Source organism: Burkholderia sp. A2 (assembly GCF_001729305.1).
Lineage (GTDB): Bacteria > Pseudomonadota > Gammaproteobacteria > Burkholderiales > Burkholderiaceae > Burkholderia > Burkholderia sola.
In genome coordinates this window covers 1-43,419 of sequence record NZ_LZXX01000035.1, presented here as the reverse complement: position 1 = coordinate 43,419, position 43,419 = coordinate 1, and the positions used below count along the sequence as shown (strand labels likewise).

Below are 43,419 nucleotides of genomic sequence, written 5' to 3'. Positions count from 1 at the left end.
ACCCCGATGTGCCGGCCCCGCCGTTCCCGCCGGCGCCGCCCTGCACGGTCACGCCGTTGTTGACGGTCACGCTGGTGCCGGTCGAATACACGCCCGCGCCGCCGCCGCCGGCGCCACCGGCAAAATTGAATCCATCGAAGGCCTGGCCTGCGCCGCCTTGCACGTTCACGTTGACCACCACATCGCCGGCGAGCACCACCGCGGGCGCGCCGCCGGGGCCGCCCTGGCCGCTGTCGTTCGTCGCGCCGGTGCCGCCTGTCCCGCCTGACGTGGCGCCGCCGGGAACCTGGACCGTGGCGGAGCCTCCGCCCAACGTGGAGGAACCACCGCCACCGCCGTTACCGCTGCCGCCGTTGCCGCTTCGGTCCGGGATGCCATCGCCGCCGGGGGCGCTGCAATTCGCGATGGTGCCGGCAGAGCACGTGACGGCCCAACCGGGGACGGCCGCACCGGCCAGGCCGAGCGACACGCCGATTGAAACGATGGAAGCGATGGAAGCGCAGCGGCGCGCGGGCGTGGCGCCATGGCCGGCGTCGACTCCGCCGTGGGACGCCCTCGTGCGTTCGGATACCACTTGCGGAGCACGCAAGCTACGGCTCCAGACCAGCCGATAGACCCGGTTCATGTCGATCCCCTCGGTGCATAGACCCATGGGCCTGGCGCTGGTCACGGAGAGGCTGTACCGATGGCGCGACGGACCCGTCGTTGTTGTCTTTCTATGCCGCGCCGGTCCGCGAATACTGATTGTGTTGGCTTATCGGTCGGGGCGCATGCGCGCGCAATATAACACCTGCCCCGAACACACATCCAGGGCTGTCGCGGGGCCGCCACTTTTCCGGGTGCGAGGGGAAGATACGGCACGGCAAACTACCTCTCACGATCGAGCCTGGCAACAAATGCTCGACTTACATCGTCGCTTCGTCGCAGCCTTCGCGTCGCGCTCGCCACCCACGCCGATATGTCGTCGACGCATGTCCGGGCATGCCCTTGAACGCATGACTGAATGCGCTCGTTCATCACGATCGCCCGGAAAAGTCGGCACTGCCTCCTTAGCGCGCCAGAACCCGCTCCACCAACCTCACGAAATAACTCGCCCCCACCGGCAGCAACGCATCGTTGAAGTCATAGCTGGCGTTATGCAGCAGGCAAGGCCCGCCGCCATGCCCATGCACGCGATGATCGCCCGCCCCGTTCCCGAGGAATGCATAGCAACCCGGCTTCTCGCGCAGCATGAACGAGAAATCCTCCGCCGCCATGGTCGGATCGACGGCGGCGTTCACATGCGCGTCGCCGACCAGCTCGCGCATCACCGCCACCGCCACCGCCGTCTGCCCGGCGTCGTTCACGGTGGCCGGATACTGGCGCTGGAAATCCACCTCGCTCTCGCAATCGAAGGCCGCGGCCGTTGCGGCCGCCACGGCGCGCATGCGCGTCTCGATCAGATCGAGCGTCGCCTCGGAAAAGGTCCGCACCGTGCCGCCGAGCCACGCATCGGTCGGCACCACGTTCATCGCCTCGCCCGCATGCACCTGCGTGACCGACAGCACCGCGCCGTCGATCGGATTGCGGTTGCGCGTGACGATGCCCTGCAGCGCGCTCAGCACCTGTCCCGCCGCGAACACCGGATCGCGGCCCAGGTGCGGCATGGCCGCGTGGCAGCCGGCGCCGCGCAAGTCGATCCGGAACAGGCTGGTCGACGCCATCAGCGCCCCCGGCCTCACCGCGAAATCGCCGGCCGCGATGCCGGGCCAGTTGTGCAGCCCGAACACGGCATCCACCGGGAAGCGCTCGAACAGGCCGTCCTCGATCATCGCGCGCGCGCCGCCGCCCGCTTCCTCGGCCGGCTGGAAGAACAACTGCACGGTGCCGTCGAACTCGCCATGCCGCGCCAGATGGCGCGCGGCCCCCAGCAGCATCGCGGTGTGCCCGTCGTGGCCGCACGCATGCATCGCGCCGGGCACCGTCGAACGATGCGCGAACGTGTTGGCCTCGTGCACGGGCAGCGCATCCATGTCGGCGCGCAGGCCGATCGCACGCGCGCTGCCGCCGCGCTTCAAGGTGCCGACCACGCCGGTACGGCCGACGCCGCGCGTGACGGCGTAACCCCACTGCTCGAGCCGCTCGGCGACGAGTTCGGCGGTGCGGAACACGTCGTAGCCCACCTCGGGATGGGCATGGATGTCGCGGCGTATCGCCGTCAGTTCGTCGGCGTGTGCGACGATGGAGTCGATCAGTTTCATGCGGAAGGAAGCGTTTTTGTCGGTCGTCGCGGCGCGGCGGCGGGCCGGCCATGCCGCCCGCCGCCGCGCCGCGAGGCATCGGATCAGATATGGAACAGCTGCGCCACCAGGGTCGCGCCGATGAAGGTGCCGGCATTGGCCACGAACGACACCAGCACGATGCGCCAGCCGAGCCGGCGGAAGGCCGGGATGTCCTTGGCGATCGACAGCCCCGCGAACACCAGCATCGGCGTGGTCACGCCGAGGAAATCGTTGTGCGAGCTGAGCAAGGCGATTTGCGAAGCCCACGGCGACCACGGCGAGGTCAGGAACATCGCCACCACCGATACCCAGCAGACTGCCGGAATCCGCCGCCCCGTCACACGCGCCAGCGCATCGCCGACGATCGTCGCGCACACCATGATCGCGATTCCCGGCAGTCCCGCCAGCGGGGTGGTGCCGTGGGCGATCCAGTCGCACACCAGCGCCATCGCGGCCGTCACGATCCAGGCCAGCAGCTTGCCGCCGTAGCCGAGCGCGGGCGCCTCGGTCCGCACGTCGCCCAGCGACGGGCTGGCCGCTTCGGGCTGCGCCGACGCCTTGGTGGTGCGGCCGATCAGCGGCTCCAGCACGCGATAGCCCCAGACCGCGAGCGGCAGCGAGATGAACAGCGTGAAGTAGGTGCCGATGGTGGTGGTGATCAGGTTGCTGGCCGCGGCGAACGCGAGCACCGATTTCGCCGTCTCGGGGTCCTGCTGCGCGGCGATCGCACCCGAGGCGGCCGCCATCATGCTGCCCGAGCCGACGCCCGAGCCCATCGCCAGCGCGAGCGGATCGAAGATGCCGAGGCTGCTCACGAAACCCGCGAATACGGCGATGAACACCGCGCCGAACACTGTGCCGGTCAGGTACTCGGCCAGCACGCCGCGGCCCTCGGCCGAATCCATCCCGTACTTCTCGCCGATGATCGCGAGGCTCGGCTCGCGGCCCACCGAGAAGGTCGCGCCAATCGCCTCGCGCTTGATGCCGAGCAGCAACGCAAGCGGCAGGCCGAGCAGGATGGTGCCGACGAAGTGGCCGAATTCCTGGAAGGCCAGCGCCCAGCCCGCCGACGCCAGCTTCGGCAGCGCGCTGCCCACCATCAGCCCAAGCTTGGAGACGAACAGCAGCAGCGCCGGCTGCAGGATCGCGGCCGCGAAGAACTGGTCGGGCACGCTCAGGCGCGCGCTGCTGTTCCAGCGCGCGCTGGCCAGCCCCACCGCGGCGCCGAGCAGCAGCGCCCAGATCATCGGCAGCAGCACGACCTTGCCCGGTCCGAGCTTGAACGTGAACGAGCCGATCCATTCCGCCACCAGCAGGATGCCGGCCGCGTAAAGCAGCACCTTGGCGGTGGCCGCGCCGCCCAGCTCGCGGCGCTCGATACCCAGTGCGTGTTCCATGACGAGTCTCCCCTTGAAGCCCGGCTGCCGACGAATGCGGGCCGGTGATTACAGATAACCGAACGCGGTGGGCGGCGCTTCGGCCGTCTCGACCCACACACTCTTGGTCTGCGTGTATTCGTACAGCGCCTCGACCCCGCTCGAGCGGCCGTAGCCGCTCATGCCGTAGCCGCCGAACGGGGAAGCCACGTTGATGGTCTTGTAGCCGTTGACCCAGAAGGTGCCGGCCTTCACCTGCGCGGCCACGCGATGCGCGCGCGCCACGTCGGTGGTCCAGGCCGCGCCGGCCAGGCCGAAGTCGGTGTCGTTGGCGATCGCGATCGCCTCCTCCTCGGTGTCGAACGGGATGGCCGCCACCACCGGCCCGAAGATCTCGGTGCGCGCCACGTCCATCGCGTTCGACACGCCGGCCAGCACGGTGGGCGCCACGAAGTAGCCACCGCGCTCCCCGACGCGCTCGGCCGAGCCGCTGGCAAGCGTGGCGCCCGCCGCCACGCCGCGCGCGATCATCGACATCACGTGGTCGTACTGCTTGCGATTGTTGATCGGGCCCACCTCGGTCGCCTCGTCGAGCGGCGCGCCGACACGGATCTTCTTCGCGCCGGCCGCCACCATCGCGACGAATTCGTCGTAGACGGCGCGCTGCACCAGCAGACGCGAGCCGGCCACGCAGCTCTGGCCCGCGCCGGCGAAGATCGCCGCTTGGGCGGTCAGCGCGGCGCGCTTCAGGTCGGCATCGGCGAACACGATATTGGCCGACTTGCCGCCCAGCTCCAGCACACAGGGCAGCACGCGGCGCGCGGCGGCCTCGGCGATGCGCGCGCCGGTGGCCGGCGAGCCGACGAACACCACCTTGCTCACCACGCGATGCGCGATCGCGGCCTGCCCGGCGGTGTGGCCGAAGCCGGCCAGCACGTTGACCAGCCCGCGCGGCAGCCCCGCCCGCTCGCCGAGCCTCGCGACCGCCAGCGACGTGAAGGGCGTCAGCTCCGAAGGCTTGAGCAGCACGCCGTTGCCCATCGCCACCGCGGGCGCCACCTGCCAGCCGCAGGTGAACACCGGCGCGTTCCACGGCGTGATCTGCAGCACCACGCCGGCCGGCTCGCGGCGCGTGTAGTTGAGGTGCGAGGTCGGCACCGGGATCACGCTGCCGTAGAACTTGTCGGTCCAGCCCGCGTAGTACTCGAACATCTCGGCGACCTTCGCCACCTCGCCCCGGCAGTCGCGGATCGGCTTGCCCGAGCCCAGCGCCTCCAGCCGCGCGATCGCCTCGGCCTCGGCGCGGATCGCGCGCGCCACGTCCTGCATCACGCGGCCGCGCGCGGCATGCGTGAGCGCCCACCATTCGCGCTGCGCGCGGCGTGCGCTTTCGGCGGCATGGTCGACAACGGCCGCGCCGGCGTCGCGATAGGCGAGCGTGGCCTCGCCCGTCGCCGCATCGTCAAGCTGAATCGTGTCGCCCTGGCCGGCGACGAGCTCGCCGTCGATATACGAGCCGATCGTGGCGGCGCCGGGGAAGAAATGCGCGAAGGCGGCGAGCAACTGGTCTGCGTGCTGGGTCATGTCAGGTTTCCGTATAGGTGGGTCGAGCGGGATCGTGGCGCGGGCTGCCGGCCTCATGCAGGGTCGACGAAGTCGACGATGCGGTTGAAGTCCTCGCCGTCGGCGACGGAACCCTCGCTGGCGGCCCACACGCGCGCGGCCTCGCGCGCCACCGGCGCGACGCTGTCGAACTGGTCGAGCAGGCCCAGCGCGAGCCGCACGTCCTTGCGCATCAGCTTCATGGTGAAACCGGAATCGAACTTGCCGTTGAAGATCCAGGTCGGGTAGTTGGTCAGCGTCGCGCTGTTGCGGCCGGAGCCGCCGTTGAGCGCGTCGACCAGCTTTTCCGGGTCGACGCCGGCCGCGCGCGCGGTGCGCACCGCCTCGCTGGCGACCAGCAGATGCACACCGGTCAGCAGGTTGTTGAGCAGCTTGGTGACGTGGCCGGCGCCCACGGGGCCCACATGCACGCGCTTGGCGCTGATCACCGCGAGGATCGGCTCGATGGCCGCGATATCGCTGTCCGAGCCGCCCAGCACCATGGTCATGGTGGCGGTGGCCGCGCCCTTCGGGCCGCCGCTCACCGGGCCGTCGACGAAGCCGATGCCGCGCTCGGCCAGGGCCGCCGCCACGCGCCGCGTGCTGTCCGGATCGGCCGTGGTGGTGTCGATCACGATGCTGCCCGGCTTGGCGTTCTCGAGCACGCCGCCCGCGCCCAGCACCACCGCTTCGACCACCGCCGAGGTCGGCAGCGACAGCAACAGCACGTCGGCGTCGCGCGCGATCTCGGCCACCGAATCGCGCGCCGACAGCACCGCCTGCCCGGCCAGCGCGAGCGCCACGCTGGGCGCCGCGTCGTAGCCGAGCACCGTGTAGCCGCCACGCCGCAGCGAACCCGCCATGCCGCGCCCCATGTTGCCCAGACCGATCACGCCCACCGTTTTCATCCGACGACTCCCGATAGCTGTTGGTTCGAGGCCGGCGCGCCAGCTTGCGCCCGCCTTGCATGGCAACGATGTTCGGTCCGGCGACCCGTATAATCAATCAACGCCAATATTGATATTGTTCTCTTTTTTAGAACGCACGGATCATGAGCGATACCCTTACCGACAGCCGGATCGTCTATTTCTACGAGGCCGTGCGCTGCGGCACGATCCGCGCCGCGGCCGACTGGCTCGACGTGGCGCCCTCGGCCGTGAGCCGCCAGATCGGGCTGCTGGAGAAGGAGCTCGACGCCACCCTGGTGGAGCGCCACGCGCGCGGCGTGACGCCCACCGAGGCCGGACACTACGTGATCGAGTATTTCCGCGAGCAGCTCGCGCACCGCGACGACCTGATCTCGCGCCTGCAGGAGTTGCGCGGGCTCAAGACCGGCCAGGTCAGCCTGGTGCTCGGCGAGGGCTTCGTGTCGGACCTGCTGGCCGGACCCATGCAGCAGTTCTGCCGGCAGTTCCCCGGGATCCATGTCAACCTCGACGTGGGCAGCACCAACGACGTGATCCGCAAAATCTCGAACGACGAGGGCGAGATCGGCCTGGTGTACAACCCGCCCGCCGAGCCCAAGCTGGTGTCGCGCGCGTCGAAGCGGCAGCCGATGATGGCGATCGTCGGCCCCGACTTCCCGCGCCGCAGCCACAAGGTGCTGACGGTGCAGCAGCTCGCCACCTACCCGCTGGCGGCCACCCATCCGTCCTACGGCACGCGGCAGATGATGGAGGCCGTGGAATACGCCGAGCGCGTGCGGCTGACGCCGGTCGTCACCACCAATTCGTTCGCGATCCTGAAGGAGTTCGTGAAATCGGGACTCGGCGTCGCGGTGATGCCGGCCTTCGCGGTAACGGCCGAACTACAGGCCAGGGAGCTGTTCGCGATCGACATCGCGCATCCGATTCTCGAGAACGCCGAGGCGCACATGGTCACGCGTGTGGGTCGCAAGCTGTCGGTGGCCGCCAACAAGATGCTGCAGATGATGACGGGGCAGATGCGGGCGTTTCGTTAGGGGGCTGGCCTGGTTCGTGCCGATGCACGAGAAGGTCAACAGGATCGATCGAAAGTAAACAACCCCAAGTGTCATTTTGCTAAGGATTCGTGGCCCCGACATCCAGGTAATGGCCGCCCCCGTGACCGGACGAGTACCGGCCACGCTTCTTATCGCGTGCAGGGGTAAGCAGCCTTCAATGCCCGGGTAATCATGGTCGCGGCCGGGGCGCCCAGGTCGTGCGGCGAAAGCTTGGTCAGATACCCATAGGTCGCGACAACCAACTCGGTTGTTGCCATCCTGGGCGGCGGGCACCACGCCTTTCCGGCAGTCGTGTCGGCCACGCCGTAGATAAAACTCGTGGCCCGGTTCGTCGAGATCGTTCGTTGCCTCACCTCTCCTTCTTCGAGGCCGGCCAGCGTGCCATTGTCGATTCCGGAGAGCAGAGCCTCTGCCGTTAACGGACGATAAACGTCTGCGGACGGCGTGGCTGCCCTTGCCTGCGTAAGCGGCACGAATCCGTTGAACGTCGTTGCGGCCACCATGGCTACAGATAGTCGAATGCACCAACGCATTGGATCTCCCTATGGGTGAGCAGGCGGATTGGAGGTCAGTCGCACTGATAGAGCGATTGGGTCTTGTCGAAGCGATAACTCAGCAGATCGTCGCGTTGAATCATGAGGTAGGTCGTACCGTCTCCACCGGAGGGCGCGTGCATCCGCCGGGTGCCTGCGTAGTATTCGCCGCCCCACGAAAAGAGGTGACGAATCCGGTCGTCCCCGGGGTTGAGGAAACTGCGCGCATCGGCGATGAACATGCGTTCCGGATCTGCCTGGATCGGCTTCGGCCAGCCACCGAGGAAGTCGCCGAAATTGCCGGCCTGCTCGCCTTCGACGACATCCGGCTGGGGGAAATAGCCGCCGACAGGCCTGTGCAAGAAATCGAATACCGCGTTTCGCTGAGGGCCGACGGCCTCGATCCAGTGAAAAGGCACCACCAACGTGGAATGTGGCTGCAATACTTCCGCCATCGTCTGTTCGTGCCACGGAAAATCCGGTTGTCGGGCGTCGGACAATTCGATCAACGCCGCAGGGGGCGCTTGGCGTTCAAGTGTCTCGGCGGCGACGTCGAACCAATGCAACTGGAACGAGCCGTCGCCATTGCGAGCCGTCAGATCCTCGAACACGCTGAGCACGCCGCGCCGGGGTAAATCACGGTCGAAGCCTGGTTCATTCGACAACGCGCCGAGGTTGATCTGTGCAAGAAAAGCCAGCGGAAATTCACGGCCCAAAGCAACTGCCATCAGGTCGTCGTAACGATCCTCTTGAGCCTGGATGGCCCTGAGCTTGTCCGGGTCGGGGCGGCCGGCTTCTATCGAGCGAAGCCACGCGTCCCGCTCGTGTTCAGACAGCAAAGCCAGGATATCGTCGCTGGGCCGTTGCGATCTGGACGAGGCCGAGCGCTCCCGGTCGCGAATGCGCTGTTCGCGCAATGCGCGAATCCGCGTATCGGCATCCGCGGGCGATCGCCGGTGTGGCCAAGCGAAGCCCAGCGGCAGGTCGGGAAGGCCGCCGATCTTGCTCGTACCAGGCGGCAGTGCGTCGTCGGGTGCTGTCGGCGAACGAACTGAATGGCGGGACGCATCGTCGCCACGATCCGGTCCGCCAACGAGTCCAATCCGGCTTCGCTCAATGCGTGCCGAAGATCTTGTTCGGTGCGGAATGTGCTCATTCGATAATCTTTTCGATAGCCGGCCAGAAGTTGAATTGAACAATTTGAATTTAACCAAAGCCAAACGCGCTCAAACATCCGGATCCGGAATCCGCGCCGACTGAATCACCACCAGCGTATCGCCCGCCTCGATCCTGCACGGCGGATCCTCGTAAAACGAATGGATCTTCCCGCAGCGATCGAGCCCGACCACGATCGCGCCCGGCACGACGTTCGTCAGGCAGCCGATTTCATGCGGCAACGCCTCGCGCTCCACCAGCGTCGCGCGCCCGCGCGTCGACAGCATGTCGTTCACGAACGGCACGATGTAGCGGCTATGGACAGCATCCGCCAGCAGCAGCGCGCCGATCTTCGTCGACGACACGATCACATCCGCGCCGGCCTGCCGCAGTTGCCGCTGGTACAGGTTCTCCTGGATCCGCACGACGATCTTCGTATCGGGCGCGATGCTGCGCACCGACAGGGTGAGCAGAATCGCGGTCGGATCGTCGGTCACCGAAATGATCACGGCCTTCGCCGCGCGCACCTGCGCCTGCTGCAGCAGATCCTCGTGCGCCGGATCGCCGAGCAATCCGGTCACGCCGAGCGACGTCGCCGCCTCGAGGGCCTGCTGCTGCGAATCGATCACGATGATCGTCGCCGGATCGACGCCGCTTTCCAGCAACTCGCGCACCGCGATCGACCCCGACAGGCCATAACCGCACACGACGATATGATCGGACAGTTGCTTCTGCAGGCGTTTCATGCGGAATTCCTCGATGACGCGCTGGATCACGAACTGATACGCCGTGCCCAGGAAAATGAACCAGATGCCGATGCGGATCGGCACGATGAAGAACGCATCGAGCAGGCGCGCCCGCGCCGTGACGGGCACGATATCGCCGTAGCCGACCGTCGCGACCGTGACCATCGTGAAGTACACGAGATCGGCGACCGTCATCGGCGTGCTCTTGGTCGAATCGCGCAAGCCGTCGCGATCGAGATACAGCACGAGGAACGCAAGCGTGCACAACAGCACGACCGCGCCGAGACGGAACAGCAGCGTGCGCCGCGGCGACGTCGCGGGGCGTGTGAACAGCGTGCGCGCACGCGGCGCCTGCCACGGATTGCGGGCGCGGCGCAGGCGCATGCGCAACGAGCGGCGCTGATCGGATGGCGTGGCCAACGGGGAATCTCCTGAAGGATGCGGGCTCGATTCTACGACGGGAACGCGTGCGCCCGGCCGTCACAGCATGCTGCGCGGCCGCACCATCGTTCCGTCGACGAAACGCCGAGCGCGAAACGCCGACAGGTCGAGCGACGGCGCGCCCGTGTCGATCCATTCGGCGAGCAGCCGGCCGACGATCGGCCCCATCGCGAAACCGTGCCCGCAGAACCCCGTCGCGATCGCGAGCCCCGATGGCGTGCCGGGTGCATCGATCACCGGGATGCCGTCCGGCAACACGTCGATCAGGCCGGCCCATGCCTCGACGACCTGCGCATCCTTCAGCGCGGGAAAGATCGCCTTGAGCTTCGCGAGCGCGCGCGGCGCATGCGTGCGATTCGGCTGCGGCTGCGGATCGCGCGGCTCGATCGGCCCGGTCGAGCCGTTGATGCGGGCGAGCACGTCGCGCCACGCGGACGCACCCAGTTGCAGCCGGAATTTGTCGCGCTGCGACCAGAATTGCGGCCAGAAGAGGCTCAAGCCGCGCAAGTGGCCGAGCGTCAGATCGACGTCGACCTGCATGTCGTCGGCGAGATTGATCGCGCCGTTCTTGCGCTGCCGGATGCCGAGGCCATGGCCCCACACCGTCGCCGCCGTCACCGGCGGGACCACGTTGGTGCGCATGCAGGTGCCCCGCACGGCCTGCTGCGGCAGCCGGATGCCGACGCCGTCGAGCAGCCGGAAGCTGGTCGCGCCGGCCGCGCAGATCACGCGCCGCGTGCGGATCGTGCCGCGTTCGGTCTCGACGCCGACGACCGCACCGCCGGCCGTCTCGATCGCGGTCACGCCGCAGCCTTCGAAGAAACGCGCGCCGGCCTCGATCGCGCGCGCCGCGAATGCGGCGGCCACGCGACGCGGCTCGGCCTGCCCGTCGGTCGCCGTGTACAAGCCGCCGAGGGTACGCGCGTGCGTCGACAGCCCGTTCACGCGTTCGTCGATCTGCGCGCGCGTCAGCGTGCGCGTGTCGAGCCCGTGCTCCCGCGCGACGGCGAGCCACGCCTGGAACGACGCCCAGTCGTCTTCGTTGTCCGCGATGTAGAGGCAGCCGCCCTGCCGCCATTCGAGATCGAAGCCGAGCGCGTGCTCCAGGCCTTCCCAGATCCGCATGCCGGCCATCATCAGCGGCACTTCGGCGGATTCGCGTCCCTGCTGTCGCACGAAGCCCCACGCGCGCGTCGATTGCTGGCCGGCGATGCGCGACTTGTCGAGCACGACGGCTTTCAGGCCGCGCAGGCCGAGGTAGTAAGCCGCCGCGCAGCCCATGATGCCGGCGCCGGCGATCACGACGTCGGCCTCGGGCGGAAACGCCGTATCGGCGTAACTCAATGCGTCGTGCAGCGGATAGGTGGTGGTCATTGTTTTCTGTCGAGTGTCAATGCATGGCCGGCAAAGCTTATCGCGGCAACGTCGTCGCATGAAGCGATAAATTGCGGGAAACCGTCATTCGGCGATCCCGTCGAGGCCCACCATCGCATTGACGCCGACCGCAGTCACGTGGCCTGCCGAAGCCACGGCGCCGGAGTCGCGTGTTGCATTGACGGTTGCCGGCGCTTGCGCGTCGATACCGGCAGCGATGAAATCGTCGACCGGCGCCGGTTCTCCGACATCCAAGGCCGTCGCGGAAATTCCATTCGACGATACTCGACGATGCGAGACAGCGGAGCGCAACGCGAGCTGCTGCATCGAAATAAACTTCGCACTCGATGCAGGCGTCCGCTCACGCATCCGGACTTTTTAATTTAATCAGGACTACAAATGCAATGACAGACCGTGCCCGATCCATGCCGGGCATCTGGCGATTGTCGTGTGCAGCCAGTGCGGGTCAACAAACGATCGCGCCAATCGCTTCCTGCTGCCGAAACAGCGATCGATCCGGCGCGATCGACCCTGTTCATGCTCGTGCTCTTACCCACAACGAGGGGCAATCGTCTGCACAAAACGCACGTCGACCGGCCCCGTTTTTTCGGCTTGACGCCCCCGGACCGTCGCGAGATAAACTGTATATCCATACAGTATCGCCGCAGTAAAAATGATCCTCCCCCCATTCGATCCCCCGAAGCTGAACGATCTCACCGAATGGTGGACGAAGTGCACCTACGCGGACGTACAGCGCCTGATCCTCGAAGTGCAGCACCTCCGTCTGACGCTGTGGGAGTTGAAAGCCCACGTCGCGGATGCCTCGCGCCGCATCCGCATGCTCGATCCGGACATGCTCGCGCATGGGTCCGCGCTTCGGCGGCTCGGCTACCTGCTCGACAAGGAAATCGAGCGTGCCAACCCGATCGGGCGCACGCGCGACGTGTATGCGCCGTTTTCGGACGAATGGCGTGCCCGCGCGTCGCTGCGCTGCGCATTGCGCGGCCAGCCCGAGCCAGCCGAGGCAGGCACGCTGCCGAGCACGATTCCGGAATTTCAGCGCATCACCTGGGCCGAGCTTCGCGATCGCTGGCACCACCTGAGCGACAAGAAATCGAATCGGCAGAACGTCGAACAACGCATGGTGCTCGAGATCGCCCGTCAGCGGTCCGTGATCCTTGCGCGGGCGCGCAAGCTGGTCGACGCGGCGATCGCCGAAGCCGCGGCGGATGGAAAACGGCTGTTCGCGCTGGATCAGCTCCAGCGGCTGCTGTCCGTCGAGCGGGAAGATGGCGAGCCGTTCATGTATATGCCGGCGTAGCGAGAACGCGCATCCATTCGTATCGGCCCCACGGCGACATGGCGGACGTTCGATCAACCACGCGGCCATTCGGGCCGGACTTCGCGGTCTGCACGGGCGCCGCCGCTACGCAAGCGCCCTCAGTGCGAATAGCGCGCTTGGGTGCCTGCCGTGCGTTCGAACGGCTGCAGCCTCGCAAGCTGCTCGATCGACATCGCGACGACCTCGAGAACATGCCGCGCGATTTCGTCGGCGGCCATGCCGGCATTGACGTACCGCTCGATGCTCATCGTGCGGGGCGGATAGCCGCCGGCTTCGTCATCGACGATGTCGATCCTGGCGGTACGCCGCTCGGGCGACAGCACGACCTGGACAGTTTTGCCGTGAACGACGGTCTGCATGCACAAAGTGGACATTCGCAGTCTCCAATTGCGTTGCCTTCGGACGATCGATACCTCACAACAGGAGTCATCAATCTACAAATTTCCGAACGCATTCGCAATATTCAGGCACGAATTCCGGCCGTTCGGGGCGCCGCCCTACGCATAGCGGCTCAGCCACTCTTCGGAGAATTGTCTCGCGTACGCGACCGCCTCGGCTTCGGTGTCGAATTCACCCAGCTTGCGGAACGCAGCCTCACGGCTGAAGCCCACCTTCGTGACCTCGACCTGCGCGGCGTATTTGCCGGCCTCCGTCACGCGCGGCTCGCAGTTCATTTCGTATCCGCGCATCAAGAATTTCTTCTGCATCGGTTCAACACTTTTTTGAGACGGCGAAAATCGTAGCACGCAGTTGCACTGGCGTCCGTAAATGTATCCGTGTTGGTTTCACTAGAGGAAACCATCGAGCGCCCCCTTTTGCAGGGCTTCCGCCGGCCCTCGCGCGATATCCTCCGAAACTCGGGCGGATAGCTCGTTCCGGGCGCGTACGTGCCCCGCGCTGGTGCATGTCGCGGGATTACCCACCGCTTCGTGCGGAATCGCGTCCGGGCCGGTGAAATCCTGCCGTGACGGCGCGAACGCGCCTTCGCGCACGCCCGCCGCGACAGGCCGGACGTAACTTCATGACACACCTTTCACACAAACGCACCTTTCACCACACTGAATGCCGACCATTTTGCGGTAAAGTTATCTTTTCCGTGCGTGGCCGGTCGGCTCGCCATTGGACGTCATGAAGACTGTCCGCCGAGACTGCCGCAAGGCGTCGTTCTGAACGTCACAATCCGTTCCCGTAGCATGACCACTGAAGCAATCACCACGGATTCCCTCGCGGTTGCCGAGCGCGTGCGCGAGCTGATGACCCGCAACGGCATCGGCAAGCGCCAGCAGACCACCGAGCTGTGCCGCATCCTCGATCTGAGTTTCTCGCAAGGCCACCGCAAACTGCGCGGCAGCAGCCCCTGGACGCTCGCGCAGATCAAGAAAGTCGCCGAAGCGTACGGCGAGCCCGCCGCCCAGTTGTTCGGCGCGCAAACGCTCGACCCCGGCATGGTCGGCGCCTATTCGCAGGAAGCGGTCCTGTATGCGGGCGTCGCCGAGATTCCGTGCACCGCCTGGATCGGCGCGCCGCTCGAAGCCGGCGCGCGCCCCGAGTTCGTCGCGTACGAACAGAATGGCCGCTGGCGCGTGCTGCGCCATACCGGCGTGCTGTACCAGAACGCGTACGACGTGCACAAGATCGAGATCTACCCGCGCCGCGCGGAGAGCGACAAGCTCGTCATCGCGGTGATCGATCCCGATCGCGTCAGCGCGACCGAGCTGTGCCGCTATCTCGAACGGCAAAGTTTCGCGACGGCCGCGTTCGACGGCCTCGCGGCGTTCGTCGACGCGCTGCAGGGTCAGGCCTTCGACGCAGTCCTGACCGAATGGCTGTTCGACGACGGCACGGCCGCCACCGCAATCAAGGCCGTGCGCACGTCCGACAACCCGGGCGCGCCGATTTTCGTGCTGACGGGCGACCTGCTCACCGGCCGCGCGAGCGAAGCCGACATCAGCGAAGTGATCCGCGCGTTCGACGTGGTGTGCTACGAAAAACCCGCGCGCATGGCGATCCTCAGCGCCGATCTCGCGAAGCGGCTCGCGCGCGGCTGACGTCCGCCGGGCCGGCCGCCCGTCGAATGGCCCACGCACGCGCGGCGCCGCGGGCATGAACGGGTTCCTCAGTACAATAGACGCACCCGTTCACGCTCACGCCGGCATCCGCCGCCCGACTCCATGGCCCGCCTCATCCCCGACGACTGGAAAAGCCTCGCCGCGACCGGCGCGGCCGAACGCGAGCGCGAAACGCTCGCCGCGCTCGAACATGCGCTGCCCGACAGCTACACCGTGTATCACGGCGTCCACTGGACGCGCGCCGACCAGGCGTTCTCGGTGTTCGGCGAAGCCGCGTTCGTCGTCGTGAGCCCGGCCGGCCGCGTGCTGCTGATCGAGCAGAAGGCCGGCTTCCTGCGCGAAACCGCGAAAGGGCTCGTGAAGGTCTACCTGCAGAAGGAGCGCAATGTCCCGATTCAGCTCGCGCGCACGCAGGAAACGCTGCACCGGCGCCTGACGGCCGCGCTCGGCGCGGGCGTCTACGGCGTCGAGGCGCTGCTGTACTGCCCCGACTACGCGATCCGCGACGCATCGATCGCCGGCGTCGCGCCCGACCGCATCGTCGATGCGTCGCGCAAGGCGCAGCTCGCGCAGGTGATCCTGCAGATCCTGCCCGAGGACGACGAACACTTTCCGAACGCGCCGAAGCTCCACCATTTCCTCGCGGACGAGCTCGCGCTCACGCCCGACACGAGCGCGCTCGTCGGGCAGGCCGGCACGCTCGTCACCCGGCTGTCGGGGGGGCTCGCCGCATGGGCGCGCCAGCTCGACTTCACGCCGTTCCGGCTGCGCGTGACGGGCACCGCCGGGTCGGGCAAGACACAGCTCGCGGTGCAGGTGATGCGCGACGCCGTCGCGGCCGGCCAGCGCGTGCTCTACGTATGCTTCAACCGGCCGCTCGCCGACTACATCGCGCGCATCGCGCCGCCCGGCGCGAAGATCGCGAACTACCACCAGCTGTGCGACTGGGTCGCGCGCGACGGCGGCTATACGCCCGACTTCCAGACGCCCGGCGAATTCGAACGGCTCGAGGCGCGCTTCGCCGAGACGCCGATTCCGGAGCGCTGGCGCTTCGACGTACTGATCGTCGACGAAGGGCAGGATTTCCATGCGCCGTGGGCGGCCGCGCTGGAGCGCCTGCTCGCGCCGGACGCTGCATGGTGGTGGCTGGAAGATCCGCTGCAGAACCTGTACATGCGCGAACCCGTCGCGCTGCCCGGCTGGGTCACGCTGAAGGCGCTCACGAATTACCGCAGCCCGCGCGACCTGCTCGAATTCGTGCGCGACGTCGTCGGTCGGGTCGAGCCGCTCGCGGCCGAACTGCGCTCGGGCAGCCCGTTCGACGGCTCCGATCCGTCGGTGTCGGCATACGGGGAAGACGGCACGTCGGGCGACGCACTGGCGCAAGCCTGCATCGACGCGACCAAGCGCGCGATCACGCAGGCGCTGTCGCTCGGCTTCCGCAAGCAGGACATCGCGGTGCTGTCGTACCGCGGCCGCGAAGGCTCGGTGCTCGCGCCGCTCGACCAGCTCGGCCCGCACCGGATCAAGCGCTTCACCGGCAAGTACGATCTGTTCGGCAACCCGGAATATCGCGAAGGCGACGTGCTGCTCGATTCGATCTACCGCTTCAAGGGCCAGTCGGCGCCGTGCGTGATCCTCACCGAAGTCGACTTCGACACGCTTGACGCGCGTGCCGCGCGCAAGCTGTTCGTCGGCGCGACGCGCGCGACGATGAAGCTGCTGATCGTCGCGTCGTCGCGCGCGGCAGCGCAGCTGGCGGACGCGGCGGGTTGACGCGGCGGGCGGACGCCTGCCCGCCCGGGGACGAACGCGACATCGCGGTTGTCGACACAATCGGGCACATTTCTCAATGCCCGGGCCCCTTGTCCACGCTCGTTCGACCCGTTTAGGCCATACCTGACGGTTTGTCCGTTTGCAGACGGCTTTTACGATGCCAGGCCATTCGTTGCAAACGGAATAGTTGGTGAAATATGCCGAATAGAGCCATCAGATACATTGGCCTAACCATTGCCATCTACATATGCGCAGGTTTGATCATTCATTTCAGTCGCCCCGCCTACGGACGATGTGACTTCTATGATCGCCCGGATACATTAGATGGCGGCATAAAAAACATGAATGGCGTTTGGTATCGATTCAAGCTGTGTGGCACTGGCGGGAATGATCAGGACGCGACCGACGACAACATCGAACTAAGCGTGTTTAGTGAAAATGGCGAACTTCTTGCGAGACGATATTTCTCCGTCAACTGGTATCACGGAGATAGCTCTCACCCACCCCTGCGTTACGAGGGCAACCTGGTTCGCTATATCGACTTGACCGATGAATCGAATATAAAAAAACATCTGATGATCCCCCCCTCCAAGTGGGATTGGCTTCGCGCCAGATTGCCTTTGTTTTAAGGGTTACAACCTAAGTTTTGAGTTATAAGAAACAAAGCCCCGCCAGCGGGGCTTTGTTTCTCGACAGACTGCGCGCTCGGATCACCGACGAGAGCATCGACCAACCACGAAACAGGTCGCATCGGCCCACTGATCCGCGGCAATTCACCTCGTCACGCTCAACCCACCCGAAACGCCCCCACCGCGCGACGCAGCCCATCCGCCTGCTCCTCGAGCGACGCGGCAGCCGCGGCCGCCTGCTCGACGAGCGCCGCGTTCTGCTGCGACACCTGATCCATCTGCGACACCGCGCGGTTCACCTGCTCGATCCCGTCGCGCTGCTCGCTCGAGGCGGCCGCAATCTCCGTCATGATGCCCGTCACGCGCCCGATCGCCTGCTGGATGTCCTGCATCGTCGCGCCGGCCGTACCGACGAGCCGCGAGCCGGTCGCGACACGTTCGACCGATTCGCCGATCAGCGTGCGGATTTCCTTTGCCGCGGACGCCGAGCGTTGTGCCAGCGTGCGCACCTCGCCCGCGACCACCGCGAAGCCGCGGCCCTGCTCGCCCGCGCGTGCGGCTTCGACTGCCGCATTCAGCGCGAGGATGTTGGTCTGGAACGCGATGCCTTCGATCGTGCCGATGATGTCGGCGACCTTCTGCGAGCTCCGGTCGATCTCGTTCATCGTGCCGATCACCTCGCCGACGACCGTCGCGCCGCGCGTCGCGATCTCGCTCGCGCTGTCCGCGCAGGCCTGTGCCTCGAGCGCGTGGTCCGCGTTCTGCTTCACGGTTGCCGTCAGCTGCTCCATGCTCGCGGCCGTCTCCTGCAGCGCCGACGCCTGTTCCTCGGTGCGCTGCGACAGGTCGGTGTTGCCGGCCGCGATCTGGTGCGTCGCCGTCGAGATCGCTTCGGAACCCTGGCTCACCTGACGCACCGTATCCGCGAGGCTGCGCTGCATGCCGGTCACGCCGTTGACCAGTTCGGCCATCTCGTCGCGCGACGACCAGTGCAATTCCGACGTGAGATCGCCGTCCGACAGCCGGCGGAAATGCGACAGCAGGCGATTCACCGGTTGCGTGATCGCGAAATGCAGGCCGATCGCGCAACCAAGACACGCGGCCAGCCCAAATGCGATGCCCGCGAGCGCGCCCATGCGCATCCAGCCGTAATAGGTCTGCGCGGTGTCGTACACGTCCTTGCCGCGCGCGGCCTGGTACGCATCGAGCGCGTCGGTCGCCTGCGTGAGCGCGACCGACAGCGGCGGTGCGACCGTCATCAGCAACCGGTCGGCTTCGTCGCGCCGCCCGTCGCGGATCGCATCGATCATCGGCTTCAGTGCCTGTCCGATCAGCGCCTGACGCGCGGCATCGAGGCGGCTCGCGAGCGGGCCTTCGTCGTCGCCGTGCGGCATCGCCGCGTAGCTGCGCCACGCCGTGTCGGCCTTCGCCAAATAACCTTCGGCCTTCTTGACGAGATCGGGCACCTCCGTCGCTTCCGGATGCAGCAGCGCACGGTCGAGCGTCGTGCGCACGATCGTCAGGTTCAGGCTCGCCGCGGACAGCGCGGTCTTCGCCGCCAGTTGCCGCGTATAGGCCTCGTCGAGGGCGCGATTCGAGCTCTGCATGCCCGCAAGGCCGATCAGCCCCGACACGACGAGCAGCGCGGCGACGAGACCGAGCGTGGAGAAAATCCGCGTACGGATCGAGAAACGGGAAAACAGGGCGTTCAGGTTCATGACGGCACGTGAGCGAGAAAAAATGCCGCGGCAATCGGTCCGCGGCCCTCTGTATTACGGTGTGCCTGCAAAAAACTTGAGTCCGCCCCTGCTTCGCGGCTGATCGTCGTCAATTTTTCGGGCCGGCAATCTCCATCGGGCGCGACGCTGTTCCGTTCGATCGGCGGCTTGCTCGGCGTCGCCGGGTTCGGCGCGCTGTTGTCGCACAGGCTGCAGTCGCGGATGATGCACGCGCTGCCGGCCGGCACGGCGCGGCCCCCTGCGCTCGGCCTGGCCGCCGTGCACCGGTTACCGGACCCGGTGCGCGACGCGCACGTCGACGCATTCGCCGGCTCGCCGCACGTCGTGTATCCGGCGGCCGCGGCGGTCGGCGGTCGGCGGTCGGCGGTCGGCGTGCTCGTGCTCGCATGGTTCGTCGAGGATGCGCCGCAGCGCCAGCACCACCGAGCGGTCGGCTCCTCGCGGCGCGACCGTCGAACCGCGACTCGCCCCGTCCGCGCCCGCCGTCACGCCAGCAGCACGACACCGCCCGTCGTCGCGCGCGACTCCAGCAACCGGTGCGCATCGGCCGCCTGCTCGAGCGGCAGCCGCGCGCCGATCTCGACGTGCATCCCGCCCGCCAGCCGGTCGAGCGTCGCACGTGCGGCGTCCCGATACGCGCCGACGTCGCGCGCGATGAAACCGAGCACGCTCGGCCGCGCCAGCGCGATCGAACGGGCCGGCCCGAGTTCGTCGAGATCGAACGTCTGCCGCGCGCCCATCGCCGCCACCTGCCCGATACTCGCGACCATGCCGAACGGACGAATCGCCCCCAGCGTGCGGGTCAGCACGTCGCCGCCGATCCCGTCGATCGCATAGTCGACGCCCGCACCGCCGCCGAACGCACGCGCGCCCGCGACAAAGTCTTCCTCGCGATAATCGATCACCGCTTCGGCGCCGTGCGTGCGCACGAGCGCGGCTTTCGCGGCCGATCCGACCGTGCCGATCACGCGCGCGCCGAGCGCATGCGCCCATTGCGTCGCCAGCAGCCCGACGCCGCCGGCCGCCGCATGCACGAGCACCGTATCGCCGGCGCCGACCTGCCGGACGCGATGCATCAGCATGTAGACGGTGATGCCCTTCAGCAGCCCGGCGGCGGCGGCTTCGTCGCTCAGCCCGTCGGGAATCGGCAGCACGCGCCCGGCCGGCATCGTGCGCAGGCTCGCATAGCTGCCGGTCGGCATGCCGGCATACGCGACGCGCTGGCCGGGCACGAGCTCCGTCACACCCGGGCCAACCGCATCGATCACGCCGGCTGCCTCGACGCCGAGCGCCTCCGGCAGCGCGGGCAACGCGTGCGCGCCCGTCCTGAAATAGATGTCGACGAAGTTCACGCCGATCGCGGTCTGTCGAATCCGCACTTCGCCGGCGCCGGGCGGCGCGACAGGCGCATCGACGCGGCGTAGCACGCCGGCGTCGCCGTAACGGTCGATGCCGATCCGGATGGCGTTGGCTGTTTGGGTCATGACGTTCCTCGCTGTCGAATGAAGTGACACGATCATCCCATCGTGCATAATCGAACGGAATTCACGCTGAACGCCCATTTACTGTGCAAAATTCGACCGATCACGATTCCGCCGCCACGCCTGCGCCGCCGATGAGCTGGGACGATATCCGCTACTTCCTTGCGGTGCTGCGCGGCGGCAGCCTGTCAGCCGCGGCGCGGGCGCTGCAGGTCCAGCATTCGACGGTCGCGCGGCGCATCGACGCGCTCGAGTGGGCGCTCGGGATCCGGCTGTTCGACCGGCTGCCGCGCGGCTGGCCGCTCACCGACGAAGGGCTGCACTTGGCCGAGCACGCCGCGCGCCTCGAAGCCGACGCGCACGCGTTCGCGCGCGCGGCGCAGGGGGCCGCGGCGCTCGACGGTGTGGTGCGCGTGTCGGCGTCGCCGGTATTCGCGAGCCACTTCCTCGCGCCACGCCTGGCCCGCGCGCAACGTGCGTGGCCCACATTGCGGATCGACCTGATGGGCGAGATGCACGCAGCGAACCTGTATGCGCGCGAAGCCGATCTCGCGGTGCGGCTGTCGCGGCCGAGCGAACCGGGGCTCGCCGCGCGCCGGCTCGGCACGATGCGCTTCGCGCTGTGCTCGGCGCCGGACTGGGCCGCCGCGCCGCCCGACACGTGGACGTTTCTCGGCTACGACGGCGCGCTCGCGCAGATGCCGCAGCAGCAATGGCTCGAACGCTTCGCGGCCGGACGCCGCTTCGCGTTTATCGCCAACGATCTGGCCGCACTGCACCGCGCGTGCCTCGCCGGCGCGGGCATCGCGTTGTTGCCGCGCTTCCTGCTCGACGATCCGGCGTTCGACGCCTTGCCGGCGGCGCCCCGGTCGCCCGGCGAACCCGACACCGGCGGACCGCAAGACGCGGCCGACACCCACGTCGACAAAACCGCCCGCGCCGCCACGGCGCTCGTCGAGCTCACGGCCGCGCCGCGCTGCGACATCGAGCGCGAAATCTGGCTCGTCGTCCACCCGGACGTGCGCCGGTCGCCGCGCGTGCAGCGCGTCGCGGATGCGATCGCCGATGCGGTGCACGCGGCCGACGGGCGGCTCTGACGCCCCGGCCGTCGTAACCGCTGCTCAGGATTGCCGGGCAGGTGCCTGCTGCGGTTCGCCGGCACCGCCCGCACGGTCGCGATGCGAAGCCGAGCGTCGATGATCGATCAGGCCGACCGCGAGCGCCGCCGCCAGCGCTGGCAACCCGATCGCCATGAAGTTCTGCTCCAGCGGCAGATCGATGCCCACCAGCACGCCGATCACGATCGGCGCGAGGATCGCGCCGCCGCGGCCGATGCCCAGCGTCCAGCCGATGCCGGTCGAGCGGATCGCGATCGGATAGAACTGCCCCGCATACGCGCAGTTGACGATCTGCGTGCCGATGGTCGACGCGCCAGCCAGCCCGACCAGCACGAACAGCAGCGCGGTCGGCATCCTGTAGCCGAGCAGCGTGATCGACACCGCGGCGAGCAGATACATCGAAACGAGCACCGTCTTGATCGGAAAGCGATCGGCCAGCCAGCCGCCGCCGATCGCGCCGACCATCGCGCCGGCGTTCAGCACCAGCACGAACGTCAACGCGGAACCGAGGCTGTAGCCCGCCCCCGCCATCAGCCGGGTCAGCCACGAACTGAGCGCGTACACCATGAACAGGCACATGAAGCAGGCGATCCAGAACATGATCGTGCTGAACCCGCGACCGTCGTCGAACAGACGGCGAACCGGCGTGTTGCCAGCCTGGCTCTCGCGCGGGAACACATGGCGGTCGTCCGGCAGAGGCCGGTACGCGGGATCGAGCCGGCTCGCGATGCGCGCGAGTTCGCCCGTCCTGCCGCGCCGTACCAGGAACGACATCGATTCCGGCATCCATTTCACGAACAGCGGGACGAGCAGCACCGGCGCGCCCGCGGCGACGAACACCGACCGCCATCCGTACGCCTCGATCATTCCCTTGCCCATCACGGCCGCCAGCATGCCGCCCACCGAATAACCGCTGAACATCAGCGTCACCAGCGTGCTGCGCACGCGGCGCGGCGCGTACTCGGTCATGTGGGCAATCACGTTCGGCATCACGCCGCCGATGCCGATGCCCGCCACGAAGCGGGCAGCGCCGAACAGCGCGGGCGTCGGCGCCAGCCCGGCCGCCGCGGTAAAGACGCTGAACAGCGTCAGGCAGGCCGCGATGGCGCGGCGGCGCCCGATCCGCTCGGCGACGGTTCCGAACACGATGTTGCCGAACATCATGCCGAACAGCGCCGAACTCACCATGAAGCCGGCATGCGCGGGGCTGACGCCCATGTCCTTCATGATCGCCGGCAGCGCGATGCCTGCCACCGCGAGATCGTAGCCGTCGAACACGATGATCAGCGCGCACCAGAACAGCACGACGCCGTGCAGCGGACCCAGCCGCGCATCGTCCGAGAGCGCCTGCAGGTTGATTTGACGCATGGAATTCCTTCTTTTTTCAGGGGGAGGCTTCGAATCAGTACGATCGCTCGGCCTGCATATTTAGTAGTTGTCCGAAGTTACGTGGCGAGATGCACGGCCCTCCAGCACGCGTCGGCGCAGTGTAGGAAGCCACAATGATTCCCACTATCCGGAATTTGCAGGCCGTGCACGAATTCAATCCGTTTTTTCTCGTGCCGCGCGCTATCCGGATTTTTCCTGGGCGGGGAACAGGACTATCCGATTCTTGCAAACCCTCGCGATACTTTGGACAAGCCTGACGAAGGTCAATATCATCCGTCCAGGAGATTTCGCGCACGCAAGAGAAACCGATGCGGCACGACGCGCATCCGCGGCCAGCCGGATGCGCTGTACGGAAATGCCGCACAGGAGACGCCCCATGCCCCTCACGCCGAATGCGGACGTGATGTCCGCGTTGTACCGGAATTGCCTGTTCCGATCCGGATCCCGCACGGATGCGCACGAGCAGGTCTCGGCGGAGCTGGCCGAGCATGTGCTGCGCTGGAAGCACGGCGTCGCCGACGCCGCCCTTTTCAAGGGGCGACTGAATCGTTTGAGCGTCTACGCGCTGCAATACGGCGCCGAAGTCGAGGTCGCGCCGCGCCCGTTCGACGGTTTTTCGCTCGTCCACACGTCGCTCGCGGGCGGTGCCGAAATCGAGTGCGACGGGCATGTGATGGACGTGCTCGAAGGACGCACCGCCGTGCTCGCGCCCAGGACGCGCGTCCACCTGCGCTGGCGGCCCGGCACCCTGCAACTGATCGTCAAGGTCCCCGACGCGCTGCTGCACGCGGTTTCCGGCTGCCCGCCCGACGACGGAAGGCCCGGCCTCGTGCCGGGATTTCTGTTGCCGCCCGCACTGGCCTCGCAATGGGACCTGATCGCACAGTCGCTGCTCAACGTCCTCGCGGTGACCGGCGACGGCGGCATCCGGGCCGAGTGGCGCGACCACTTCGAACGCAGCCTCGCACTATTCCTGCTCGTACATTGCCCGCCATCGCCGACAACCGCGCATGCCCTCGCTTCACCGGAAGCGTGCGATCTTCCGGGGCCATCCGGATCCGGAGGCGGCATCCGGCAAATGGACGCGCTCCTCGAATTCATCCATGCGCGACTCTGCGCACCCATCTCGCTCGAGGATCTCGCCAGGGCGGCCGGCGTCAGCTTCCGGACGCTGAACGTGCTGTGCCGCCGCTACCACGGCGCAACCCCGATGGAACTGCTGCGCAACATCCGGCTCGACGCCGCCCGCGCGCAGTTGCTGACCGACCCGATGGCCAGCATTACCGATACGGCGCTGACGTTCGGTTTCGGCCATCTCGGCCGTTTTTCGGGCTACTACTTCGCCCGCTTCAACGAGCTGCCGCGCGACACGCAGCGCAAGCGGCTGCCGAACTGAACGCGACGATGCGCGACGCCCGGCCTCCACCGCCGCTTTACGCGCCGCGCAATTGCCCGCATAGTCAGGGTTTGCCCGCATCCACGCCCCTTGCCATGTCCGCCACGCCAGCCGCCTGCGTCGTCCGCGACGCGACCGATGCCGATCTCGCCGCCATTCACGCGATCTACGCACACCATGTGCGCCACAGCGTCGCGTCGTTCGAGGAGACGCCACCCGACGTCGACGAACTGCGCGGCCGCCGCGACGCGGTGCTGCGTCACGGGCTGCCCTATCTCGTCGCGGAATGCGACGGCCGCATCGCCGGCTACGCGTATGCGACGCCCTATCGCACGCGCAGCGCGTACCGCTTCACGATCGAGGATTCGATCTACATCGACGATGCGCAACGCGGGCGAGGCATCGGCCGCGCGTTGCTGGCGGCGCTGATCGCGCGCTGCGAAGGCGGCCCGTGGCGGCAGATGATCGCGGTAATCGCCGACGGCGGCACCGGCGGCTCGACGTCGCTGCATCGCGCATTCGGCTTCGAACCGGCCGGCCAGCTGAAAGCGGTCGGTTTCAAGCACGGCCGCTGGATCGACACCGCGCTGATGCAGCGCCCGCTCGGCGACGGCGCGAACACGCGCCCCGCCTCGCCCGAGCCTGCCGCGGCGCGCTAAAATGGCCGCATGTCAAAACAGACTTCTTCCACGCCCGACGAGGCCGCGCCGGATTCCCGCAACGAGTACACGGTCGACGAACTCGCGCGCGTGTCCGACACCACCGTGCGCAACGTCCGCGCGTACCAGGATCGCGGGCTGCTCGCGCCGCCGGAGAAACGCGGGCGCGTCGGCATCTACGACGACACGCACGTCGCGCGCCTGAAGCTGATCAACCATCTGCTCGCGCGCGGCTATACGCTGTCGAACATCCAGGACCTGATCAAGGCGATCGACGAAGGCCACGACCTGCGCTCGATCCTCGGTCTCGAAAACGCGATCGGCGGCCGCTGGTCGCACGAGCTGCCGAAAACCTATTCGCTCGCGCAACTCGCGCAGATGTTCGGCCCGCAGGCGACCACGCAACTGTCGCGCGTGACCGAGCTCGGGCTGCTCGAACGGCGCGGCCTGTCGTTCGTCGCGAAAAGCCCCGCGCTGCTCGAGGCGGCGGCCGCGATGACGAAGGAAGGCATTCCGCCGCGCGAGCTGCTCGACGTGATCAGCCTCGCGCGGCCGCATTTCGACGCGATCGCGCGGCTGCTCGTCGATCTCGTCGTGAAGCGGCTCGACCGCTACGACGCCGGCACGTTGCCGCCGGCCACCGACGTCCCCGAACTGGTCGACGCGATCTGGCGGCTGCGCCCGCTCGCGGCCGTGTTCGTCGAAGGCGAGACGAACCGCGCGCTCGAAACCGCGGCGGGCGCGTATCTCGGCGGCCGGGTCGCGACGATTCTCGACAAGAAGCTCAGCGACGAAGCGGCGCGGCAGTCCGGTACGAGCGATACGCAAGGCGACGGCGACAACGCATAGGCGCGCGGCCATCATGCATGCGCCGGCATGTCGCCACGACGCGCGCGTAGCCGGTTCGCGGCAACGCCGACGGCCATTGCCGGCGGCAACCGCGGCTCGCATGGGTCGGCGAATGGCCAGGAGCGCCGCTCGGCCCCCGTTTCAGCCAGGCGGCGCCACATCGCCCCACGCACGGCAACCACGCGGCCGCGGCACAGTTACAAGTTATCGGTTGACGCGAGCCCGTCCGGCGGTTAGTGTATGCGTCGAAGTCCAAGAAGTCCGATTGCTGTTCATCAATTGCTCGCTCCTCCCCAGCGGTATTCGTTGTCCTCTCCCTCCTTGACGCTTCACGCGCTCTTCAACAGAGCAAATCTCTATTTTTTTCTCAAGGAATCTTCATGGATACCGGTATCGTCAAGTGGTTCAACGACAGCAAAGGCTTTGGCTTCATCACGCCGGACAACGGCGGCGACGACCTGTTCGCTCACTTCTCCGAAATTCGTGCCGACGGCTTCAAGACGCTGGCTGAAAACCAAAAAGTGAGCTTCGAAACGAAGCAGGGCCCGAAGGGTCTGCAAGCGGCCAACATCAAGCCGCTGTAACGTTTGAAGGGCCCGGCGTCCGCGACGGACGCCGGGTCGCAGCGACATCCCCACGGAGCTTCGTCTCCCAAAGTTGGCGCGATCGGCTTGAGCTGCCTCTGCTCGATGAGCAGCTTGCCAGGCGCCACACGTCTCGTTGCACTTCATCCCCCCTCCGGCCGCAACGCCTTATTTTCGCTTTCCGACTGCGTCAGATTCCGCTCGCAATGGCGTTGAATCGGCGTACCCGTGCGCATTCAGCACGGCACGCGCGCACTCGATCATCATTAAAATTAAAATGCACAACCAACGAATTCAACAGTACAACGGCTATGCCGTCCACCCCTCGGCGCATCGCCTGCCCGACGGGAGTTTTTCATCCAACCTGCTGCTCGAACGCACCGATAGCGCGCACGACGAAGGCCGCTACCAGTTCTATTCGCTCGACTACTTCGCGAGCGAAGCGCAAGCGCTCGCGCATTCGGCACGCTGGGCACGCAACTGGGTCGATACGCGCGGTTAAAGGCCGCGCTACTGTCGATATCAGCGCAGACGGTCATCAAAACCGGCGGGTGGCCGCCCCGGCAGGCCACGACGCCAAAGCATAGGGCCGCCGCCGTCATATCCATATCGGCAATGCTTCGTTTGCGGGCGCAATCGCCCATGCGACGATTCTTCCAACCGAGCGGCGCCGGCCGCTCTCCGAAGATGCCTCGCATGGAGTTCATTCGATGATTCGTTTCACCCGCTGGATCACCCGCGCCACCGCGGTCTCGCTCGTTGCCCTGTCCGCCGCGTCGGCATTCGCGCAAGGCGGCGCCGACAAGATCGTGCGGATCGGTTATCAAAAGGCCGGCCTGCTGTCGATCGTCAAGGCGCAGGGCGCGCTCGAAGCACGGCTCAAGCCGCTCGGCTATGACGTTCAATGGTTCGAATTCCCGGCCGGCCCGCAACTGCTCGAAGCGCTGAACGCGAACAGCATCGACTTCGGCTACACGGGTGCGCCGCCGCCCGTGTTCGCGCAGGCGGCCGGCGTGCAGTTCGTCTATGTCGGCGCGGAACCGCCTGCGCCGCACAATGAAGCGGTGTTCGTGAAGAGCGATTCGCCGATCCGGACGGTGGCCGGCCTGCGCGGCAAGAAGGTCGCGCTGCAGAAAGGCTCGAGCGCGAACTACCTGCTGCTCGAGGCGCTGAAGAAAGCCGGCGTGCGCTACGACGAAATCCATCCGGTATATCTCGCTCCGGCAGATGCGCGCGCCGCGTTCGAAAGCGGCAATGTCGATGCGTGGGCCGTGTGGGATCCGTACTACGCGGCCGCGCAAAACGCGCTGAAGGTGCGCACGCTGTCCGACTACACGGGGCTCGCGGCGACCAACAACTTCTACGAAGCGACGCGGAGTTTCGCGCAACGGCATCCCGACGTGGTCGGCGCGATCCTGAAACAGGCGCGCGAAACGGGCCAGTGGGTCAACGGGCATCCGGCCGACACGGCCGCGCTGCTGGCGCCGAAGGTCGGGTTGCCCGAGGCGCTCGTCGAGACGTGGATCAAGCGGGTGCCGTTCGGTGCGGTGCCGATCGACGAGCGCATCGTCGCCGCGCAGCAAGGTGTTGCCGATGCGTTCTACGCGGCGAAGCTGATTCCGCAGAAGCTGAGCGTGGCCGGGAATGCCTGGGTCGACAAAAGCGTGGCGAGTGCGCTGGCGGCGAAGTAACGCTCGCGGCCCCATCCGTCAGCAGGCCGGCCGGGCGCGCTGCCCTACGGCCGCTTTCGTGTCCCGCTCGGCACGCGCTCAACGCAACGCTTCCGCCATCTTCTTCTGCCGCCACAGGCACAGCAGATCGCAAGCCACATGTGCGGCCGCGATCGCCGTGATGTCCGCGTGATCGTACGCGGGCGCCACCTCCACCACGTCCGCCCCGACCAGATTCACCGCCCCGAGCGCCCGCACGATCGCCAGCGCCTGTGCTGACGACAACCCGCCCGCGACCGGCGTCCCCGTCCCCGGCGCGAACGCCGGATCGAGGCAATCGATATCGAACGTCAGATACGCAGGCCGCGCGCCGACGATCTCGACGATCCGCGCGACCGCCGCCCGCGGACCATGGTCATGCACCCACGCGGCATCGAGCCGCTCGATCCCGAGAAAGTCGTCGTTCCACGTGCGGATGCCGACCTGCACCGACGTCGCGGGATCGATCAGCCCTTCCTTTGCCGCCTTGTAGAACATCGTCCCGTGATTGAGGCTGTCGGGATCGTCGTCGGCCCACGTATCGCAGTGCGCGTCGAAATGAATCAGCGACAGCGGCTTGCCGTAGCGCTCCGCGTGCGCGACCAGCAATGGATACGTGATGTAGTGGTCGCCGCCGAGCGTCAGCATCTTCGCGCCCGAGCGCAGAATCGTGCGCGCGTGCTCGACGATCGCCGGCTTGATCGACAGCGGGTTGTGCGCATCGAACCAGCAGTCGCCGTAGTCGACGGCCGCGAGATCGTCGAACGGATCGAAGCCCCACGGATACGGATTGAGCTCCGCGAGTTGCACGCTCGCCGCGCGGATCGCGGCCGGCCCGAGCCGCGCACCGGAGCGATAGGTCGTCGCGAGGTCGAGCGGGACGCCGGAAATCGCGACGTCGACGCCGTCGAGCGCGCGCGAGTAGTTGCGGCGCATGAACGACAGCACGCCCGCGTAGGTGTTTTCGATCGACGAGCCGTACGGCGTCGTGCGACGGATCGCGCCGTCGCCGTGGAGAAGTTCGGTCATGGTCGGACCTGTTTTCGTGGTGGCCGGGCCGTCCCGCGTCGACTGAGCGCGCGGGCCGGGCACGGCGGGGATTCATCGGGCATGTACCGGCTCGCGCATCCGTTCGCGAAGCGAGGCGGGACATCGACAACGACAACAGTAATACCGAGGCGATCGTAGCAAGCCGAATCGGAACCGTTGCCCCGGTTCAGCCGGGGCAACGCGCGAAAAAAGTCCGGCGGCGGCGGCGCCGGTCGCGATCGTTTCCTAGAAGGATTCGCCGGTTTTCGCGCCCCCGTTCTTCCGGATAATGGCCGGCAGCCGCGCTGTCGACGGCGCGCCGTCCACCGCAGACAACAACAAACCGGAGACACCCGCCTTGACCACCACGCTTCCCGCCACGTACCGCCGGCTCTGGCCGCTCGCCATCGCCGCAGCACTGCTGTACGGGCTGTCGCTCGCCGCCGCGCCCTATCCGGGCCAGGCCGCCGCGAAGGCCGCGATGGGCATCCTGCTGCTCGCGGCGGGCAGCACCTGCGACGCGCCGCGCGAACGCACGTGGCTGTGCGCGGCACTCGCGACGGCCGTGCTCGGCGACGTGCTGCTCGCGCTGCCCGACTGGCCGCTGTCGTTCGTGCTCGGCCTCGGCGCGTTCCTGCTCACGCACCTGTGTTATTGCGCGATCTTCTTCCGGTGGCGCACGCGGCCGCATGGCTGGCGCATCGTTGCGCTCGTCGTGCTATGGATCGCCGCGCCGGCGTTCTACGTCGCGTTCTTCCCGCACCTCGGCGAGCTGCTGGCGCCGGTCGCCGTCTACATGCTCGTGCTGTGCGCGATGGCGAGCTTCGCGCTTGCCGCACGCACGCACGGCCCGCTGGTCGCGATCGGCAGCCTGATCTTCGTCGGCTCGGACACGCTGATCGGCGTCGGCCGGTTCCTCGGCGGTTTTCCCGGCATCGACTATCTGATCTGGGGCCTCTATGCGCTCGCGCAGGTCACGATCGTGGCCGGGGTTTTCCATGAGATGTCCGCCCGACCGATCCGTCCCTGATACCGTTTCAAACAGGCCGTCGCGCGCCGGCGATCCTGCCTCTTCCCTCTCCCGCCGTGCCGACGGCCCTTTCCGCGCATCCCGCACGGCGGAGACGGGACCGTTCCAAACCCCGCTCAGCCTTTCCCCGCTTGGTTTCCGGCCCTTAGAGCGTCGCTTCTAGCCTCTTGCGGTTTCCGGGTTCACCCACTATCGTTACATCAACCAATGTAACATTAAAAAATGAGCCAGATCGGAGACACCCGGATGAATGCTCGCACGTTGCCTTTCGGCCCGCCCGGCCATGACGGCCTGGACGAAGCCATCGACATCGCCATCATCGGCACCGGCTTCGCCGGCCTCGGGATGGCGATCCGCCTGAAACAAACCGGCGTGACCGACTTCGTCGTCCTCGAGAAGGCGGCGTCGGTCGGCGGCACGTGGCGCGACAATCATTACCCCGGGTGTGCATGCGACGTGCAATCGCACGTCTATTCGTTCTCGTTCGCGCCGAACCCGCGCTGGACGCGCATGTTCGCGCCGCAGCCGGAGATCCGCGCGTATCTGGAAGACTGCGTGCAGCGCTTCGACGTCGGCCCGCACCTGCGACTGAATCACGAGTTGCAGCGCGCCGAGTACGACGAAGCCGCGCAACGCTGGCGCCTCACGTTCGCGAACGGCAAGCGGCTGTCGGCGCGCGTGCTGGTGTCGGGAATGGGCGGGCTGTCGCGCGCCGCGCTGCCGGCGATTCCCGGTGTCGAAACCTTCAAGGGCCGCGCGTTCCATTCGCAGCAGTGGGATCACGACTACCCGCTCGAAGGCAAGCGCGTCGCGGTGATCGGCACCGGCGCGAGCGCGATCCAGTTCGTGCCGCAGATCGCGCCGCGCGTGAAATCGCTCGCGCTGTTCCAGCGCACGCCGCCGTGGATCATGCCGAAACCCGACCGCAACCTGACGCGTTTCGAGAAGTGGCTGTTCCGCACGCTGCCGGTCACGCAGAAGGCCGTGCGCGGCGGTATCTACTGGATGCTCGAATCGCGCGTGCTCGGCTTCGCGATCCATCCGTCGCTGATGAAGAACGTGCAGAAACTCGCGCTGCGTCACATCCGCAAGCAGATTCCCGATCCGGAACTGCGCAAGGCCGTCACACCGAACTACACGCTCGGCTGCAAGCGCGTGCTGATCTCGAGCGACTACTACCCGGCGCTGTCGCGCAAGAACGTCGACGTGATCACGACCGGCATCGATCGCATCGAAGCCGACGCGGTCGTGACGACCGACGGCAAGCGTCATGAAGTCGACTGCCTGATCTACGGCACCGGCTTCCAGGTGGCCGACCCGTATCCGCGCGGCGCGATCATCGGCCGCGGCGGCCTCGACATCGTCGATGCGTGGCGCGACGGCGCGCACGCGTATCTCGGCACGACGCTGCCCGGCTACCCGAACTTCTTCATGATCGTCGGCCCGAACACGGGCCTCGGCCACAACTCGATGGTGTTCATGATCGAGTCGCAGATCGAATACATCCTCGGCGCGCTGCAGGCGATGCGCCGCGAACGCGCGGAGGCGATCGAGGTGCGACCGCTCGTCGAGGCGCAGTACAACGACGACCTGCAGGGCAAGCTCAAGAAGGCGATCTGGTCGACGGGCGGCTGCAAGAGCTGGTACCTCGACCCGCGCACCGGCAAGAACACGACGCTGTGGCCGGGCTTCACGTGGCGCTTCCGCCAGGCCACAGCGCAGTTCTCGATCGCCGATTACCACGCGTATCGCGCGCCGCACGACACGACCGCGCGGCCCGCCGCCGCGCCGGCCGCTTCCGCTTCCACGTCCGCCGAAGCGGCCTGAGCCAGACAAGGAGCCATCGACATGAGAGATTTCGCCAACAAGGTCGCCGCGATCACGGGCGCCGGCTCGGGCATGGGCCGCGCGCTGGCGATCCAGCTCGCGCAGGCCGGCTGCCACGTGTCGCTCGCCGACAAGAACGGCGTCGGCCTCGCCGAAACCGAACGGATCGTCCGCGCGATCGCGCCGAACGTGCGCGTATCGACACGCGTGCTCGACGTCGGCGATCGCGACGCGATGTTCGCGTGGGCCGACGACACCGCGAAAGAGCACGGCAAGGTAAACCTGATCTTCAACAACGCGGGCGTCGCGCTGTCGAGCACGATCGAAGGCATGGACTACGGCGATCTCGAGTGGATCGTCAACATCAACTTCTGGGGCGTCGTGCACGGCACGAAGGCGTTTCTGCCGCACCTGAAGGCATCGGGCGACGGCCACGTGATCAACACGTCGAGCATCTTCGGGATCTTCGCGCAGCCGGGCATGAGCGGCTACAACGCGACCAAGTTCGCGGTGCGCGGCTTCACCGAATCGCTGCGTCAGGAACTCGACATGATGAAGTGCGGCGTGTCGGCCACCTGCGTGCATCCGGGCGGCATCCGCACCAACATCGCGCAGTCGAGCCGCGTCGCGAAGAACATGGTCGGCTTCATCGTCGAGAGCGAACAGCAAGGCAAGGACAGCTTCGAGAAGTTCTTCATCACGACCGCCGACGACGCCGCGCGCACGATCCTCGCCGGCGTGCGCAAGAACAAGCGCCGCGTGCTGATCGGCCGCGACGCGAAAGGCGCGGACTGGATGGCGCGCATCCTGCCGGCCGCGTACCAGACGCTCGTCGTGCTCGCGACGCGCCGCGAGGCCGCGAAAGCCCGCCGTGCCGCACGCGGCACGCCGGCGCCGGTGCACGCCACCTACAACAATGCAGGCAATCAGGGAGAACAATCATGACGACACCGAACATGATGCCCGTGCGGCGCGACATCCGATTCGCGCTGCCACCCGAACGCGCGAAGGACTGGCATGTGCAGGGCGTGCCGGTCACGCACTTCATGAATGCGCTGTCGCTGCTGTTCCCGGCCGGCGAGCGCTTCTTCATGGATTCGGTGCGCAACTACCGCGACCGGATCGAGGATCCCGAGCTGAAGAAGCAGGTGATCGGCTTCATCGGTCAGGAAGCGATGCACACGCGCGAGCACATCGAATACAACGACCTGCTGCAGGCCGCCGGCCTGCCCGCGCACAAGCTCGACAAGCGCCTGTGGACGATCCTCGGCTGGTTCAAGAAGGTGCTGCCGCACTCGATGCAGCTGGCGATCACGATCGCGCTCGAACACTACACGGCGATCCTCGCGAACCAGTTGCTGTCGGGCCACGAGCACCGGATCGACGGCTCGGTCGAGGGCTACCAGCAGATGTGGATGTGGCACGCGATGGAGGAAACCGAGCACAAGGCGGTGTCCTACGACGTGTGGCGCACCGTGATGAAGCCGGGCGTCGGCAGCTACCTGCTGCGCACCGGCACGATGCTGACGACGACGGTATTCTTCTGGGCCATCGTGTTCGACTTCCACGTGCGACTGATGCGCGCGCACCGTCGCGAACACGGCAAGTTCGGCGGCATGTGGCGCCTCGTGAAGTACCTGTACAGCCCGAAGAACGGCGTGTTCCCGAGCATCGCGCGCGAATGGCTCGACTACTTCCGCCCGGGCTTCCACCCGTGGGATCACGACAACCATCAGTATCTGCAGGAGCTCGACACGCTGCTCGATAACATCGACGCGACCAACGCGCGCTATGCGGCGCAAGCCGCCCCGCGCCGCGTGCCGCTGCATTCGGCGGTGCAGGCATGACGCGATGGCGCGCGCTCACGAGATGCTGACCGTCCGGTCCGGCGACGTGAAACTCGCCGTCTACGTCAGCGGGTCGCGTCGCGCGCCGCCGCTGATCCTCGTGCATGGCTACCCGGACTCGGCGACCGTGTGGGCGCCGATCCGCGCGCGGCTCGCGAAGCGCTACCGCGTGATCGCGTACGACGTGCGCGGCGCCGGCGCATCCGATGCGCCGCGCCGCCGCGCCGACTACACGCTCGAACGGCTCGCCGGCGACCTGAAGGCGGTCGCCGACGCAACCTGCGGCGGCCGGCCGTTCCACCTGGTCGGCCACGACTGGGGCTCGATCCAGTGCTGGGAGGCCGTGACCGACCCCGCGTTCCGCGGCCGCATCGCGTCGTACACGTCGATCTCCGGCCCGTGCCTCGATCACGTGTTCCGCGCGAAGATGCGGCTCAGGCAGAGCCTGAAATCTTGGTACATCGCGTTCTTCCATCTGCCGCTCGTGCCGTCGCTGGCATGGCGGCTCGGCGGTGCCGCGCTGTGGCCGCGCTGGCTGCAGCTCACCGAACGCGTGCGCGCCGAGCGCGATCCCGCGCAACTGAAGAACGCGCTGAACGGGATGCGGATGTACCGCGCGAACTTCCTTGCACGGGCCCGCAAGCCGCGTGAGCGGTACGCGCAGGCGCCGGTGCAGATCCTGGTGCCGGTGCGCGACCGCTACGTGACGCCCGAAATGTCGGTCGACCTCGACCGCTGGCTCGGCGAGCACGTGCGTGAGGAAATCGACGGCACGCACTGGATCGTGCTGCGTCATCCGGACCTGATCGCGTCGCGGATCGACCGGTTCGCGGCCGCGCATGAACGGCCCGCGGTCGCCGCGGCGCTGGCGGCGGCACCAACGGCGGCGCCGGCCACGCGAACGGAAGCCGCAGTTCAGCGCAGCGGCGGCAGACGCTTGAACAGCGTTTCGTAGTCGATCACGAGCCCATCGTCGTCGATGTCCATCTCCGCGGTGAAATTCCGGAAGATCCCTTCGTAGCGGTAGCGGCGGCCCGGTACGATGCACGCATAAGCCTGCTTGACCGGCGTGACTTTCAGATCCGGCGTCGAGATGTATGCGACGTCGATCGGCCGCCGCTCGCCGCGCGCGAGCCCCAGGCGGCCGATCGGCAGCGAATTCGTGAACGGCGTCGCGGCGATGTCGATATCGATGCAGCCGTCCAGCTCGTGCAGTTCGCGGCCTGAACCGTCGCGCCAGTGCCCGGCCCCGTCGCCGCGCAGTTCGAGCGTGCCACCGCCCATCACCTTGAGCACCGCGTACTTCACCCGCCATTGCGGATCGCACTCGACGCGATACGCGAGCCCGTACGCACGGCCGTACCGCTGGCCGACCACCGCGCTTTCGACGACGATGCCGGATTCACTCCGATCGAACGTCAGATGTTCGATTCCGTCGCCCTCGAGCGACGCCCAGCGCACCTCACGCATCTTTCCACCTCCCGGTTTTCGCCCTGCGGAGCATCGTCGCACAAATCCTGACTATCCAGAATTCCCTATTCCGGTGCATCGCAGCGTGTTCTATGCTCGCGGCTCATCCTGTTCCGCCGCGATCATGCCTATTGCCCGCCCCGCCTCGCCATCGATCGACCTGCGCATCCTGCTGCGCGGCATCGGGCAGATCGTGCTGCAGGCAAATGCGCTCACCGGCGCGCTGCTGCTCGCCGCGCTCGCGCTGAACGACCTGCGGCTCGCATGCGCGGCGCTGGTCGGCTCGGCCGCCGCCAGCATGACGGCCGTGCTGACCGGCGCCGAACGCCGCGACGTCGAACAGGGGCTGCACGGCTTCAACGGCGCGCTCGCGGCGCTGATCGCCGTCTCGTTCGCGCCCCATCAACTCGCCGCCGTCGCGCTGGTGCCGCTGGTCGCGATCGGCGCGGCGCTCGTGCAACGCGCGATGCGCGCGTCGCTCGCCCGCTGGCGCCAGTGCCCGTATTCGAGCCCGTGCCTGATCGTCACCGCGCTGTGGCTGCCGTCTGTCGCGGTGCAGCATGCGGACGGCGCGACCGCCGCCCCGGTGCCGACGTTCGCTTCCGCGACCGACGCGCTGCTGTCGGGCGTTGCTCAGGCCACCTTCGCGCAAGGCGCCTGGGCCGGCGCGCTGGTCGTCGCCGGCGTCGCCGTCGCGTCGCGCCGCGCGGCCGCATTCGCACTTGGCGGCGCGATCGTATCGACCGTGTTGCTGACCGCGCTCGGCGCAAGCGCCGCGTCGTTCGCCGACGGCCTGCTCGGCTTCAACGGCACGCTCGCCGCGCTCGCGCTGATGTCGCGCGGCCCGCATGCGGCGCTCGCGGCTGCCGCGCTCGCCGCGTTGATCCAGTGGCTCGCGATGCGCGCGGGCATCCCCACGTTCACGGCCCCTTTCGCGCTCGCGGCATGGGCGACCGTAGCCGTCGCGCGCCGCCTCACGCTTGGAGCACCCGATGTCATTCGCACACCGTCCTGACGCCGTGAAGCCCGACGGTCCGGTCTCCGACGCCGAACGCCGGCTGCGCGTCGACCTCGCCGCCGCATACCGGCTCGTCGCGCTGAACGGCTGGGACGACCTGATCTACACGCATTTGTCCGCGACCGTGCCCGGCGAGCCCGGCCACTTCCTGATCAACCCGTTCGGCCTCACGTTCGACGAGGTTCGCGCATCGAACCTCGTGAAGATCGACGTGGCCGGCAACCGGATCGGCGACAGCGAGCACGCGGTCAACGCGACCGGCTTCGCGCTGCATGCGGCCGTGCACGCCGCGCGCGCCGATGCCGTCTGCGTGATGCACCTGCACAATACGGCCGGCATCGCCGTGTCGATCCAGCGCGACGGGCTGTTGCCGGCGTCGCAGCACGCGCTGCGCTTTCATGGCGATCTCGCGTACCACGACTACGAAGCGCTCGCGTTCTCGCCGGCCGAAGGCGCGCGGCTGACCGCGAGCCTCGGCGCGAAATCCGCGATGCTGCTGCGCAATCACGGCACGCTCACGGTCGGCCGGACCGTCGCCGAAGCCTACGTGCTGATGGATACGCTGATCAAGGCGTGCGATATCCAGATGCGCGCGCAGGCCGGCGGCGGGCCGCTCGTGCTGCCGGAGCCGGCCGTCGCCGAGCGCACCGCCGAACAGTTGCGCGACGGCGGCGCGATCGAAGGCGAACTGGAATGGCCGGCGCTGCTGCGCCGGCTCGACCGGATCGATCCGTCGTATCGCGACTGACGGCGCATCCGCACTCGACCGAATCGTTCAATCCCAACCGGAGCCTGTGTCATGCCGACTTTCAATATCCAGCTGTTCGAAGGCCGCACCCTCGAGCAGAAGCGCGCATTCGTCGAAGCAATCACGCGTGTCACGTGCGAGACGCTCGGCTGCGACCCGGGCTCGGTCGACATCATCCTCGCCGACGTGAAGAAGGAGAACTGGGCGACGGCCGGGAGGCTGTGGAGCGACGAGCGCTGAACGCCGACGGCGGCGTCGCGTCGGCGCCGCCCGCCCTGCGCTGAACCCTGCACTGCGGCGCGCGCACGAGACGCTGCATGCGGGTTTCTCCGCCCGCCGCCCTTGTGCGCCCGCACATCGCTTTGTCACGCAATCGGCGCATAATGCCGGACAGACGCAGCAGCCAATGGCCACCCGACGGAGACCGCCATGGAAGCGAAGAACGAGGAAGTCGTCGCACACCTGCTCTCCGATGTCGTCGAATTCGCGCGCGCTCGCCTGCCCGACGCCACGTTCCGGATCGTCGAACCCTTCCTGCGTCATTACTACGATTTCGTCGATGCCGACGATCTGCAGAGCCGCAGCATCGCCGACCTGTACGGCGCCGCGATGGCGCACTGGCAGACCGCCCAGAAATTCGTGCCCGGCAGCGAACGCCTGCGCGTGTACAACCCGATCCTCGAGCAGCACGGCTGGCATTCCGACCACACAGTGATCGAGATCGTCAACGACGACATGCCGTTCCTGGTCGACTCGGTGACGATGGCCATCAACCGTCTCGGGCTCGCGCTGCATTCGGCGCTGCATCCGGTGTTCCGCATCTGGCGCGGCGCCGGCGGCGGCATCGAGCGCGTCGACGCGGGCGGTGCGACGTCCGGCGACGGCCAGTCGCAACTCGCGTCGTTCATCCATTTCGAAGTCGACCGCTGCGGCGACGCCGCGCTGCTCGACACGCTGCGCGAGGACATCGCGCGCGTGCTGGGCGACGTGCGCGCGTCGGTCGAGGACTGGCCGAAAATCGTCGACATCGCTCGCGCGACGATCAAGGAGATGAAGGCACGCGAATCGACCGCGGAGGACATCGAGGCGCGCGCGTTCCTCGAATGGATGGCCGCCGATCACTTCACGTTCCTCGGTCAGCGCGACTACGCGCTCGTATCGGACGGCACGGGCTTCGGCCTGCGCGGCATCGAGGGCTCGGGCTTCGGCATCCTGCGCGAATCGCTGCGCACGTCCGGCGCCGCCGACGTGACGCCGCTGCCGCCGGCCGCCGCCGACATCATCACCGGCGCATGGCCGATCTTCGTGACCAAGGCGAATTCGCGCGCGACGGTGCACCGGCCCGGCTACCTCGACTACGTCGGCGTGAAACTCGTCGGCGCCGACGGCAAGGTCACCGGCGAGCGCCGCTTCATCGGGCTCTACACGTCGACCGCCTATTTCGGTTCGTACACCGATATTCCGATCGTGCGCCGCAAGTGCGCGAACATCGTGCGGCGCGCGGGCTTTTTGCCGAAAGGGCATCTCGGCAAGTCGCTCGTGACGGTGCTCGAAACCTATCCGCGCGACGAACTGTTCCAGGCCGACGAAGACCAGCTCTACGACATCGCGCTCGGCATCCTGCGCCTGCAGGAACACCAGCGCACGCGGCTGTTCGTGCGGCGCGACCGGTTCGACCGCTTCGTGTCGTGCCTCGTGTTCGTGCCGCGCGACAAGTACAACACCGACCTGCGCCGCCGCATCGCGAAGCTGCTGGTCGACGCTTATAACGGCGTAACCGTCGAATTCACGCCGCTGCTGTCGGAATCGGCGCTCGCCCGCATTCACTTCGTCGTGCATGCGGAACCGGGCACGATGCCCGACGTCGACACGCGCGAACTCGAAACGCGGCTCGTGCAGGTCACGCGCCGCTGGCAGGACGATCTCGCGGACGCGCTGCTCGACGCATTCGGCGAAGAACAAGGCAACCGCCTGCTGCAGCGCTATGCCGAGTCGTTCCCGGCCGGCTATCGCGACGACTATCCGGCGCGCACGGCCGTGCGCGACATCGAGCTGATCGAGCGCGTGAAGGACTCGGGCCAACTCGCGATGAACCTGTACCGGCCGATCGAGGCCGAGCCGCGCGCGTTCCGCTTCAAGGTGTATCGCGCGGGCGACCCGATCGCGCTGTCGCGCAGCCTGCCGATGCTCGAACATCTCGGCGTGCGCGTCGACGAGGAGCGGCCGTACCGGATCCAGACGCAGGATGCCGCGCACGCGTGGGTACACGATTTCGGCCTGGAACTCGCCGACGATACCGAGTTCGACATCGAGCGCGTGAAAGGCCTGTTCGAGGATGCGTTCGACCGGATCTGGAGCGGCCGGATCGAGAACGACGACTTCAACCGCCTCGTGCTGCGCGCGCACCTGAGCGCGCGCGAGGTGACGATCCTGCGCGCGTATGCGAAATATCTGCGGCAGGTCGGCTCGACCTTCAGCGACGCGTATATCGAACGCGCGCTGACCGGCAATCCGGCGATCGCGCGGCAACTCGTCGAGCTGTTCCTGCTGCGCTTCGACCCGCGCATCGGCGACACGCGCGACGTGCAGGCCGAACGGCGGCTGAAGGCGATCGAAGGCGCGCTCGACCAAGTGCCGAACCTCGACGAGGACCGCATTCTGCGCCAGTTCCTCGGCGTGATCAACGCGACCGAGCGCACGAACTACTTCCTCGCCGACGCGAACGGCGAATCGAAGCCGTACCTGTCGTTCAAGTTCAATCCGGCGAAGGTACCGGGCCTGCCCGAACCGAAACCGATGTTCGAGATCTGGGTGTATTCGCCCCGCGTCGAGGGCGTGCACCTGCGCGGCGGGCGCGTCGCGCGCGGCGGCCTGCGCTGGTCGGATCGCCGCGAGGATTTCCGCACCGAGGTGCTCGGGCTGATGAAGGCGCAGATGGTGAAGAACGTCGTGATCGTGCCGGTCGGCTCGAAAGGCGGCTTCGTCGTGAAGAACCCGCCGCCGCAGAGCGATCGCGAAGCCTGGATGCGCGAAGGCATCGCATGCTACCAGACGTTCCTGCGCGGGCTGCTCGACCTCACCGACAACCTCGCCGGCAACGCGATCGTGCCGCCGCCCGACGTGGTGCGCCACGACCCCGACGATCCGTACCTGGTCGTCGCCGCCGACAAGGGCACGGCGACCTTCTCCGACTATGCGAACGCGATCTCGCACGAATACGGCTTCTGGCTCGACGACGCGTTCGCGTCCGGCGGCTCGGTCGGCTACGACCACAAGAAGATGGCGATCACCGCGCGCGGCGCGTGGGAATCGGTGAAGCGGCACTTCCGCGAGATGGGCGTCGACACGCAGGCCACCGATTTCACCGTGGTCGGCGTCGGCGACATGTCGGGCGACGTGTTCGGCAACGGGATGCTGCTGTCGCCGCATATCCGGCTCGTCGCCGCGTTCGATCATCGGCACGTGTTCCTCGACCCGAACCCCGACCCGGCGACGAGCTTCGCGGAGCGCCAGCGCATGTTCGCGCTCGAACGCTCGAGCTGGGCCGACTACGACACGTCGGTGATCTCGCCCGGCGGCGGCGTGTATCCGCGCACCGCGAAGACGATCCCGCTGTCGCCGGCCGTGCAGTCCGCGCTCGGCATCGACGCGCACGCGCTGCCGCCCACCGAGCTGATCCGCGCGATCCTGCAGGCGCCGGTCGACCTGCTGTACAACGGCGGCATCGGCACCTACGTGAAGGCCGCGCGCGAAACGCACGCGCAAGTCGGCGATCGCGCGAACGACGCGGTACGCGTGAACGGCGCGGACCTGCGCTGCAAGGTCGTCGGCGAAGGCGGCAACCTCGGCTGCACGCAGTTCGGCCGCATCGAGTTCGCGCAGCGCGGCGGCCGCATCAATACCGACGCGATCGACAACTCGGCCGGCGTCGATTGTTCGGATCACGAAGTCAACATCAAGATCCTGCTCGGGCTCGTCGTATCCGACGGCGAGATGACCGAGAAGCAGCGCAACGCGCTGCTCGCCGAGATGACCGACGAAGTCGGGCTGCTCGTGCTGCGCGACAACTACTACCAGACGCAGGCGCTGTCGATCGCCGGCCGCCATGCGGTCGAATTGCTCGACGCCGAGGCACGCCTGATGCGCTGGCTCGAGCGCGCGGGCCGCCTGAACCGCGTGATCGAATTCCTGCCGACCGACGACGAAGTCGCCGAGCGGCAGGCCGCGAAGCTCGGCCTCACGTCGCCAGAGCGCGCCGTGCTGCTCGCGTACAGCAAGATGTGGCTCTACGACGCGCTGCTCGAATCCGACGTGCCCGAGGATCCGCTGGTGGCCGCGATTCTCGTCGACTACTTCCCGAAGCCGCTGCAACAGCGCTTCAGCGAGCCGATGCGCCGCCATCCGCTGCGCCGCGAGATTCTCGCGACGCATCTGACGAACGCGCTCGTGAACCGCGTCGGCTGCGCGTTCGTGCACCGGCTGATGGAGGAAACCGACGCGAAGCCCGGCGACATCGTGCGTGCATGCATCATGGCGCGCGACGTGTTCGACCTCGATGCGGTGTGGCGCGATATCGACGCGCTCGACAACCGCGTCGCCGACGACGTGCAGGCGCGCATGTTCGTCGACGTCGCGCGGCTGCTGGAGCGCGCGGCGCTGTGGTTCCTGCGGCATCTGCTGTCCGGCGCGGTGGCCGACGGCGGCGTCGCCGGATTGATCGCGCGCTGCCGCGACGCGGTGCAGCGCATCGCGCCGCAACTGCCGTCGCTGCTGCCGGCCGACGATCTGGAAGCGCTGTCCGAGCGGCAGCGCGTGCTGGTCGATGCCGGCGTCGACAGCGCGCTCGCGGTACGCGTCGCGAGCGGCGACATCTCGGCCGCGCTGCTCGACATCGCCGAAGTGGCGGCGACCTGCAACCGCAGCCTCGAACTCGTCGCGGGCGTCTATTTCTCGCTCGGCACGCTGCTCAATTACGGGTGGATCGGCGAACGCGCGGCGAACCTGCCGACGCCGACGCACTGGGACATGCTGGCGCGCGCCGCCGCGCTCGCGGAAATCGCGCGGCTCAAGCGCACGCTCGCGACGAGCGCGCTCGCGGAATCGCCGGATTCGACCACGCCGGACACGATCGTCGGCGCGTGGCGCGCGCGCCGCGAGGCCGCGCTCGCGCGCTACGAGCACCTGCTCGCGGACCTGCGCGCATCCGGCGGCGCGAGCCTCGCGGTGCTGCTCGTGGTGGTGCGGGAAATGGCCGTGCTCGAACGCGCGTGACGAGCGTGACGAAGGCGGCGGGTCAAACCGTCGCGACGAGCAACTCCTCCGCACGGTTCGGTGGCCGCAGGCCGTCCGGGCGATCGGCGAAATAGCGGCGCGTCAGCTCGGCGGCCGACACGTGCTCGGCCTGCGCGAAGCCGGCCTCCCGTGCAAGCGCCTGGATCTCGTCCGGCACGAAGAAGCTGATGAACGGCGTGCCGCTCGCCCGCGCACCCTTCGCGGCCATGTCCAGCCCCGGGCGCACGTCCGGATCCGCATTGTCCAGCGGCCACAGGAACGTCATCGCGAACGTCGAACCGGGCGCGAGCGACGCGACTTCGCGCAGCGCGGCCGCATTCGCTTCGCGCGTCAGGTACATGCTGACGCCGGTGGACACCACGACCGCCGGCTGGCCCGCATCGAAGCCCGCGCCGACGAGCGCGTCGCGCCACGACTGCCTCGCCTCGAAATCGACCGGCACGAAACGCAGCCAGTCGGGCACGCCGAAGCCGAGTTCGGCCAGGCGGCGCTGCTTCCAGCGCTGCGGCGCCGGCTGGTCGACTTCGAACACGGTCATGCGCGACGCCATGTCCGGCCGGCGCTGCACGAAGCTGTCGAGCCCCGCGCCGAGGATCACGTACTGGCTTACGCCGCGCGCGACCTGCTCGATGACGAGATCCTCGATGAAGCGCGCCCGCGCGACGATCGATGCGCGAAACGGCCGCGTGAACTGCGGATCCATGTCGCCGCGCTGCCGCCAGCCGGGTGCCGGTGCAAGCAATTGCAACCCGATTTCGTCGGCGAGCACATGCGGCGGTGCATCGAGCTCGACGTGCAGCGCCCGCCACAGCGCGACACGCGCGGCCGTGCTGTCGGGCGCGTCGTCTTCGCGGATAACCGTCATGTCGACCTCACGCGTGCTGCTTGCCCGGCGCCTGCAGACGCCACACCCGGCCGTCCGGATCGCGCACGGTCATGTCGCGCGTGC

General features: G+C 67.5%; 39 protein-coding genes and 2 pseudogenes. 22 read left to right on the top strand and 19 right to left on the bottom strand.

The window, feature by feature from the left end; translation table 11 throughout:
- From A9Z05_RS34000 to A9Z05_RS03440, 5 genes are all read right to left on the bottom strand, one after another.
- The coding region (locus tag A9Z05_RS34000; RefSeq protein WP_218077799.1) for an ESPR-type extended signal peptide-containing protein at positions 1-625 on the bottom strand (625 nt) is incomplete at its 3' end.
- A gap of 424 nt (positions 626-1,049) precedes the next feature.
- Positions 1,050-2,240, bottom strand: coding sequence for a M20 aminoacylase family protein (locus tag A9Z05_RS03455; RefSeq protein ID WP_069616883.1), 1,191 nt, complete (start codon positions 2,238-2,240; stop codon positions 1,050-1,052).
- Between the two features lie 83 nt (positions 2,241-2,323).
- Positions 2,324-3,658: a DUF3100 domain-containing protein gene (locus A9Z05_RS03450; protein ID WP_069616882.1), complete on the bottom strand. Its 1,335-nt coding sequence runs from the start codon at positions 3,656-3,658 to the stop codon at positions 2,324-2,326.
- Positions 3,659-3,706: 48 nt separating this feature from the next.
- Positions 3,707-5,221: an aldehyde dehydrogenase gene (locus A9Z05_RS03445; RefSeq protein WP_069616881.1), complete on the bottom strand. Its 1,515-nt coding sequence runs from the start codon at positions 5,219-5,221 to the stop codon at positions 3,707-3,709.
- Positions 5,222-5,274: 53 nt separating this feature from the next.
- Complete coding sequence (locus A9Z05_RS03440) at positions 5,275-6,147, bottom strand: NAD(P)-dependent oxidoreductase (protein WP_069616880.1); 873 nt, start codon at positions 6,145-6,147, stop codon at positions 5,275-5,277.
- 143 nt (positions 6,148-6,290) lie between these two features.
- Here A9Z05_RS03440 and A9Z05_RS03435 point away from each other — a divergent pair, with 143 nt between their 5' ends.
- The gene (locus tag A9Z05_RS03435; protein WP_069616879.1) at positions 6,291-7,199 is read left to right on the top strand and encodes a LysR family transcriptional regulator; all 909 of its coding nucleotides are present in this window, start codon (positions 6,291-6,293) and stop codon (positions 7,197-7,199) included.
- Positions 7,200-7,348: 149 nt separating this feature from the next.
- Here A9Z05_RS03435 and A9Z05_RS03430 read toward each other — a convergent pair whose 3' ends face one another.
- The 5 genes from A9Z05_RS03430 to A9Z05_RS36765 all read right to left on the bottom strand — a co-directional run bounded on the left by A9Z05_RS03430 (position 7,349) and on the right by A9Z05_RS36765 (position 11,796).
- Entirely contained in the window at positions 7,349-7,723 is a 375-nt protein-coding gene (locus tag A9Z05_RS03430) for a Rap1a/Tai family immunity protein (protein WP_069616878.1), read from the bottom strand.
- A 65-nt stretch (positions 7,724-7,788) separates the two neighbouring features.
- Complete coding sequence (locus A9Z05_RS03425; protein ID WP_256121831.1) at positions 7,789-8,952, bottom strand: DUF1963 domain-containing protein; 1,164 nt, start codon at positions 8,950-8,952, stop codon at positions 7,789-7,791.
- Between the two features lie 27 nt (positions 8,953-8,979).
- Positions 8,980-10,074, bottom strand: coding sequence for a TrkA family potassium uptake protein (locus A9Z05_RS03420; protein WP_069616877.1), 1,095 nt, complete (start codon positions 10,072-10,074; stop codon positions 8,980-8,982).
- Positions 10,075-10,134: 60 nt separating this feature from the next.
- Entirely contained in the window at positions 10,135-11,469 is a 1,335-nt protein-coding gene (locus A9Z05_RS03415; protein ID WP_069616876.1) for an FAD-binding oxidoreductase, read from the bottom strand.
- 84 nt (positions 11,470-11,553) lie between these two features.
- Complete coding sequence (locus A9Z05_RS36765) at positions 11,554-11,796, bottom strand: hypothetical protein (protein WP_176730138.1); 243 nt, start codon at positions 11,794-11,796, stop codon at positions 11,554-11,556.
- Positions 11,797-12,142: 346 nt separating this feature from the next.
- Between A9Z05_RS36765 and A9Z05_RS03410 the strand changes: the two genes are divergently transcribed.
- A complete protein-coding gene (locus A9Z05_RS03410) occupies positions 12,143-12,790 on the top strand; it encodes a hypothetical protein (RefSeq protein WP_069616875.1) in 648 nt (215 codons plus the stop codon).
- A 119-nt stretch (positions 12,791-12,909) separates the two neighbouring features.
- Here A9Z05_RS03410 and A9Z05_RS03405 read toward each other — a convergent pair whose 3' ends face one another.
- Entirely contained in the window at positions 12,910-13,185 is a 276-nt protein-coding gene (locus A9Z05_RS03405) for a hypothetical protein (protein WP_069616874.1), read from the bottom strand.
- Positions 13,186-13,308: 123 nt separating this feature from the next.
- A complete protein-coding gene (locus A9Z05_RS03400) occupies positions 13,309-13,518 on the bottom strand; it encodes a hypothetical protein (RefSeq protein ID WP_034204620.1) in 210 nt (69 codons plus the stop codon).
- 486 nt (positions 13,519-14,004) lie between these two features.
- Here A9Z05_RS03400 and A9Z05_RS03395 point away from each other — a divergent pair, with 486 nt between their 5' ends.
- The 3 genes from A9Z05_RS03395 to A9Z05_RS33995 all read left to right on the top strand — a co-directional run bounded on the left by A9Z05_RS03395 (position 14,005) and on the right by A9Z05_RS33995 (position 17,285).
- Complete coding sequence (locus tag A9Z05_RS03395) at positions 14,005-14,859, top strand: helix-turn-helix domain-containing protein (protein ID WP_069616873.1); 855 nt, start codon at positions 14,005-14,007, stop codon at positions 14,857-14,859.
- A 123-nt stretch (positions 14,860-14,982) separates the two neighbouring features.
- The gene (locus A9Z05_RS03390; protein WP_069616872.1) at positions 14,983-16,656 is read left to right on the top strand and encodes an ATP-dependent helicase; all 1,674 of its coding nucleotides are present in this window, start codon (positions 14,983-14,985) and stop codon (positions 16,654-16,656) included.
- 257 nt (positions 16,657-16,913) lie between these two features.
- On the top strand, positions 16,914-17,285 hold the full coding sequence (locus tag A9Z05_RS33995; protein ID WP_249190198.1) for a hypothetical protein: 372 nt from the start codon (positions 16,914-16,916) through the stop codon (positions 17,283-17,285).
- 158 nt (positions 17,286-17,443) lie between these two features.
- Here the strand turns inward: A9Z05_RS33995 and A9Z05_RS03385 are convergent, their stop codons facing one another.
- Positions 17,444-19,003: a methyl-accepting chemotaxis protein gene (locus A9Z05_RS03385; RefSeq protein ID WP_069616871.1), complete on the bottom strand. Its 1,560-nt coding sequence runs from the start codon at positions 19,001-19,003 to the stop codon at positions 17,444-17,446.
- A 135-nt stretch (positions 19,004-19,138) separates the two neighbouring features.
- Between A9Z05_RS03385 and A9Z05_RS37475 the strand changes: the two are divergent.
- Positions 19,139-19,447 (top strand): annotated as a pseudogene (locus A9Z05_RS37475) (EmrB/QacA family drug resistance transporter); the annotation flags it as partial.
- 62 nt (positions 19,448-19,509) lie between these two features.
- Here the strand turns inward: A9Z05_RS37475 and A9Z05_RS03380 are convergent.
- Positions 19,510-20,508, bottom strand: a complete 999-nt coding sequence (locus tag A9Z05_RS03380) for a quinone oxidoreductase (protein WP_069616870.1) — start codon at positions 20,506-20,508, stop codon at positions 19,510-19,512.
- A 131-nt stretch (positions 20,509-20,639) separates the two neighbouring features.
- On the opposite strand from A9Z05_RS03380, the gene A9Z05_RS03375 reads away from it, so the two are divergent.
- Positions 20,640-21,602 (top strand): LysR family transcriptional regulator, encoded by a 963-nt coding sequence (locus A9Z05_RS03375; RefSeq protein WP_069616885.1) that lies wholly within the window; start codon positions 20,640-20,642, stop codon positions 21,600-21,602.
- Positions 21,603-21,626: 24 nt separating this feature from the next.
- On the opposite strand, the gene A9Z05_RS03370 is transcribed toward A9Z05_RS03375, so the two are convergent.
- Entirely contained in the window at positions 21,627-22,991 is a 1,365-nt protein-coding gene (locus A9Z05_RS03370) for an MFS transporter (RefSeq protein ID WP_069616869.1), read from the bottom strand.
- Between the two features lie 397 nt (positions 22,992-23,388).
- Between A9Z05_RS03370 and A9Z05_RS03365 the strand changes: the two genes are divergently transcribed.
- From A9Z05_RS03365 to A9Z05_RS03340, 6 genes are all read left to right on the top strand, one after another.
- The gene (locus A9Z05_RS03365; protein WP_069616868.1) at positions 23,389-24,408 is read left to right on the top strand and encodes an AraC family transcriptional regulator; all 1,020 of its coding nucleotides are present in this window, start codon (positions 23,389-23,391) and stop codon (positions 24,406-24,408) included.
- 95 nt (positions 24,409-24,503) lie between these two features.
- Entirely contained in the window at positions 24,504-25,067 is a 564-nt protein-coding gene (locus tag A9Z05_RS03360) for a GNAT family N-acetyltransferase (protein ID WP_069616867.1), read from the top strand.
- 9 nt (positions 25,068-25,076) lie between these two features.
- Positions 25,077-25,916 carry a MerR family transcriptional regulator gene (locus tag A9Z05_RS03355; RefSeq protein WP_069616866.1) on the top strand — a complete coding sequence of 280 codons (840 nt, stop codon included), beginning with the start codon at positions 25,077-25,079 and terminating at the stop codon, positions 25,914-25,916.
- Between the two features lie 380 nt (positions 25,917-26,296).
- On the top strand, positions 26,297-26,500 hold the full coding sequence (locus tag A9Z05_RS03350; RefSeq protein ID WP_006485974.1) for a cold-shock protein: 204 nt from the start codon (positions 26,297-26,299) through the stop codon (positions 26,498-26,500).
- Between the two features lie 277 nt (positions 26,501-26,777).
- Positions 26,778-27,002 (top strand): hypothetical protein, encoded by a 225-nt coding sequence (locus A9Z05_RS03345; protein WP_069616865.1) that lies wholly within the window; start codon positions 26,778-26,780, stop codon positions 27,000-27,002.
- Between the two features lie 208 nt (positions 27,003-27,210).
- Positions 27,211-28,191, top strand: a complete 981-nt coding sequence (locus tag A9Z05_RS03340; protein ID WP_069616864.1) for a sulfonate ABC transporter substrate-binding protein — start codon at positions 27,211-27,213, stop codon at positions 28,189-28,191.
- 78 nt (positions 28,192-28,269) lie between these two features.
- On the opposite strand, the gene speB is transcribed toward A9Z05_RS03340, so the two are convergent.
- Positions 28,270-29,238 (bottom strand): agmatinase, encoded by a 969-nt coding sequence (gene speB / locus A9Z05_RS03335; RefSeq protein ID WP_069616863.1) that lies wholly within the window; start codon positions 29,236-29,238, stop codon positions 28,270-28,272.
- A gap of 358 nt (positions 29,239-29,596) precedes the next feature.
- Here speB and A9Z05_RS03330 point away from each other — a divergent pair, with 358 nt between their 5' ends.
- The 5 genes from A9Z05_RS03330 (at position 29,597) to A9Z05_RS03310 (ending at position 34,897) form a co-directional block, all read left to right on the top strand.
- Positions 29,597-30,268, top strand: coding sequence for a lysoplasmalogenase (locus tag A9Z05_RS03330; protein ID WP_069616884.1), 672 nt, complete (start codon positions 29,597-29,599; stop codon positions 30,266-30,268).
- A gap of 246 nt (positions 30,269-30,514) precedes the next feature.
- A complete protein-coding gene (locus A9Z05_RS03325; RefSeq protein WP_069616862.1) occupies positions 30,515-32,095 on the top strand; it encodes an NAD(P)/FAD-dependent oxidoreductase in 1,581 nt (526 codons plus the stop codon).
- 21 nt (positions 32,096-32,116) lie between these two features.
- Entirely contained in the window at positions 32,117-33,040 is a 924-nt protein-coding gene (locus A9Z05_RS03320) for an SDR family oxidoreductase (protein WP_069616861.1), read from the top strand.
- Positions 33,037-33,942, top strand: a complete 906-nt coding sequence (locus tag A9Z05_RS03315; protein WP_069616860.1) for a metal-dependent hydrolase — start codon at positions 33,037-33,039, stop codon at positions 33,940-33,942. The genes A9Z05_RS03320 and A9Z05_RS03315 overlap by 4 nt, the downstream gene beginning before the upstream one ends.
- A 4-nt stretch (positions 33,943-33,946) precedes the next feature.
- Positions 33,947-34,897, top strand: coding sequence for an alpha/beta fold hydrolase (locus A9Z05_RS03310; protein WP_069616859.1), 951 nt, complete (start codon positions 33,947-33,949; stop codon positions 34,895-34,897).
- On the opposite strand, the gene A9Z05_RS03305 is transcribed toward A9Z05_RS03310, so the two are convergent.
- Entirely contained in the window at positions 34,858-35,412 is a 555-nt protein-coding gene (locus A9Z05_RS03305) for a putative glycolipid-binding domain-containing protein (RefSeq protein ID WP_069616858.1), read from the bottom strand. The genes A9Z05_RS03310 and A9Z05_RS03305 overlap by 40 nt on opposite strands.
- 124 nt (positions 35,413-35,536) lie before the next feature.
- On the opposite strand from A9Z05_RS03305, the gene A9Z05_RS03300 reads away from it, so the two are divergent.
- The 4 genes from A9Z05_RS03300 to A9Z05_RS03285 all read left to right on the top strand — a co-directional run bounded on the left by A9Z05_RS03300 (position 35,537) and on the right by A9Z05_RS03285 (position 42,449).
- Positions 35,537-36,427: an urea transporter gene (locus A9Z05_RS03300; RefSeq protein WP_069616857.1), complete on the top strand. Its 891-nt coding sequence runs from the start codon at positions 35,537-35,539 to the stop codon at positions 36,425-36,427.
- Positions 36,405-37,178, top strand: a complete 774-nt coding sequence (locus tag A9Z05_RS03295) for a class II aldolase/adducin family protein (RefSeq protein ID WP_069616856.1) — start codon at positions 36,405-36,407, stop codon at positions 37,176-37,178. Before A9Z05_RS03300 ends, A9Z05_RS03295 begins: the two co-directional genes overlap by 23 nt.
- 51 nt (positions 37,179-37,229) lie before the next feature.
- Positions 37,230-37,418, top strand: coding sequence for a 4-oxalocrotonate tautomerase (locus A9Z05_RS03290; RefSeq protein WP_069616855.1), 189 nt, complete (start codon positions 37,230-37,232; stop codon positions 37,416-37,418).
- Positions 37,419-37,607: 189 nt separating this feature from the next.
- On the top strand, positions 37,608-42,449 hold the full coding sequence (locus A9Z05_RS03285; protein ID WP_069616854.1) for an NAD-glutamate dehydrogenase: 4,842 nt from the start codon (positions 37,608-37,610) through the stop codon (positions 42,447-42,449).
- A gap of 22 nt (positions 42,450-42,471) precedes the next feature.
- On the opposite strand, the gene A9Z05_RS03280 is transcribed toward A9Z05_RS03285, so the two are convergent.
- Both A9Z05_RS03280 and A9Z05_RS38330 read right to left on the bottom strand, forming a co-directional pair.
- Positions 42,472-43,335, bottom strand: coding sequence for a class I SAM-dependent methyltransferase (locus A9Z05_RS03280; protein WP_069616853.1), 864 nt, complete (start codon positions 43,333-43,335; stop codon positions 42,472-42,474).
- A gap of 7 nt (positions 43,336-43,342) precedes the next feature.
- Positions 43,343-43,419, bottom strand: a pseudogene (locus tag A9Z05_RS38330) (VOC family protein); the annotation flags it as partial.

What these genes read in the sequence shown, in the direction of transcription:
- A9Z05_RS03365 (WP_069616868.1), top strand. Translation starts at nt 23,389, where the DNA reads ATGCCCCTCACGCCGAATGCGGACGTGATGTCCGCGTTGTACCGGAAT.
- A9Z05_RS03305 (WP_069616858.1), bottom strand. Translation starts at nt 35,412, where the DNA reads ATGCGTGAGGTGCGCTGGGCGTCGCTCGAGGGCGACGGAATCGAACAT.
- A9Z05_RS03375 (WP_069616885.1), top strand. Translation starts at nt 20,640, where the DNA reads ATGAGCTGGGACGATATCCGCTACTTCCTTGCGGTGCTGCGCGGCGGC.
- A9Z05_RS03310 (WP_069616859.1), top strand. Translation starts at nt 33,947, where the DNA reads ATGGCGCGCGCTCACGAGATGCTGACCGTCCGGTCCGGCGACGTGAAA.
- A9Z05_RS03450 (WP_069616882.1), bottom strand. Translation starts at nt 3,658, where the DNA reads ATGGAACACGCACTGGGTATCGAGCGCCGCGAGCTGGGCGGCGCGGCC.
- A9Z05_RS03385 (WP_069616871.1), bottom strand. Translation starts at nt 19,003, where the DNA reads ATGAACCTGAACGCCCTGTTTTCCCGTTTCTCGATCCGTACGCGGATT.
- A9Z05_RS03315 (WP_069616860.1), top strand. Translation starts at nt 33,037, where the DNA reads ATGACGACACCGAACATGATGCCCGTGCGGCGCGACATCCGATTCGCG.
- A9Z05_RS03340 (WP_069616864.1), top strand. Translation starts at nt 27,211, where the DNA reads ATGATTCGTTTCACCCGCTGGATCACCCGCGCCACCGCGGTCTCGCTC.
- A9Z05_RS03415 (WP_069616876.1), bottom strand. Translation starts at nt 11,469, where the DNA reads ATGACCACCACCTATCCGCTGCACGACGCATTGAGTTACGCCGATACG.
- A9Z05_RS03280 (WP_069616853.1), bottom strand. Translation starts at nt 43,335, where the DNA reads ATGACGGTTATCCGCGAAGACGACGCGCCCGACAGCACGGCCGCGCGT.
- A9Z05_RS03435 (WP_069616879.1), top strand. Translation starts at nt 6,291, where the DNA reads ATGAGCGATACCCTTACCGACAGCCGGATCGTCTATTTCTACGAGGCC.
- A9Z05_RS03355 (WP_069616866.1), top strand. Translation starts at nt 25,077, where the DNA reads ATGTCAAAACAGACTTCTTCCACGCCCGACGAGGCCGCGCCGGATTCC.
- A9Z05_RS03290 (WP_069616855.1), top strand. Translation starts at nt 37,230, where the DNA reads ATGCCGACTTTCAATATCCAGCTGTTCGAAGGCCGCACCCTCGAGCAG.
- A9Z05_RS03395 (WP_069616873.1), top strand. Translation starts at nt 14,005, where the DNA reads ATGACCACTGAAGCAATCACCACGGATTCCCTCGCGGTTGCCGAGCGC.
- A9Z05_RS03360 (WP_069616867.1), top strand. Translation starts at nt 24,504, where the DNA reads ATGTCCGCCACGCCAGCCGCCTGCGTCGTCCGCGACGCGACCGATGCC.
- A9Z05_RS03430 (WP_069616878.1), bottom strand. Translation starts at nt 7,723, where the DNA reads ATGGTGGCCGCAACGACGTTCAACGGATTCGTGCCGCTTACGCAGGCA.
- A9Z05_RS03300 (WP_069616857.1), top strand. Translation starts at nt 35,537, where the DNA reads ATGCCTATTGCCCGCCCCGCCTCGCCATCGATCGACCTGCGCATCCTG.
- A9Z05_RS03350 (WP_006485974.1), top strand. Translation starts at nt 26,297, where the DNA reads ATGGATACCGGTATCGTCAAGTGGTTCAACGACAGCAAAGGCTTTGGC.
- A9Z05_RS03440 (WP_069616880.1), bottom strand. Translation starts at nt 6,147, where the DNA reads ATGAAAACGGTGGGCGTGATCGGTCTGGGCAACATGGGGCGCGGCATG.
- A9Z05_RS03455 (WP_069616883.1), bottom strand. Translation starts at nt 2,240, where the DNA reads ATGAAACTGATCGACTCCATCGTCGCACACGCCGACGAACTGACGGCG.
- A9Z05_RS03410 (WP_069616875.1), top strand. Translation starts at nt 12,143, where the DNA reads ATGATCCTCCCCCCATTCGATCCCCCGAAGCTGAACGATCTCACCGAA.
- A9Z05_RS03345 (WP_069616865.1), top strand. Translation starts at nt 26,778, where the DNA reads ATGCACAACCAACGAATTCAACAGTACAACGGCTATGCCGTCCACCCC.
- A9Z05_RS03370 (WP_069616869.1), bottom strand. Translation starts at nt 22,991, where the DNA reads ATGCGTCAAATCAACCTGCAGGCGCTCTCGGACGATGCGCGGCTGGGT.
- A9Z05_RS03390 (WP_069616872.1), top strand. Translation starts at nt 14,983, where the DNA reads ATGGCCCGCCTCATCCCCGACGACTGGAAAAGCCTCGCCGCGACCGGC.
- A9Z05_RS03295 (WP_069616856.1), top strand. Translation starts at nt 36,405, where the DNA reads ATGTCATTCGCACACCGTCCTGACGCCGTGAAGCCCGACGGTCCGGTC.
- A9Z05_RS03325 (WP_069616862.1), top strand. Translation starts at nt 30,515, where the DNA reads ATGAATGCTCGCACGTTGCCTTTCGGCCCGCCCGGCCATGACGGCCTG.
- A9Z05_RS03285 (WP_069616854.1), top strand. Translation starts at nt 37,608, where the DNA reads ATGGAAGCGAAGAACGAGGAAGTCGTCGCACACCTGCTCTCCGATGTC.
- A9Z05_RS03400 (WP_034204620.1), bottom strand. Translation starts at nt 13,518, where the DNA reads ATGCAGAAGAAATTCTTGATGCGCGGATACGAAATGAACTGCGAGCCG.
- A9Z05_RS03380 (WP_069616870.1), bottom strand. Translation starts at nt 20,508, where the DNA reads ATGACCCAAACAGCCAACGCCATCCGGATCGGCATCGACCGTTACGGC.
- speB (WP_069616863.1), bottom strand. Translation starts at nt 29,238, where the DNA reads ATGACCGAACTTCTCCACGGCGACGGCGCGATCCGTCGCACGACGCCG.
- A9Z05_RS03320 (WP_069616861.1), top strand. Translation starts at nt 32,117, where the DNA reads ATGAGAGATTTCGCCAACAAGGTCGCCGCGATCACGGGCGCCGGCTCG.
- A9Z05_RS03445 (WP_069616881.1), bottom strand. Translation starts at nt 5,221, where the DNA reads ATGACCCAGCACGCAGACCAGTTGCTCGCCGCCTTCGCGCATTTCTTC.
- A9Z05_RS03405 (WP_069616874.1), bottom strand. Translation starts at nt 13,185, where the DNA reads ATGTCCACTTTGTGCATGCAGACCGTCGTTCACGGCAAAACTGTCCAG.
- A9Z05_RS36765 (WP_176730138.1), bottom strand. Translation starts at nt 11,796, where the DNA reads ATGCAGCAGCTCGCGTTGCGCTCCGCTGTCTCGCATCGTCGAGTATCG.